The sequence below is a fragment of the Aquirufa aurantiipilula genome, assembly GCF_019923745.1.
Lineage (GTDB): Bacteria > Bacteroidota > Bacteroidia > Cytophagales > Spirosomataceae > Aquirufa > Aquirufa aurantiipilula.
Genome location: NZ_JAANOG010000011.1, coordinates 57,672 through 100,197, shown reverse-complemented (window position 1 = coordinate 100,197; position 42,526 = coordinate 57,672). Strand labels below are relative to the sequence as shown.

At 38.4% G+C, this 42,526-nt stretch carries 35 protein-coding genes (1 of these 35 running past the window's edge); 19 read left to right on the top strand and 16 right to left on the bottom strand.

Features of this window, described 5'->3' with window-relative positions; all coding sequences use genetic code 11:
- Positions 1-151 precede the first annotated feature (151 nt).
- The 4 genes from G9H60_RS11805 to G9H60_RS11790 all read left to right on the top strand — a co-directional run bounded on the left by G9H60_RS11805 (position 152) and on the right by G9H60_RS11790 (position 7,648).
- A complete protein-coding gene (locus tag G9H60_RS11805) occupies positions 152-1,516 on the top strand; it encodes a glucosidase family protein (protein ID WP_223144261.1) in 1,365 nt (454 codons plus the stop codon).
- An 87-nt stretch (positions 1,517-1,603) separates the two neighbouring features.
- Complete coding sequence (locus tag G9H60_RS11800; RefSeq protein WP_223144260.1) at positions 1,604-3,055, top strand: Gfo/Idh/MocA family protein; 1,452 nt, start codon at positions 1,604-1,606, stop codon at positions 3,053-3,055.
- Between the two features lie 101 nt (positions 3,056-3,156).
- Entirely contained in the window at positions 3,157-6,315 is a 3,159-nt protein-coding gene (locus G9H60_RS11795; protein ID WP_223144259.1) for a PVC-type heme-binding CxxCH protein, read from the top strand.
- A gap of 148 nt (positions 6,316-6,463) precedes the next feature.
- Positions 6,464-7,648: a helix-turn-helix transcriptional regulator gene (locus G9H60_RS11790; RefSeq protein WP_223144258.1), complete on the top strand. Its 1,185-nt coding sequence runs from the start codon at positions 6,464-6,466 to the stop codon at positions 7,646-7,648.
- 302 nt (positions 7,649-7,950) lie between these two features.
- Here G9H60_RS11790 and G9H60_RS11785 read toward each other — a convergent pair whose 3' ends face one another.
- Positions 7,951-9,657 carry a hypothetical protein gene (locus tag G9H60_RS11785; RefSeq protein ID WP_223144257.1) on the bottom strand — a complete coding sequence of 569 codons (1,707 nt, stop codon included), beginning with the start codon at positions 9,655-9,657 and terminating at the stop codon, positions 7,951-7,953.
- A gap of 172 nt (positions 9,658-9,829) precedes the next feature.
- Between G9H60_RS11785 and G9H60_RS11780 the strand changes: the two genes are divergently transcribed.
- From G9H60_RS11780 to G9H60_RS11770, 3 genes are all read left to right on the top strand, one after another.
- Complete coding sequence (locus tag G9H60_RS11780; RefSeq protein WP_223144256.1) at positions 9,830-10,807, top strand: glycosyltransferase family 9 protein; 978 nt, start codon at positions 9,830-9,832, stop codon at positions 10,805-10,807.
- A gap of 3 nt (positions 10,808-10,810) precedes the next feature.
- Positions 10,811-12,115, top strand: a complete 1,305-nt coding sequence (locus tag G9H60_RS11775) for a GntP family permease (protein WP_223144255.1) — start codon at positions 10,811-10,813, stop codon at positions 12,113-12,115.
- 88 nt (positions 12,116-12,203) lie between these two features.
- On the top strand, positions 12,204-12,893 hold the full coding sequence (locus tag G9H60_RS11770) for a hypothetical protein (protein WP_223144254.1): 690 nt from the start codon (positions 12,204-12,206) through the stop codon (positions 12,891-12,893).
- Here G9H60_RS11770 and G9H60_RS11765 read toward each other — a convergent pair.
- The 5 genes from G9H60_RS11765 to rsmA are packed head-to-tail and all read right to left on the bottom strand — an operon-like array spanning position 12,890 to position 16,833.
- The gene (locus G9H60_RS11765; RefSeq protein ID WP_223144253.1) at positions 12,890-13,834 is read right to left on the bottom strand and encodes an NAD(P)-dependent oxidoreductase; all 945 of its coding nucleotides are present in this window, start codon (positions 13,832-13,834) and stop codon (positions 12,890-12,892) included. The two genes, G9H60_RS11770 and G9H60_RS11765, sit on opposite strands and share 4 nt — an antisense overlap.
- Positions 13,831-14,160, bottom strand: coding sequence for a nucleotide pyrophosphohydrolase (locus G9H60_RS11760; protein WP_223144252.1), 330 nt, complete (start codon positions 14,158-14,160; stop codon positions 13,831-13,833). Before G9H60_RS11760 ends, G9H60_RS11765 begins: the two co-directional genes overlap by 4 nt.
- A complete protein-coding gene (gene dtd / locus G9H60_RS11755) occupies positions 14,160-14,612 on the bottom strand; it encodes a D-aminoacyl-tRNA deacylase (RefSeq protein WP_223144251.1) in 453 nt (150 codons plus the stop codon). The genes G9H60_RS11760 and dtd overlap by 1 nt, the downstream gene beginning before the upstream one ends.
- Before the next feature lies 1 nt (position 14,613).
- Entirely contained in the window at positions 14,614-15,990 is a 1,377-nt protein-coding gene (gene mgtE, locus G9H60_RS11750; RefSeq protein ID WP_223144250.1) for a magnesium transporter, read from the bottom strand.
- A gap of 60 nt (positions 15,991-16,050) precedes the next feature.
- On the bottom strand, positions 16,051-16,833 hold the full coding sequence (gene rsmA, locus G9H60_RS11745; protein WP_223144249.1) for a 16S rRNA (adenine(1518)-N(6)/adenine(1519)-N(6))-dimethyltransferase RsmA: 783 nt from the start codon (positions 16,831-16,833) through the stop codon (positions 16,051-16,053).
- 73 nt (positions 16,834-16,906) lie between these two features.
- On the opposite strand from rsmA, the gene G9H60_RS11740 reads away from it, so the two are divergent.
- The 4 genes from G9H60_RS11740 (at position 16,907) to G9H60_RS11725 (ending at position 23,650) form a co-directional block, all read left to right on the top strand.
- Positions 16,907-20,206 (top strand): PAS domain S-box protein, encoded by a 3,300-nt coding sequence (locus G9H60_RS11740; protein ID WP_262900028.1) that lies wholly within the window; start codon positions 16,907-16,909, stop codon positions 20,204-20,206.
- A 116-nt stretch (positions 20,207-20,322) separates the two neighbouring features.
- Complete coding sequence (gene clpB, locus G9H60_RS11735) at positions 20,323-22,926, top strand: ATP-dependent chaperone ClpB (RefSeq protein WP_223144248.1); 2,604 nt, start codon at positions 20,323-20,325, stop codon at positions 22,924-22,926.
- 212 nt (positions 22,927-23,138) lie between these two features.
- Positions 23,139-23,393, top strand: coding sequence for a type II toxin-antitoxin system Phd/YefM family antitoxin (locus G9H60_RS11730; protein WP_223144247.1), 255 nt, complete (start codon positions 23,139-23,141; stop codon positions 23,391-23,393).
- A complete protein-coding gene (locus G9H60_RS11725; protein ID WP_223144246.1) occupies positions 23,390-23,650 on the top strand; it encodes a Txe/YoeB family addiction module toxin in 261 nt (86 codons plus the stop codon). The genes G9H60_RS11730 and G9H60_RS11725 overlap by 4 nt, the downstream gene beginning before the upstream one ends.
- Positions 23,651-23,742: 92 nt before the next feature.
- Here G9H60_RS11725 and G9H60_RS11720 read toward each other — a convergent pair whose 3' ends face one another.
- The 3 genes from G9H60_RS11720 to G9H60_RS11710 are packed head-to-tail and all read right to left on the bottom strand — an operon-like array spanning position 23,743 to position 26,681.
- Complete coding sequence (locus G9H60_RS11720) at positions 23,743-25,233, bottom strand: aldehyde dehydrogenase (NADP(+)) (RefSeq protein WP_223144245.1); 1,491 nt, start codon at positions 25,231-25,233, stop codon at positions 23,743-23,745.
- Positions 25,233-26,072 (bottom strand): fumarylacetoacetate hydrolase family protein, encoded by an 840-nt coding sequence (locus G9H60_RS11715; RefSeq protein ID WP_223144244.1) that lies wholly within the window; start codon positions 26,070-26,072, stop codon positions 25,233-25,235. Before G9H60_RS11715 ends, G9H60_RS11720 begins: the two co-directional genes overlap by 1 nt.
- An 18-nt stretch (positions 26,073-26,090) precedes the next feature.
- Positions 26,091-26,681, bottom strand: coding sequence for an IMPACT family protein (locus G9H60_RS11710; RefSeq protein WP_223144243.1), 591 nt, complete (start codon positions 26,679-26,681; stop codon positions 26,091-26,093).
- Positions 26,682-26,707: 26 nt separating this feature from the next.
- Here G9H60_RS11710 and G9H60_RS11705 point away from each other — a divergent pair, with 26 nt between their 5' ends.
- The 4 genes from G9H60_RS11705 to miaA all read left to right on the top strand — a co-directional run bounded on the left by G9H60_RS11705 (position 26,708) and on the right by miaA (position 31,609).
- Complete coding sequence (locus tag G9H60_RS11705; RefSeq protein ID WP_223144242.1) at positions 26,708-28,264, top strand: NFACT RNA binding domain-containing protein; 1,557 nt, start codon at positions 26,708-26,710, stop codon at positions 28,262-28,264.
- A 97-nt stretch (positions 28,265-28,361) separates the two neighbouring features.
- Positions 28,362-30,035 (top strand): sodium/sugar symporter, encoded by a 1,674-nt coding sequence (locus G9H60_RS11700; RefSeq protein WP_223144241.1) that lies wholly within the window; start codon positions 28,362-28,364, stop codon positions 30,033-30,035.
- A 9-nt stretch (positions 30,036-30,044) separates the two neighbouring features.
- Positions 30,045-30,704 carry a hypothetical protein gene (locus G9H60_RS11695; protein WP_223144240.1) on the top strand — a complete coding sequence of 220 codons (660 nt, stop codon included), beginning with the start codon at positions 30,045-30,047 and terminating at the stop codon, positions 30,702-30,704.
- Positions 30,701-31,609 (top strand): tRNA (adenosine(37)-N6)-dimethylallyltransferase MiaA, encoded by a 909-nt coding sequence (miaA, locus tag G9H60_RS11690; protein ID WP_223144239.1) that lies wholly within the window; start codon positions 30,701-30,703, stop codon positions 31,607-31,609. Before G9H60_RS11695 ends, miaA begins: the two co-directional genes overlap by 4 nt.
- Positions 31,610-31,695: 86 nt before the next feature.
- On the opposite strand, the gene G9H60_RS11685 is transcribed toward miaA, so the two are convergent.
- From G9H60_RS11685 to G9H60_RS11655, 7 genes are all read right to left on the bottom strand, one after another.
- Positions 31,696-32,007: a helix-turn-helix domain-containing protein gene (locus G9H60_RS11685; RefSeq protein WP_223144238.1), complete on the bottom strand. Its 312-nt coding sequence runs from the start codon at positions 32,005-32,007 to the stop codon at positions 31,696-31,698.
- Positions 32,004-32,357 (bottom strand): type II toxin-antitoxin system RelE/ParE family toxin, encoded by a 354-nt coding sequence (locus tag G9H60_RS11680; RefSeq protein ID WP_223144237.1) that lies wholly within the window; start codon positions 32,355-32,357, stop codon positions 32,004-32,006. The genes G9H60_RS11685 and G9H60_RS11680 overlap by 4 nt, the downstream gene beginning before the upstream one ends.
- Before the next feature lie 801 nt (positions 32,358-33,158).
- Positions 33,159-33,440 carry a rhodanese-like domain-containing protein gene (locus G9H60_RS13635; RefSeq protein WP_223144236.1) on the bottom strand — a complete coding sequence of 94 codons (282 nt, stop codon included), beginning with the start codon at positions 33,438-33,440 and terminating at the stop codon, positions 33,159-33,161.
- A 1-nt stretch (position 33,441) separates the two neighbouring features.
- Positions 33,442-33,744 (bottom strand): rhodanese-like domain-containing protein, encoded by a 303-nt coding sequence (locus tag G9H60_RS11670; RefSeq protein WP_223144235.1) that lies wholly within the window; start codon positions 33,742-33,744, stop codon positions 33,442-33,444.
- Between the two features lie 4 nt (positions 33,745-33,748).
- Positions 33,749-34,522 carry a PASTA domain-containing protein gene (locus G9H60_RS11665; protein ID WP_223144234.1) on the bottom strand — a complete coding sequence of 258 codons (774 nt, stop codon included), beginning with the start codon at positions 34,520-34,522 and terminating at the stop codon, positions 33,749-33,751.
- Positions 34,523-34,662: 140 nt separating this feature from the next.
- The gene (locus G9H60_RS11660; protein ID WP_109323283.1) at positions 34,663-35,997 is read right to left on the bottom strand and encodes a Gfo/Idh/MocA family protein; all 1,335 of its coding nucleotides are present in this window, start codon (positions 35,995-35,997) and stop codon (positions 34,663-34,665) included.
- Positions 35,998-36,026: 29 nt separating this feature from the next.
- On the bottom strand, positions 36,027-37,388 hold the full coding sequence (locus G9H60_RS11655; protein WP_223144233.1) for a 3-keto-disaccharide hydrolase: 1,362 nt from the start codon (positions 37,386-37,388) through the stop codon (positions 36,027-36,029).
- Positions 37,389-37,593: 205 nt separating this feature from the next.
- Between G9H60_RS11655 and G9H60_RS11650 the strand changes: the two genes are divergently transcribed.
- From G9H60_RS11650 to G9H60_RS11635, 4 genes are all read left to right on the top strand, one after another.
- Positions 37,594-38,757 (top strand): trans-sulfuration enzyme family protein, encoded by a 1,164-nt coding sequence (locus tag G9H60_RS11650; protein ID WP_223144232.1) that lies wholly within the window; start codon positions 37,594-37,596, stop codon positions 38,755-38,757.
- Between the two features lie 3 nt (positions 38,758-38,760).
- The gene (locus tag G9H60_RS11645; protein ID WP_223144231.1) at positions 38,761-39,849 is read left to right on the top strand and encodes a complex I subunit 1/NuoH family protein; all 1,089 of its coding nucleotides are present in this window, start codon (positions 38,761-38,763) and stop codon (positions 39,847-39,849) included.
- Between the two features lie 61 nt (positions 39,850-39,910).
- Entirely contained in the window at positions 39,911-42,325 is a 2,415-nt protein-coding gene (locus tag G9H60_RS11640) for a TonB-dependent receptor (protein WP_223144230.1), read from the top strand.
- 2 nt (positions 42,326-42,327) lie between these two features.
- On the top strand, positions 42,328-42,526 hold the 5' portion of the coding sequence (locus G9H60_RS11635; protein WP_223144229.1) for a DUF4249 domain-containing protein. It continues 956 nt past the right edge of the window; 199 of the gene's 1,155 nt are visible here — the first part of the coding sequence; its start codon is at positions 42,328-42,330; the stop codon falls past the right edge of the window.

Here is a 42,526-nt window from a genome sequence, read left to right as displayed (position 1 = left end):
ATTTGAAAAAAAACTACTAAATTTAAATCAAGCTATAAGCTAAATACCTAAAATACTTGAATATGAATCAAGTATAAGTGACACAAAACGGTCAACGTCATTCAGGCATTCACAATTTATAATCCATAATTTATAATCCATAATTTAATTTGTGCGTTTACTTTTCCTACTCATCTTCTTTCCTTTCCTTCAAATCCATGCACAAGCATTGATCAGTCAAGCTGATTTGCACTATTTGAAAGAATTGACCCAAGCGGTAATTGATAGTTCAAGGATATTACCAAATCAACGAATTTCAACTGATTTTGGGCCTAATCAAACTGGAGGGACATTAATTAGACCAGGAGGAAGATCATCTTATCCAGCTTTTTGGACTCGGGATTATGCGATGTCAGTGGGTACAGGAATGATTACTTTGGAAGAGCAAAAACACATGCTTTTATTGACTGCTTCTACCCAAAATGATGAAATTAAGAAAACAGTACATGGTTCAATCATTCCCCAAGGGGCCATTGCAGATCATATTCGGATTGATGACGCAAAGCCCATTTATTTTCCTGGAACCTATTCATTTGAAAATCAAGGTGAAATTCGATGGGGGCATCAGCCTCCTTTGGATGATATGTTATATTTCATTCACATGACTTATGAATATGTCAAGCAAAGCAAAGATCTTAGTATACTTGACCAGCAAATTCGGGGAATCAGTTTATTCAATCGCTTGATTTTAGCGTTGAAGGCTGTTCCAGAGAACCCGAGCAATCAATTAGTTCATGTAGAGGCGTCTAATCGAGGTGTCGATTTTGGTTTTCGGGATGCTATCCATATCACGGGTGATTTGTGCTTCACATCCATATTGAAATATCAGGCCATTTCCCAATTGTCTGAAATGTATCAATGGAAAGGAAATCAAATGGAGCATCAAAAATTAAAGACTTTGGCAAATACCATAAAAAGAAATATTGTTCAAGTTTTTCTTGAGCCCAATGGAATGTTGAAAGCATCCACAAGTATGAGTGCACAGGCAGATGTATGGAGTACAGCATGGGCCGTATATACAGGAGTGTTATCTAAGGATAAAGCTATTCAAGCTTCTCAAAGAATATGTCAATCTTATCAAAATAAGACTTTGGCTTACCGCGGGGCTGTTCGGCATGTCATTAGAACCGATGACTTTAATGATAAAACAGCCTGGGAGGGAAGTTTAGTGAAAAAAGATACCTATCAAAATGGAGCTTATTGGTCCACTGCAACTGGATGGGTTGCCTTTACAATGGCGCTGACACAGCCTACTTTGGCACAACAGCTCATTCAGGAGTTTATAGCAGATCTTAGAACAGGTGATTTTAGACAAGGAAGGGGCTTTGGAGCGCCCTGGGAATGTTTTACAGAAAGAGATCAGCAGAATCCTGTGTACATGACTTCTGTATCTATTCCTTATCAAGTACTTCTAAATTCTACTATTAGTGGTAAGAAGCCTACAATTCATCGTAGGATTAAAAATAGTTTAAATTGAATTGTTCAAATGCAAAATTGTTATAGCTTTGAAGATTGAATTGCTATACAGGATTTATCAATTCGAATGACCTTTAAAATTAGACCTATGAAACTAAAAAAATCCGATGCTTCCAGAAGGGAGTTTATTAAGTCTGCCAGTTTAGCCTCTGCTGGTTTTATGATTGTTCCCCGCCACGTTTTAGGTGGAAAAGGCTTCACAGCACCCAGTGATAAAATTGTAGTTGCCGGTATTGGAGTAGGAGGAAAAGGAAAATCAGATTTACGTTATTTTGCGCAAAGTGGTAAAGCAGATATCGGATTTCTATGTGATGTGGATGATCGTCAGGCAAAAGACTCAGTAGAAGCATATCCAAAAGCTAAATATTACAAAGATTGGCGTGTGATGTTGGAGAAGGAATCAAAAAGCTTTGATGCTGTTTCCGTTTCTACCCCAGATCATAACCACGCAATTCAGGCTATGGCCGCCATGCAATTAGGTAAACACGTGTATGTGCAAAAACCAATGACGCATGATATTTACGAAGCTAGAGCCTTAACTCAGGCTGCTAAAAAATACAAAGTAGTTACCCAAATGGGAAATCAAGGTTCTTCAGGTGACGGTGTTCGTCAGTTAGTAGAATGGTTTGATGCCGGTATCATTGGTGATGTGCATACAGTACAAATCTGGACAAACCGTCCTATTTGGCCACAAGGTATCCCATGGCCAAGCAATAAGCCTGCTGTTCCACAAGGATTGGATTGGGACTTATGGTTAGGAACGGCTCCATACAAAGATTATGTAGATAACTTAATCCCAGGAAGCTGGAGAGGCTGGTGGGATTACGGTACAGGTGCATTAGGGGATTTGGGTTGCCATTTAATGGAAGCTCCATTCCGTGTTTTGAATTTGAAATATGCTTCAGATGTACAAGCTTCTGTGAGTAGTGTATTTACCGCTTTTGGTAAGCGTGGATTCTTCCCAGATAGTTGCCCTCCATCAAGTCATGCTACCTTAACTTTCCCTAAAACAGATCGTACTCAAGGTCCTATCACCATGCACTGGATGGATGGTGGTATCAAGCCAGAAAGACCAGAAGAATTAGGACCAGATGAAATGTTTGGAGATGGTAACTCAGGTATCTTGTTTATTGGAACTAAAGGTAAAATGATGGCCAGCGAATATGCGGCAAATCCTCGATTATTGCCTTTATCTAGAAATGAAGAAGTTAAAGTGCCACGTAAATTAGAGCGTGTACCAGGTAGTGCAGATGGTCACTATGCCCAGTGGGTAGAAGGCTGTATCGCAGGATATGGTAAGAAGCAATTGAGTTCACCATTCGAAATGGCTGGTCCTTTGACTGAAGCTATTTTAATGGCGAATTTAGCTATTCGTGTGGCAGATATTCCTGTACCAAGAAAAACAGGAAATGGCATGCATTATCCAGGTTCAAACACGAAGTTGCTTTGGGATAACCAAAACATGCGCGTAACAAATTACGACGCAGCCAATGCCTTTGTCAAGAGAACTTACCGCGAAGGCTGGACATTAGGAAACTAAAACCTAACAAGATGGATCCTGCCTCAGGGTCCATCTTTTTTTTACCCATTCATATTACTTTAGCATCCCCCAACTCTACATAGAACAAAAATATTTAGATCATGTCCTTTAAAATAAAATTCGGGATAGTCGGTATTGTTTTAGCTATCATTGCATTTAGCTCTTTTCAGCCTTCCTCTTCTCCCTATTTACAAATCAAAAAAAACACCAGTATTTCGTTGATTGGTAATAACCTAGGTTCAAGAATGATCAATTTCGATCATTTTGAAACAGAATTACATTTGAGATATCCCGATAGTTTACTGAGTGTCAGAAATCTTTGTGATGGAGGAGATACTCCCGGATTTAGACCACATTCTTCCCGTAATGACCCTTGGGCTTTTCCTGGAGCAGAAAAATTTCAATTGGAATTTGCAAAGAATTCAGGTAGTGAAGGTCATCTGGAAAAGCATGATGTGTGGTTAAGTCGTTTAAAAACAGATATTGTCGTAGCTTTTTTTGGCTATCCTGAATCCACAGAAGGTCAAGCCCGAGTGGAAAATTACAAAGCAGAATTGACGGCCTTTATCAAACATACGCAGCAGCAAAAATACAATGGGTTGAAGGCCCCTCAATTAGCCTTGGTTTCACCCATTGCTTTTGAAGACATAAGTTCATTACGCGATTTACCTAATGGCAAAAAGGAAAACGAGCGTTTAGCTTTGTATACTCAGGCTATGAAAGAAGTAGCCGATCAAAACAATGTATTGTTCATTGATGTTTTTGCCATTTCACAAAAATGGTATGCGGAAAGTCAAGCACCATTAACTATCGACGGGCTTCAATTGAATGATGCTGGCTACCAGCGTTTGTCTTTATATTTAGCAGATCAATTATTTGGAAAAAAATCAAGCGAAATCGAATCTCGTAGAGCCTTGGTTCAGGCAGCAGTTGATGAGAAAAACTGGATGTGGCATAATGATTTTAAAATTCCTAATGGAGTTCACGTTTATGGCCGACGTTATAATCCTTTTGGCCCAGATAATTACCCAGCAGAAATTGAAAAGATTCGCCAAATGACGCAAGTTCGGCAGAATGCTATTTGGCTGGCCGCTCGTGAAGGTAAAGTATTGGATGTTGAAGCGGAAGACAAAAAGACCCGATCTTTGCCCGCAGTAACAACCAATTACAACCCTGAAAAAAATGGAAGTCTTCGCTATTTATATGGCGACGAGGCGCTAAAATCAATTCAGGTTCCAGCTGGCTATAAATTGGAATTGTTCGCTTCTGAAGAACAGTTTCCAAATTTAGCCAAGCCTTCTCAAATGACTTTTGATAATAAAGGCCGACTTTGGGTGGCAGCAATGCCAACATACCCTCATTATAAGCCAGGGGATCCCAAGCCAAATGATAAGCTTTTGATTTATGAAGATACCAATGGAGATGGCAAGGCTGATCGCGAAATCGTTTTTGCAGATCATTTACAATTGCCTGTGGGTTTTGAAATTACACAAGAAGGTGTTTTTGTAAGCCAAGGAACTAATTTGGTACTATTGAAAGATACCAATGGAGATGATAAGGCAGACAGCAAAGAGATCATTTATAGTGGATTTGACGACCATGACTCACACCATGAAATTCATGCTTTTGTTTCAGATGAATCAGGCGCTATTTACATGGGTGAGGGGGTATTCTTACATTCCAATGTAGAAACTCCTTATGGAACTGTTCGTGGAACCAATGGCGGTTTTTATCGTTTTAATCCTACTCGCCGACATCTTGAACGAGTGGCTCAATTATCTATTCCTAATCCTTGGGGAATAGCTTTTGATCGTTGGGGACAGAATTTCTTTGCAGAAACTTCGGGTCCCGATGTTCGTTGGATGATGCCAGGCAGTGTCTTGAGCAGATATGGTGAAGCCAATCATAAATCCTATAATTTAATAGAGGAGGCGCATCGTGTTAGACCGACTTCTGGTTTGGAGTTCATTTCCAGTAGGCATTTTCCAGATGAAGTTCAAGGAGATATGTTGATTAACAATACAATTGGATTTTTAGGTATGAAACAACATCAAATCTGGGATGATGGGACAGGCTATAAGTCGAAACATCGTGTTGATTTGGTTAAAAGTGAGGATCGTAATTTCCGTCCTGTGGATATGGAATTTGCCCCAGATGGATCCTTGTATTTCATCGATTGGCATAATATTTTAATTGGTCACATGCAGCACAATGCTCGTGATCCATTGAGAGATCATACCCATGGTCGTATTTATCGGATTACCTATCCGTCGCGTCCATTGGTAAAACCAGCCAAGGTTTATGGAGCTTCTATCGATGAATTATTGGAGAATTTAAAATTACCAGAGTATCGTACAAGATACAGAACACGTCGAGAATTGAGAGGTAGAAATGTAGCTGAAGTGATTTCAAAAACCAAAGCATGGGTTGCCAAATTAGATAAAAATGATGCTAATTATGAGCATAATGCCTTGGAGGCCCTATGGGTTACTTGGGGAATGAATAAAGTAGATCAAGTATTATTGAACCAATTATTAAAAGCAAAGGATTACCATGTTCGTGCAGCGGCGGTAAGAGCGGTTCGTTATAATGGTCACCAATTACCCAATCAAGCGGCATTATTGAGCCAAGCTGCTCAAGATAAGCATGGACGAGTACGATTAGAAGCTATCGTAGCGGCTTCTTGGATTGGACCAGCAAAAGGTTTACCTATTTTAGCTATTGCCAAATCCAAGCCATTGGATGATTGGATGGTACATACCTATGAGACGGCATTGGCTCATCTAAGTGGCAAAGGTGTAGAGCGTAAAAAAGAGGTATATGGTGCCACGAATTTAAAAGGAGAAGATTTAGCCTCATATACTGCGGGTGGAGCCTTGTTTGGAAAAGAGGGCTATTGTGGTACATGCCATCAATTAGATGGTAAAGGACTTACTGCCTCAGGATTTCCTCCTTTATCGGGTTCAAAATGGGTAACTGGTAACCAAGATAGACTGATCAAATTGGTTTTGAAAGGTTTAATGGGTCCTATGACTGTGAATGGAGTTAAGTATTCAGGACAAGTGCCAATGACCCCTTTTGGTGGACTAATGAATGATAAAGAAGTGGCGGATGTCTTAACCTATATTCGTAATGCCTTTGGAAATAAAGGTTCCGTAGTTACGCCACAAAAGGTAAAAGAAGTTAGAGCCAATATACTAGGTAAAAAAGATTTTTATCAAGTAGATCAGCTTCTTTCTGAACACCCTATGGAAGACTAATATTTTTATAATCACAAGGCAGGCTCTCCATAAGCCTGCTTTGTGATTTTTAACTTAGTAAAATTTTATCGAATTTTACTTTAATACTTATAACTCTACTCTCAATAATAGACCTTAGAAATCCCTATTCCAAGGTCTTACCTCATTTATGGAAAAAATTACCATAAACTATTATCTCTATTTTTTAGGATTCTTATTTTTTGCTTTCGGTGCTAGCTTAATGCTGAAGCGAGGTTTATTGGCGACAAGGTTGCTTGGACTTCAATTTTTGCAACTAGGCATTCAGCTCTATTGTAGCTATTATATACAGTTACCGATCATATTGGAACATCCCCATTATTTTCGGGTTATTTCTCCATTGTTTTATTTAATAGGGCCTTTATCATATCTTTTTCAGCATTTTTTATTGTATCCTGAACGGAAATTTAAGAAAATCTATTTCTTACACTTTCTCCCTTTTGCCATTCATTTTCTCGAGTTTATACCCTTATATTTTAGTTCAGAATCGGCCAAAATTGCAGAAATCAATGAAGTAATTCAGGAAGGTACATTTAACACTAGTTTCTCCCAGTATGGATTAATACCGATGAAAATACATCTTTATCTTAAGGGGATATCCTATATCTCTTATATGGTATGGACTGCATTTGAATTGTTTAGATATTATCAATCCGTTTCCAAATCATTTTTATTGAAGAATCGCTTGATTGTTTTTTGGTTGACTGGCGACTTACTGCTAAAAATCTTCGTTTTGGCTTGTCACATTGCCTTTAATATCATTTACAAAGATCAAGTACAGACCATGGCTCGTGATTTTCTCTATGCAGGGGAATTTGCTATCATGGCTTTATTCTTATTCTTAAACCCACGGTTATTGGATGGACCGTATTTGAAAGGCTTAGTTTTTCAGCATTCACACCGAGAAATTCAAGTGAAAAATGACGATTTAGTTGTTTTTGATTCTGATAAATCTAGAATCAATGTAAAGAATAAGTCAATTTTGGAAAAATTAGATCGCTATTTTGAATCTGAATTTATTTTTTTAAAATCAAATATTTCTTTAAATCTTGTTGCTCAAAGTTTAAAAATTAAACCAAGATTGATACGTATAGCCTTACAAGAAGAGCTTGACTTTTCCTTTACAGACTATGTAAATTCATGGAGAATTCAATATGCCGAGGAGCAATGTCGAGATAATCCTCGTTGGAAATCTTACAAAATCGAGGTTATAGCCACAGAATCGGGCTTTGGTACTAGGCAGAGTTTTAATGCCGCAGTAAAGAAACTCAAGGGGGAGTCGCCGGGTCAGTACTTCGCTAGGTACATGAACTAATGTTCTCTTGTTTAAATTTCAATAAAAATTTTAACGAATAAATTGTTCTCTTTTTTAAATTCGTAAAGATTATTTTGGGGTTAATTTTTCTTTACAAGTACTCCAATTGAACTGTTTGTGATTGCAAATAAATCGCGTACCTTTGAAGTGTTATAAAAATGAAAATATTCTTAAGACGGTAAGTGTGGTCTCTGAAAGAGTTTTCTTATAACCCCAAAAATTGATATAATTTAGAACACGGAGTAATGTAAATCCAAGATTCAATGAATCTTGGATTTTTTTTGTGCCTTATAACTTCCGTATTATTTTAATATCAATCTATGCAAACTGGTGTCTACTTGAAGGACTTGATTGAGTGCATATAATTTGTTTCTGGACGGATCACCTTCTGTAACTAGATTCAACAGAAACATCTTGTAATTGCCAGCTTTTAGGGACTCATGGTTGATTTTAATAGAGCCATAGTTAGCTCGATAGTTTTCCATGCTTAGGAAATTCTTTTTACCATTTAATGCAAATTGAATAGGAAGGATATACTTATTAGTCGTGGCTAAATTGGTTGATTTAAGTAGGATAAACCACTGTTTATCGAATGCTGTATTAAATGGGAAATGTTGGAATTCTAGCCAATAATAATGATTAATCCATGTGGCATGTTTTTGTTGCATGACTTGTTTGAATTCTTTGGCTTGAAATTTGAAGGATTCTTTTGTCAATGGTATACTCACCTGATCTTGGAATGGATTATTCCATGGGTAACTCATGGAGTAAACGTGTTTTTTTTCAGCCTCACGTATTATAGGTTTGGCATTCCATAAAAAACCTGAACTCACAGATAATATACTTTGATTGTTTTTCCAATTGATTCGATCAGCCAAAAAACTCATTTTTTGGTATTGCTGCGAATTACTATGGTTAAAAAATGAAAGACAATAGAATGGAATTGCATAGAGCAATGTTCCAATGAGTAAATAAGGATGATATCGTTTATTGATATGTAACAACAGATGCAGGTATACTATGATAATGGATAAGGCTGCATACAATTGAAAGCGACTATAAATGGTATAATTCTCGGCTGATCTAACCAGGGCAATCAATCCAGATGAAAATAGGATAAAACTTAAAATACCTAAATATGTCCCTTGATCTTTATTTTTCAAATTATACCTCCCATGATCAATGCTATAAAAGGTAAATATGCATAGAACTATAAATCCGAAAATCCAGGAGAGTAGTAATCCAATCTTTGGGAATTCCATAGCACTTGCCCCAATAAAGCCAAGGAAGGAAAGTATGATGTGGTTGATATTCCAATGGAATTTGGCGGCTTGTCCCATTTGGTATATCTGTAAATAACAAGCAAAGAAAAAGATTAGGCAGCTACCCACAATCAATGCGTTTTTCCAATTTTTTTGTAATAGATAAACGTAGGCAAGCGCAATAAATACAATGAAACCATTACCAAAAGTGAAGCCTGCCAAAAATGCCAATAAGATAGCCCAAGTCAGGGCATAGGCTTTGTTTTCAGTTATCAAAAGTAGACTCGCCAATAAAAATAGGGTCACATGGCCATGTTGTAGGCCGGTTATTGCCCAGTTGGATACTTCATGGTATTGTGGTTGTAACCAAATGAAAGCAACCGGGATAAAGTATACTAGATGAATTCCTTGTCTTTTAAACAAACGAAAGAGTAAGTAGAGTATGAGAATCAATTCTACTAATGTTACTAAGATTAAATGTTGGAAATTAACTTGTCCAAAAATTAAGTAGTCTATCCAGGTGATTAGTCGTGGTATTACAATGGAATGGTCGTTATCCACACGAAACAAGGATTCAAAAAAAATCGACCAGTTCCAAGGAGTATTTTGTGTGATGTTAATAAACTCTAAAAGAGTAACATCGTCTTGATAGGGGAAATCAAAGCTGAAATAATGTATATAGCACACAAATATTCCAATCAAAGCTAAAATGACGATGGCTGAAATATAAGAAATAGCTTTGGGCATAAAATTAATTAATTTTCAAATTTAGGGAAATTTTAAGGAATTGGCTTGAAGGAATTTGTCTCTTATTTTAATATGTATGCAAGGTTCTAATTTTTTAGTTTTAATTTTGAATACCTATCAAGTTCTAGAAGAAATTTCTAGTTCTCTTAAACCTATTTAAATTTTATAAATCATGTTTCATCGAATGACCTATGCGATAGGTTCATTGGCGTATTTTTTAAGCCTCACTTTCCGTATTTTTTTTAAACGCTTATCCCAACCTGCTAAAGTTCATATTGGTATCCTTATGGATGGAGATTTGGGTGACATGGTCGCTTCAGAGCCTATTTTAGGCGCTCTGCATCAAAAGTTTGGGAATACAGCTATTTATTGGATTACCGAAAGACGTTATTTTCCTGTGTTTTCTCAGCATCCATTAATCGCAGAATTGGTGGATGAATATTCGCTATTAGTGGCTCGATTTCTGTTGTTTTGGAATCCATTTAAGCACTTTTATTTTTTACAATTAAGTGATTTTAGAAAAGATCCCGTTTTTCAAATATCCTTAAAAAATAAGAAAGCAGATGATTTGGGTATACGATTGAATAATTATTACCATCATTTTAATTTGCTGGAAATTTCATCTCAATTGGCCGACCTGGGAATTATTCAAGGTCAGCCTCGTTTGTATGTGGATAAGCAAACTTTGAAATTTGATTTACCTAAATCATATTGGCTGATACATTGTAAATCAAATGCTGGATTGAGAGATTGGAAGGATGAGCATTGGCATCGTTTAATTGTAGAATCCATTTCAAGATGGGGTATTCATGTAGTTGAAATTGGCATGAAGAATCCTTTAAAATTAGAGCATCCACATTTTACCTCCTTGGTTGGTCAATGTGATTTGATGGAAACCATGAAAGTTATTCAAGGAGCTTCTTTTTTTATTGGCTTGGATTCAGGTCCAACCCACATGGCGAATGCATTTCAGGTTCCAGGATTGGTGATTTGTGGAGAATTTACTTACTTTAAAAAATATATGTCCTATTCTGGTTTTTATCAAGAAAGTAAACAAACGAAAGTGTTGTTTAATCCTAAGGGAAAGGCAGAAGGACTAGGATATGATGAGGTGTGGCAACAATTAGTTGCTCTTCAAGAAAACAAATAGCCTATGCTATTTCTGATTACGTTTGGAGCTATTGTTTCTTTGGTTTTAGCTATGACCTGGCTAAAATTACCGCCATTTGTAGCTTTTGTTGGAGTCAGTATCTTGGCTGGAGTTGCCTTTCAAATTAGTCCCGACCTTATTTTTAAAGCCATTCAAGAGGGGATGGGTAGTACCTTAGGTTCTATAGCCGGAATTTTGGCTTTTGGGTCGATTTTAGGTAAATGGGTAGGAATCAGTGGTGCAGCACAAAACATGACCGAAGTTTTATTAAAGCTAGCTGGCACTCGATATGCCCGAATTGCTTTTATGATGGCGGGTTTTTTAGTGGGTCTGCCTCTTTTTTATTCGGTCGCTTTTATGTTGTTGGCCCCATTAGTCATTACTGCTGCGGCTAAATTAAAGCAACCTGCTACTTTTTTGGCATTACCCATGTTAGCCTCTTTAACTGTTACACAAGGATATTTGCCTCCGCATCCAGCACCTCTTGCTATCATGATGGAGTTTGAAGCAGATTTATCTAAAACCATGTTATATGGAATAGCCATAGCCATACCCGCTATTTTAGTATCTGGTTTATGGTATGGTATGACAACAAAAAATATCACAACACCAGCCAATCAAGCATTTATTTTTGTTCGTGATGACAATAGCCCTCAGGAGCGTAGTTTATCTACCTTTTCTAGTTTTTTGATTGTATTATTTCCAATATTTTTATTAGCTCTTGGGTCATTTGGTGCCCCATATTTCCCCTCATTAGCGGCTTATTTATCCAATCCCATATTTTCACTATTTATGTCAGTATTGTTGGCTGGGATACTTTTAAAAAGAATAGGATTTTCTTCGGATGAATTAGTAAGCTCCTCTTTGATATCCATCAAAGATATCGCTGGAATATTATTGATTTTTGGAGGTGCAGGAGCCTTAAAACAGGTTTTAGTTGTGGCAGGAGTTAGTCAGGCCGTGGCGGATAATCTGGGTTCATCTTCCATGAATGTTTATGTATTAGGATGGGCTATGGCTGCTATCATTCGAGTTTGCGTAGGTTCATCTACCGTGGCAGGTATTACTGCAGCAGGCTTTATGAAAGTAATCTTAGTGAATTCTACAGCGGATCCTAATTTGATGGTTTTAGCTTTGGGTGCCGGAAGTATGATGTTTTCTCATGTGAACGATACAGGATTTTGGCTATTTAGAGAATATTTTTCTTTGAATTTTAAAGATACAATTCGCTCTTGGACCATGATGGATACCTTAGTTTCCATTACTGGACTTATTGGTGTCTTAGTTTTGGATCTTATCCTATTTTAGCGGATTATTGGGATTGGGTTCAGACTGATCTAAGTCATTGTTTCATCAAATAGATTTGTCTAATTTAGTTCGATCATTTCTAATTTGTATGAAAAATTACTTGTATTCCATTGTGCTGCTAGCGGTACTTTCTTGTCAATCATCGAAATCTGAAAATCAAGAAACGCTAGTTCCTAATTTAATCTTAAATGATGTGTTGGCATGTAAAGATCTAGCTGGTTTGCAAGCACAGTACGGCAAAGAATCCTTAGTGGCTGATACAAGTTGGATATTAAATGAAGATACCTTAAGGGGTTCCATTTTATACCCTAATACCAATAAGCAAGTGTACATCATGTACCATCAGGGGCAAATTTTGGATGTTTCTGTACTTGGAAAACAATCTTTATGGAAAACGAATTCAGGTTTATACTTGGGTTTGAAAGTTCTTGATGTGGAGAAGTTAAATCAGAAAAACTTTACAATTTCTGGATTTAATTGGGTAAATGGAGGTATGGTAGTAAGTTGGGAAGGCGGCAAATTAGGTGGCGATAATTTGACCCATGTGGTTCAATTTAGTAATTCAGAAAACCAACATGAGGGATTATCGGATATGGAATACAGTCAAATTTCTGGAGAAGCAGAATTTGATATTCGCCATCCTTTAATTCAAAAATTAAATCCAAGTTTGGATCAATTGGCCATTGTGAAACCATATGTTCCTTCAAAATCGGAAGGTCAATCCATGGGAAAGCATATCACCAAAACACAAGTTCCTTCTGTTAAGAAAAAGCCTTAATTCACCTGATTAATCGCTTTTCCTGCTAAAAATCCCCTTAAAGTAGAGGTGAGACTTTGTATGATTCTCGTTCTCGACTCTAGACTCAGCCAAGCATTGTGTGGGGTAATATAGATATTGGGAATACCAATTAATGGATGATGGCTAGCCGGTGGTTCTTGGTCTAATACATCCAATAAGGCAGCTGCAATTCGTTTTTCTTGTACTGCTTCTGCCAATGCCAAAGTATCCACCAGTCCTCCGCGAGAGCTATTGATTAAAACAGCATGTTTAGGCATCCAAGAAAGAAATTCGGCATTGATGATTTGATCTGTTTGTGGATTTAAAGGGCAATGCAAACTGATAACATCGCAGGTTTGTGCTAATTCTTTTTTCGATAAATAGGTTCTGTTTTTTAATTGTAAATCACGGGTGTGGTGATAATATATCTGCATTCCTAAGCTTTCAGCCATGTTAGCAAAACATTGCCCAATGTTCCCCATACCAATAATCCCCATTTTCTTATCGGCCCATTCAGTTAAGGGACTCAAAGAATATGACCAATCATTTTTGCTCCATTCTCCTGCTTGTACTGATTGATTATGATGTTCTACGCGATTGCTAAATGCCAATAAAAGAGCCAAGGTATGTTGCGCCACCGAGTAGGTTCCATAAGCAGGAACATTGGATACTTGAATTCCTCTCGCTTTACATGCTTGAATATTCACGGAATTATAACCTGTGGCTGCTACGAGCACTAATTTCAGCTGAGTGAAATGGGATAATGCTTTCTCATTGACCAAGCATTTATTGGTTACTAAAACAGTGGCATTGGGATCTCGTAAAGTAATATCAGCTTCACTTGTTTTTTCATAGAAATCCACTTCTCCCAAATTAATCAATGAAGTTCTTGGAATATCATGTTGAAATAAGGCTAAGCCATCTAATATTACGATTTTCATGCTTTTAGTTTCGGATTGTTGTGGTGGCGATCTTGATCTCTAATTGTTTTTTTGGCTAAATTTTGTTTCAAAGCTTTCTCCAAATCAATGCCTGTTTGATTGGCCAAACAAATTAATACAAATAAGACATCCGCCATTTCATCCCCTAAATCTTTTTGTTTGTCAGATTCTTTCTCTGACTGTTCTCCATACCTTCTGGCGATGATACGAGCCACTTCTCCTACTTCTTCCGTTAGCATGGCCATGTTGGTCAGTTCATTGAAATAACGAACCCCGACTGTTTTAATCCATTGGTCAACTTGTTCCTGTGCTTCTTGTATCGTCATTAGTTTGGGTGTTGTGAATCGATTATGATGGTGACTGGGCCGTCATTGACAAGGCTTACTTGCATATCAGCACCAAATTGCCCAGTTTGTATGGGAAAGCCCAATTTGCTTTCCAGTAATTCAATGAGTTGGTGGTATAAGGGAATGGCTTGCTCAGGTCTTGCAGCTTCTATAAAACTTGGTCGATTCCCTTTTTTTGTCTGAGCATGCAGAGTAAATTGACTAACCAAGATAATGCGACCATCCACCGCTGTAATGTCTAGATTCATTTTGCCTTCTGAATCTGAAAAAATGCGAAGAGCGCTGATTTTATTAGCCAAATATTGACAATCAGCCTCATTATCAGCCTGATGAATTCCTAATAAAATCAAAAAACCTTGTTGAATTTGGGCATTGATTTTACCCTCAATTTCAACTTTAGCTTCCGAAACACGTTGAATGACAGCCAGCATGTTAGAGCAATAAATAGACGATGAGGAAATAAACCCCATAACCTAGAATGTCATTGGTTGTGGTAATGAATGGCCCACTAGCTACTGCAGGATTGATATTTAATTGATTCAATACCAAAGGCGTAAGTGTTCCCATAAGCGATGCCAGCATAACCACAGCAAATAAAGAAATGGAAACGGTCACAGAAAGCATAATGGCACCATGATCTACTAACATAGAACATCCAAATGCAAATGCCGCAGCAATTAAAGCATTAATTAAGGCTACAATCAACACTTTTTGAAGTCGTTTCCAAAGTGTGGTGTCTAATCCACTTTTGTCTGCCAAACTTTGTACAATCAATGAAGAAGATTGAATTCCCACATTACCACCAGTAGAACCAATCAAGGGTATAAAGGCTGAAATGGCTGGCATTAATGAGATGGAGCTGTCGAAACGGTCAATGATTTTTGCTGCTAAAAAGCTACCCACCATGCCTCCAATTAACCAAGGTAAACGTGAACGTACCAAAAGCCAAATGGAGTCATCTTCTTCTACGTCCTCGGAGATACCGGCCATGACCTGAATATCTTCTTGTGCGGATTCCGTAATAAAATCGACTACGTCATCGATGGTGATTCTACCCAATAATCGTCCTTGTATATTGACTACCGGTATGGCCTCTAGGTCATATTTTTGCATTAAATCGGCAACTTCTTCCCCTGAGATATAGGTTTGAACAGAAACAATTCCATCGGCATCAAATACATCTTGAATTTTGGAACCTCTTTTGGCTAGAATGATTTTTTTCAAAGAAACAGTTCCCATCAATAAACCATCATCATCTACCACATACACAGCATATACTTTTTCAACGTCTTCGGCTTGTCGACGAATCTCCTCGACACATTCGGTAACCGTTTGTTTGACGTTGATTTTGATCAACTCTTTTTGCATTAAACCACCAGCACAATCTTCATCATAATGCATTAAGTCAATGATGAAACGTGCTTGTTCGCGATCCTTTAGCAAAGCAATAACTTCTTCACGAACACGAACAGGTTGCTCATTTAAAATATCTACTGCATCATCTGAATCAATGACATTGATATAACCTGCAATTTCTTTGGAATTGAAATTTTTCAGAAACTTTTTACGGTCATCTGAGTCCAGGGTTGAAATGATTTCAGCAGCTAATTTGGTATCAAGTAATTGAACGATGTATTTGGCTTCTTCGCCACTCAATTCGTCCAAAATACTGGTAATGTCTGCTGCAAATAAATCTTCAATTTTAGCTAGAATAGCCTCATTGGATTGCTCAACGATGAGTAATTTGATCTCCTCTAAAAACTCTTTGGTGAGTTCAAACGGAAGGTGTTGTGGGTTGACTACTTCCATGGATTTCGCTGAGGTTTGAAAATTTCGTATCTAAATTAAGAAATATTTGCTGGATTTCGGCTATGCTCCTACATAACCATTAGCTTTCCACAATTCGGTCAGTTCGGTAAATTCAGCTACACCTAATTGCTCGGCTCTTTTGGTCAATAGAGGGTGGTCAGGTAACTGCATGGCTCTTAAGGCATTTCGTAATGTTTTACGTCGCTGGTTAAAGGCCATTTTTACCACTTGCTTGAATTTCTGGGGATCACAGTCTAATTTTTTGTCCCAATTTCTTACAACACGTATAACCCCCGAATTAACTTTTGGAGGAGGAGTAAATACCTCAGGTCCTAAGGTAAACAAGTATTCTACATCATAAAATGCTTGCAGTAATACGCTTAAAATGCCATAATCCTTATTACCTGACTTGGCGGCTAGTCGCTCCGCCACTTCTTTCTGTAACATACCTACCACCTCGACGCATTGGTCTTTGTATTCCAAAATCCTAAAAAATATTTGGGTCGAAATGAAGTAGGGGAAATTACCTACAATGGCAAATTTTTCCTCTCCAAAGATGTTTTCTAGTGGGTATCTCAAAAAGTCCCCATCAATTAAGCGGGGTCCGGTAAATTCTAAATAATTCTTTCTTAAGTAAGCAACTGACTCTTGATCGATTTCAATGAGGTAAGTCTCGTAGTCTTTCTTTTTAACTAAGTATTGAGTTAAAACACCCATTCCAGGACCTATCTCTAATACTTTCTTGTAGGCACCTTGCGGATTCAGTCCATTAACGATACGCTGGGCTGCGTCTAAATCATTTAAAAAATGTTGTCCTAAACTCTTTTTTGCTCTTACTTGCACGTGCTGATGGGGCTTTAAGAAGTAAAATTACGCCCTTTTTTGTACATTGTAAGCAAAATAGTCGAATAAAGCCATGGCAGGTTGGGCACAGAAATCCAAGGAAGAATTAATTCAGGAAATTAGACAGCTTAAAAATCAGTTGGATGTTCTCGAAATGACGGAGTCCACCTTTACGGGGACCTCGGCTAAAGAGAATCTAATCCGTACTTTAGAAAGTTTAAAGCTTTTTGGAATCATCATGGCCCTGGATGGGACCATCACCCATGCTAATGTTTATACCCATAAACTTTTAGGCTATGAACCTAACGAGTTAAATGGGAAAGATTTTTTTACCACATTATTGCCCATCGAAGAAAGACAGATTCGAAGGTCAGCATTTAATCAAGCTGTTGCCAATGGCGGATTATTTGAAGAGCGAGAAAGAACTTATGTAACTAAATCCGGAGAAATAAAGTGGGTGGAAGTTAATTCCACCATTGTTAGTGAGTTAGACGAACAGACCTATTTAAGTATCATTGGTGAAGATATCAGTGAAAGGAAAAAAGTAAGTGAGGCTTTAACCCGGTCCAATGCACAGTTGCAGGATTTGATTAATAATACCACCGACTTAATTCAAATTACAGGTATTACGGGTCGTTTTCTCTTTGTAAACCGAGCGTGGTTAGAAACCATGGGCTATACAGAGGATGAGGCACGAGATTTGAAATTGCTCGATGTCCTTCACCCTGAATTTGCATCCAACACCCTGGAGCAATTGGATTTGCTCAGTAAGGGAAAGGAGATTCCTGAATTTACTGCTGTATTTAGAAGAAAGGACGGTCGACGATTATATGTGAGTGGTTCAGCTACTTGTCGATTTGAAAAAGGAGTACCCACCGCTTTTCGTTGTATTTTACATAATTCTACTGCCAAAGTACGTGCAGAACGAGCCAGTAAATTATACTCTTCCATCGCCCAGGTAACGATCAATTCATCCAATTTGGATGATTTATATACCAATATTCACAAGCAATTGGGGGAAGTGATTGATGTCAAGAATTTCTTCATTGCACAATATGACCCAGGGAAAAGTTTTTTGTATTTCCCCTATTATGTGGATGAGTATTTTAATTCCAGGGTCCATTTTACCAAAAGAAAATTGGGTAATGGATTGACGGAATATGCCATCATGGCCAATAAACCTTTGATTTTGCATGATGATGATATACATCAATTGGCCAATGAGAAGAAAATTTACCTCTATGGTGTTGTCCCTAAAGTCATGCTTTGTGTACCGCTGAGAATTGGCGATCGGGTAACGGGGATAATTGGAGTCAAGTCTTACGAGCGTTCTAATAAGTACGAAAACCGAGATTTGGAGTTATTGGACTTTATCTCTGGACAGGTTGCTTTAGCTATTGCTAGAAAACAAGCAGAAGAGGCTTTGGCCCGTGAAACCGCTCGTTTGAATGCCATTTTTGAGGGTAGTTCCCACTTGATGTGGTCAGTGAATAAACGCTTGTTTTTGACCAGTTTTAACCACGAGTATTCGGATTTATTGGTTGAACAAATCAGTATAAGTCCTCAGATAAATATCAGCGCTGAAAAAATGGGTTTTCAGCTGTTGGCTCCGCCAGAGCGTAGACGTATGGAGGAAGGTTACAAGATGGCTTTTAGAGGTCAAAAACAGCACTTTGAATTGGAGCTATTAACCAAGACAGGGGAGGAGAAGTGGCTTGAAATTTATTTGAATCCCATTTTTTTAGAACATGGGACGATTGAAGAAGTTTCGGGTATCGCCAGAGATATTACGGATTTGAAGAAATACCAACATGCCTTAGTGGAAGCACGTGAACAAGCAGAACGGTCTTTAAAAGTAAAAGAACAATTTCTGGCCAATATGAGTCATGAGATTCGTACACCAATGAATGGAGTGATAGGCATGGTAGATTTATTAAGTGACACGCCTTTAAATGAAGACCAAGTAGATTACGTTCAAACCATCAAAAAATCCTCAGAAACGCTACTTCATATCTTAAATGATATTTTGGATTTAGCCAAAATTGAAGCCGGTAAGATGGTGTTACATCCTAATGACATTGTTTTAGATGATGTTTTGGATCGATTGATGGCCTTATTTTCCCAAGTGGCTTGTCAGAAAGGTAATACCTTGGAATATCATTTATCCAAAGATTTACCTGAGGTTGTGGTAGCGGATGAAACAAGATTGTTACAAATTCTTTCCAATTTGACATCCAATGCCTTGAAATTTACGGAACAAGGGAAAGTGAGTATAGATGTTTCAGGAGAAAATATCACCCAAGAGTCCTTGGATTTAGTGGTGAAAGTTCAAGATACAGGTATAGGCATTAGTCCTGAAAACTTAAAGATTTTGTTTAGTGCATTTCAGCAATTAGATAATTCCACTTCTAAAGTATACGGTGGTACTGGTTTAGGTTTAGCGATTTCCCGTGAATTCTGTAAAATGATGCAAGGGGAAATAGGAGTAGAATCTACTTTGGGCAAGGGTAGTACTTTTTGGTTTAAAGTACATTTGAAAGTAGGAAAGCAAGAATTGGTGCAGCGAAATAAGGAAGCTGACAAATTTGTGATCCAAGGAAAATTAGAAGATATACAACCCCATATTTTGTTGGTCGATGATAATTCCACCAATCGAAAGGTGGCTTCACAGATATTGGCTAAAGCGGGATGTATTGTTCAAACAGCCTCCAGTGGAAAGGATGCGATTCATTTATTGAGCAAAACGCATGAGTTTGATTTGATTTTGATGGATATCCAAATGCCAGAAATGGATGGAATGCAGACAACCCAACATTTGAAGCAATTGGGATTAGCTAGCTTGCCACCGATAGTTGCCATGACTGCCTATGCCATGAAAGAAGACCGTGAACGCTTTTTAGCGGTGGGTATGGACGATTATTTGGCTAAACCTATTCGAGCTCAACAACTGATTCAAATGGTGAATCATTGGGTTAAAAAGGGAGTAAAACCCCATGTGAAACAGGAAGTATTCAGTGAAGAACATTCCGTTAATCCCATTGACCAAGAGGCCTTGGATTCTTTATTGGAAGCCACTGGAGGGGATGAGGGTTTTGTAAAAAGTATGTTGTGTGATTTTATTCATGAGGCCAAGCAGCAAATCCAAGATGCTGAAAGTGCTTACCAGAAGAATGATTGTAAGGGAGTTCAATCGGAACTACACACTTTGAAGGGTAATTCAGGTACACTTGGTGCAGCCGAGGTGTATACGATATGTAAAAAGATTGAGGCTAAGGCCAAGGTCTGTGATTTCAAAGAATTTGAATTGGAAATAGAATTATTGAAACAGGCTTTGCATCGCTTTGAAGAGGCGGTTCAAGTACAATATGCCTGATTTTCGGACAAAATGGCTTATTTGGTTGTTTTTAGAAAGGATAAATAGGTCATTATTTCCGATTTTTCTCTGTGGATTAAGATTTGAATGGAAGAGGTCAAATTGAAAAAAAACAGATGAATCCTAAAAATTACACTTCCCAAGCGAGTATTGTGATTCAAAATTCAGTGGAGTTGGCGGCAAATGCTGGCCAGCAAGCCATTGAGACGGGTCACTTGTTGGCCGCGATTCTGCAAGATGATACCCAAACGGTTTCATTTTTGTTGAAAAAGTTGGGTATTTCATCCCAACAAATCCAAGAAAAGTTAAGTAAAATTATTAGCTCTTATCCCAAGGTTTCAGGAGAGCCCTTTTTGAGTAATGGATTGCAACAATCCCTTCAAAAGGCTGAAAAATGGAAGGAAACCATGGGAGATTCGTATGTCAGCGTGGAAGTATTATTTATTTCATTGCTGGATGGGAATGACGCCGTAGCGGATGCTTTGAAATCCTTAGGCCTCAGTACCGCTTCGTTAAAAAATGCCATTGTTGAACTTAGAGGAAATAGAAAAGTGAACGATCCACATGCAGAGGGTACTTACCAATCCTTAGAAAAATACGGTAAGAATTTGAATGATTTGGCCAAGGCTGGGAAAATTGACCCAGTGATTGGGCGTGATGAAGAAATTCGACGTGTCTTGCAGATTTTATCACGTAGGACAAAGAATAATCCCATTTTATTAGGAGAGCCTGGTGTTGGTAAAACTGCCATAGTTGAGGGTTTAGCCCAAAGAATTGTGTCTGGTGATGTGCCAGAAAACTTAAAATCTAAGATTATTATGTCCTTAGATATGGGTTTGCTGGTAGCTGGAGCCAAATACAAAGGTGAGTTTGAAGAAAGACTAAAGGCGGTTATTAAAGAAGTAACAGATTCCAATGGAGAGATTGTGTTATTCATTGATGAGATTCACACCTTGATTGGTGCGGGTGGTGGTGGAGAGGGAGCCATGGATGCAGCTAATTTGTTAAAACCTGCTTTGGCCCGTGGTGAATTACATGCCATTGGTGCCACTACGTTAAAAGAGTATCAAAAGTATATCGAAAAAGACAAGGCTTTAGAGCGTCGTTTTCAAGCGGTTATGGTGGAAGAGCCTGATGTTGCAGATGCGATATCCATTTTACGTGGTATAAAAGATAAATACGAGTTGCACCACGGGGTTAGAATTCAAGACGATGCCGTGATTGCGGCAGTTGAATTATCCAATCGGTATATCTCAGATCGTTTCTTGCCCGATAAGGCCATTGACTTGATTGATGAAGCTGCTGCTAAAATGCGTTTGGAGATTGATTCAGTACCCGAGGAAATTGATGATATCCAACGCAAAATCATGCAGTTGGAGATAGAACGAGAAGCGATTCGTAGAGAAAACAATAAGGAAAAAGAAACAATCTTAACTCGCGATTTAGCTGATTTATCCGAAAAAAGAGATGCTTTAAAGGCGCGTTGGCAGGCTGAGAAGTCGGTACTGGATACCATTCGCTCTGAGAAAGAGAAAATTGACAAGTTGAAGTTAGAAGCTGAACAAGCCGAACGTCAAGGTGATTATGGTAAAGTAGCGGAGATTCGTTATGGCCGTTTAGTGGAGTCAGAGCAAAAATTGAAAGATTTGCAATCGGCTTCTACGGGAGAGAATACCATGTTGCAAGAAGAAGTTACGGCCGAGAATGTAGCCGAGGTGGTAGCTAAGTGGACGGGTATTCCGGTGAGTAAAATGTTGCAAACTGAAATTGATAAATTATTACACCTAGAAGATGAATTACACAAACGTGTAGCTGGTCAGGATCAAGCTATTGAATTGGTTTCTGATGCGGTTCGTCGTTCTAGAGCTGGTTTGCAAGACCCTCGTCGCCCGATTGGATCCTTTATTTTCTTAGGTACCACAGGTGTAGGTAAAACGGAATTAGCGAAGTCGCTAGCTTCTTATTTATTCAATGACGAGAATGCGATTGTTCGCATTGATATGTCGGAATACCAAGAACGCCATGCGGTAAGCCGCTTGATTGGTGCGCCTCCAGGATATGTTGGTTATGATGAGGGAGGACAGTTGACAGAGGCCGTGCGTAGAAAACCTTATTCGGTAGTGTTGTTGGATGAGATAGAGAAGGCCCATCCGGATGTTTGGAATATCTTATTGCAAGTGCTAGATGAAGGTCGATTGACGGATAATAAAGGGAGAACAGCCAATTTTAAAAATACCATTATCATCATGACATCTAACATTGGTAGTCATTTGATTCAAGAAAAAATGGGACAAATGGAAGGTTGGAATAATCAAATCATCATGGATGAGACCAAAGAGGAAGTTATGACCTTATTGAAACAAGTGGTTCGTCCAGAGTTTTTGAATCGTGTAGATGAAGTGGTCTTGTTTGAACCATTATCTGAAGAACATGCTCGAAAGATCTTGGGTATTCAATTCAAAGAAATTCAGCGAAGATTGGCTGAGCAGCAAATTACTTTGGAAGCTACCGATGAAGCTTTAGCTAAATTAGCCAAAGACGGATATGATCCCAATTACGGAGGAAGACCAATGAAGCGAGTACTTCAAAGAGCCGTCTTGAATGAATTGTCGAAAGAGATTCTATCTGGTAAAGTAAAAAAGGATTCAGCCGTATTGATGGATTTAGATAGGGAAGGTAATGTGATATTTGATAATGTACCGAATCCAGAAGTCGTTTAAATGGAGATAAATTATAGAAAAGCCTGAGGATAATTTCTCAGGCTTTTTTTTAACGTTGTCAAGGTTTAGAACCTTGCCAACGTTGGGAAAATCGGGTTTATTGTATCAGTTTATTGATAATGATGACTCAAATTAAATATAAAAATAGAAATTAGTTTACTTATTAAATATGTACATAATATTGTACTTATATTTGTACAAATTTTTTAAACATGCTAACGACTTCTATCTCCGATTTTAGAAAAGATATCAAAAGGTACTTAGATCAAGTAACTGGAAATTTTGAAACCTTGATTATCAATCGAGGAAAAGATAATGGGGTGGTAATCATGTCATTAACGGAATATAATTCGCTTTGTGCTACTCAGCATGAATTGTCTTCAAAGGAGAATGTAAAAAGGCTGGATGCTGCTATAGAAAAACTGAGGTCAGGGGACGTTCAAAGTAAAAGACTGATGGAAGAATGAAATACATCTTTGTAGATGAATCCTGGGAGGATTATGTCTATTGGCAACAGACTGATAAGAAGAAATTAAAACGAATCAATGATTTATTGAAGGATATTTCCCGAAATCCATTTGATGGTATTGGTAAACCAGAGCCATTGAAGTTTAAATACGCCGGATTTTGGTCCAGAAGAATCGACGAGGAACATCGCTTGATTTATCAATATCGGGATGGAGAAATATTAATCGCCAAATGTCGATTCCATTATGACGAATAGAAAAGCCTGAGGTTAATTTCTCAGGCTTTTTTTTAACGTTGTCAAGGTTCCAAACCTTGCCAACGTTGGGAAAATCGGGTTTATTGTATCAACTAATTGATTAACTCAGCAGGAAAATTTTGGTAGCAAATCGGTCGAGTGAAGCGGTATATGGCTTGCGTACCTACTGATGTTCCTCTGGAATCACTGGTGGCAGGGAATGGGCCTCCATGAACCATGGCTGGCGAAACTTCCACACCAGTGGGGAATCCATTCAGTAAAATCCTGCCTACTCGTAAACTTAATGCTTCGATTAATTCAGGAAATGCTTTAATCTCTTCAATGGTTCCGTGAATGGTACCCGTTAGTTGACCTGGTAAAGATTCAATGAAGGCAATCATTTCTGCTTGGTTTTCTACTACCACAGCCAAGGTACTTGGTCCGAAAACCTCTTCTAATATCTCTTGATCTTTCATGGCTGCTTGTGCCGAAGTAACGAATAAGCTTGGAGAAGGAATGGCTTGAGTAGTAAACCGCTTTACATCAGGATGTTGGTCTAATTTTTCGCATCCCCTAGTAAATGCTTGCGCAATTCCTTGTGTCAAAAACGCATTCAATGACATGGTGTCTAATTGCGCGGCTAAATCCTGTAAAAATGCTTCATCGGATTTTTTAATAACAATTAAGCCAGGGTTGGTACAGAACTGACCTTGTCCTAAACATACTGATTGACTAAAATTAGCAGCAAGGCTAGCCCCATTGGCGGCCAGTCCCTCCGAGAGAAGAACTACCGGATTAATACTTCCCATTTCAGCATAAACTGGAATCGGATTAGGTCTTCTAACAGCTAAATCATACAAAGCTTTTCCCCCTCGGTAAGATCCCGTAAATGCAACTGCTTGAATGTCTGGGTGCTGCACTAAATAACCTCCTAATTCATGAGAAGTAGTATGTACCAAAGAGAAAATACCTTCCGGCATCTCCGTTCTTTGTGCCGCTTTTTGAATAGCTCTTCCGACCATTTCACAGGTATTGGGATGGGCAGGATGTGCTTTGAACACGACAGGGCAACCAGCAGCTAAAGCCGACATGGTATCTCCACCAGCTACAGAGAATGCCAATGGGAAGTTACTTGCCCCAAAAACCGCTACAGGTCCAAGAGGAATCTGTTTTTGGAACAAGCTAGGTTTAGGTAAGGGTTGACGGTCAGGTAAAGCGGGATCATCAATTGAATTAACCCATGCTTTGTTCTTAATAAAGTTAGCAAAAGCTAAAATTTGTCCTGTGGTGCGTCCACGTTCGCCCTGAATACGAGCAGTTGGCAATCCTGCTTCTAAACAGGCCATTTCAATCAATGGGTCGCCTATGGCCATAATTTCTTCCGCAATCGCCTCTAAAAACAAGACTCTTTTCTCGTCGGATATTTTTCTTAAGCTGGCAAAAGCTGTTTTAGCTTTAGCAATGGCTAAGTCTATTTCTAGCTTTGTTGCTTCATAAAAGGGCGTTGCAATCGCAATACCTGAATCTGCTTGCATGCCTTGAAAAGTACTCGTACCTAATTTGGAAAATGAATTTCCTATAATTTGTTCACCTGTAAGGTTCATTATGCTACAATTTGAATTAAAGTTCCGATGGGTTCAATTTGAATTTCGATGCGATCGCCTGATTGCAAAGTAAAAGGATGATCAGGTACTACACAGGTACCTGTCATCAAGTATGTCCCTTTAGAAAAGGACATTTCACGAGTAAGGTATTCTACCAATTCCGCATGAGTTCTTTTCATTTGAGATATTTGGGTATCCCCTTGGAAAACCTCATTTCCATCACGGAAAATACGCATATCAATTACCGTTTCAGGTGACAAAGCTTGGTCTGTAACCAGCAAACACGGTCCAATACCCGCTGCTCCATCATATACTTTGGCCTGAGGTAAATACAATGGATTTTCTCCTTCAATATCCCTTGAACTCATGTCATTACCAATAGTATAACCTGCTAATTGACCATGTGCATTAACGAAAAGCGTCAATTCCGGTTCAGGAACATTCCATGCTGAATCTTTACGAATTCTTACTTGGCCACCTTGTCCAACAGCTCTATGGCTATTGCCTTTATAAAAAATTTCAGGTCTAGGTGCAGAATATACTTTGTCATAAAATGTATCTCCTCCTGACTCCTTCGATTCTTCCATTCGTGCGACTTTGCTGCGCAAATACGTCACACCAGCTGCCCAAATTTCTTGTTGGTCTACCGGATGCAATAGATGAATGTCGCCAAAATTCACTTCCGTACCATGAGCAAAGGCTTTAGCACAAGCTTCAAATAGGTTTTCTTGATTGATGAAATCATCCCAAGAAGTGGCTTGATGAAAAATGGATTTATCCGATTGACTGGATTGAATGACATGTCCGTGAGGAGTACGGTACAGTTTAAAATAGTTCATTTGAAATAGGTTTATGTATTAATGTCGGCTAATCTTTTCCAATGCTTTTAATACTTCAGAAGCATTTCTTTGTGTAAAGGAAAGATTGAAAGTACAAAGATTGTCAATTTTTTGATTTAGTATTCGAATTGGTAATTTTTTGCAGATTTTCATGACCTCATTCAACTCAGAATAGGGGAATTCGATTTCTTCTTCTACCAAAGGTTCATATTCATAAATTTCAGCATGAGCTAATGCATCTAAACTGGCTTCTTTATAGGCATGAATTAAACCCGGAACCCCTAATAAAGTGCCCCCAAAATAACGAATGACTGCAATGAAAACATAATGCAGTTGATGAGATAAAATGGTATTCAAAATAGGTTTACCTGCACTTCCTGAAGGTTCTCCATTGTCATTGGAGCGGGCTTCCTCTTGACTGAACCCTAATCGATACGCATAGCAAATATGTCGGGCTTTGGGATGCAATAAGGCTAGCTCTTGAAGACGACTTTTAATTTCTTCTAGATCTTTCACCGGGTAGGCCATGCCGATGAACTTACTTCCTTTATCTTTGTACAGGCCTTCTGAAGGAGAAGCAATGGTTAAATATGAATCTTGCTTGGACATGAAAAGGATTAAATTCCCCGCAATTTATGCACAATAATTATTATTTCTTGCGAGTTCTTGCTTCAACCTTACGTCAAAAACTGATGTATGCTCGTCTAAAGCAATGTTTTTCCCAAGAAAAGGATGAATTGGTTTTAGGTTTTGAAAGGCAAAATGGAGAAGAGTTTTGGATGAAATGCTGTCTAGGACCACAGTTTTCTTGTTTGCAATTTCCTGACAACTTTCACCGGGCGGGAAGAAATTCCGTGGATTTGTTTTCAGATGTTCTTTTGGCAGAGGTACAAGAAGTGGAAATGTATGAGAATGAGCGTGCTTTTAGCCTACATTTTTTAGGTGATTTTGTTTTGCTTTTCAAAATGTATGGCAATCGAGCCAACATTATTTTGTTTCGTGATGGGGAATTTCAGAGTCTTTTTCAATCCAGATTAAAGAAGGATGCAAACATTTCTTTGTCAAATTTACATCGCTCCTTAGATCAAAGTTGGGAGGCATTCCAAGAGCATGATGGGAATTATTCAGCCTTGTTTCCCACTTTTGGAAAAGAGATAAAAGCCCATCTTTTGAGTTTGGGATATGAAAATGCCTTGTTGTATGATCGTTGGGAAATGCTTCAATCCTTAAAAATAGATTTAGAAGACCCAACCCTATATGTGTATCACCGAGAGGATGGGGTTTACCTTAGTTTATTGAAATTGGAAACAGAAGCCTTGTACGTAGGACATGATCCTTTGGAGGCTCTAAATGCATTATATAAGTATCATTTTTCCATTGGAGAGTTTTTAAAAGAGAAAAATCAGCTATTGAATTTTTTTCAAAGGGCTCAAGAGAAGACTCAATTATACTTACAGGACTTGTTGAATCAAGGAAGTAAAAGGGGAGCTAGCGTTCCTTATGAAGAGATTGCTAATATCATTATGGCCCATTTGCATTTGATTCCTGCCAATGTTAATGTTGTAGAACTGCCTGATTTTTATCGAGATAGCACCATAAAAGTTAAACTGAATGCTAGTTTAAGTGCAACTCAAAATGCAGAGAATTACTACCGCAAGTCGAAAAATTATGCCAAAGAGTTAGCCCATTGGCAAGAGCAAGTGGATCGTAAAATGGATGAAATCAAGCTTTGGGAGGAACGTTGGGAGCAGGTCTATCAAGCCACAAACCGAAAGCAATTGAAAGCTTTTATCCCTTTATTGACGAAAGATAGTTCTCAAAAGGTCGTAGAGGAAATTCCATTCAAGGTATTTGATGTACAAGGTTGGACGGTTTGGGTAGGAAGAAATGCCAAAAACAATGATTTACTGACCATGAAGTATACCAAACGTCACGATGTTTGGTTGCATGCTCGAGATGTGGCTGGTTCCCATGTGGTGATTCGAAACCCCCAGCAAAAAGTAGTCCCCAAACAGGTTATCGAGGAGGCAGCTGGCTTAGCGGCGCATTTTTCTAAAAGGCAACACGAGAGTTTATGTCCAGTGATCATCAGTTCAAAAAAGTACATTAGAAAGACGAAAGATTTATTAGCCGGTCAGGTGATTGTAGACCGTGAAGAGGTGATCTTAGTACCACCAGCCAGAATGGATTAAATCACATTTTGTCTAACTATTCTGCAATATTTTTTTATTTTCCTTCGGATTCCTCTAAATTAGTAAACTTTTGACCCATTCACTTTTATAAAAAACTATGCAATCTCAAGGTTTACAGTTACTCGATTACCTCGTGTTCCTCTTTTATTTTATTGTTGTTTCCGGATATGGTTACTGGATTTACAAACAAAGACAATCAAAAATTTCTAATTCCAACGACTTCTTTTTAGCGGAAGGATCTTTAACTTGGTGGGCTATTGGAGCGTCATTAATCGCCTCTAATATCTCAGCAGAGCAGTTTATTGGTACTTCAGGTGATGGTTTTAGATTAGGTTTAGCCATTGCTACTTATGAGTGGATGGCCGCTGCAACCTTATTAATTGTGGCAATATTCTTCATGCCAATTTATTTGAAGAACAAGATTTTTACCATGCCTCAATTCTTGACTCAGCGCTACAGTCCAACAGTCAGTTTGATCATGGCGGTGTTCTGGTTGATGTTGTACATTACCGTTAACTTAACATCTATTTTGTATTTAGGGGCTTTGGCAGTTACGACCATCTCAGGTGTCGACTTTACCGTATGTATGATAGGCATGTCGGTATTTGCTATTTTCATTACTCTTGGAGGGATGAAAGTAATTGGTTACACCGACGTTATTCAAGTAGTATTTTTAGTTTTAGGAGGTTTAGCGACTTCTTATTTAGCCTTGAATATGGTAACTGACCGTTTCGGTGGTTCAGGAGTAGTGGATGGTGTGAACCATTTATTAACGAAAGCACCAGAGCATTTCCATATGATTTTACAGAAAGGAAATCCTAATTACCCAAGTTTACCTGGTTTAGCGGTATTAATTGGAGGTATGTGGATCATCAATTTGAACTATTGGGGATGTAATCAATACATTACACAAAGAGCTTTAGGAGCAGATTTGAAAACGGCTAGAAATGGTATTTTATTTGCTGCCTTCTTAAAGTTGATGATGCCAATCATTGTGGTTTTACCGGGTATTGCGGCATATTTGTTGTACAAGGACGGTATGTTCCAAACAGAAATGTTAAAAGATGGCGTTTTGAACAAGGATAATGCCTACCCAGTCTTATTGAATTTGTTGCCTACTGGCTTGAAGGGACTTTCATTTGCAGCATTAACAGCGGCAGTAGTTGCTTCCATGGCAGGTAAGGCCAATTCCATCTCAACGATTTTTACTCTTGATATTTACAAGAAATACATCAACCCGAACGCTTCTGAAAAGAAATTAGTGAATGTAGGTCGTTTTGCGGTGGTGGGTGCTATGGTTACTTCCGTGATTGTTGCCCCAATGATGGGTATCGATAAAAAGGGAGGATTTGAGTTTATCCAAGAATACACAGGTTATGTTTCACCGGGTATTTTTGCTTTGTTTACTTTAGGTTTCTTCTGGAAAAGAGCCACTTCCAAAGCTGCCTTAGTAGCTTTATTGGGAGGTGTGACATTCTCTATTTTGACCAAATACATTCCTTCTTGGACAGGTGTAACAGAGTGTATGTTCTATTCTTCTTTCCCAGATGAAACAGGACGCATGATGATTCCATTCATGGATCGTATGGCCTGGGTATTTATTTTCTGTGTGACTTGTATGGTGATTATTTCATTAGCAGATCCTGAAAGCAAAAACAACCCTAAAGGATTAGAAATTGATGCTAGTATGTTCAAATTATCACCTTCGTTTATTGCAGGTGCTGTGGTGATTTGTACTATTTTGACTTTCTTGTACACCTATTTCTGGTAATCTCGAAACATGAAAGAAGTCTTTTTTATTCTTTTGTGTTTACATATTGCAGGGGGAGGCCTAGGTTTATTGGTAGGAACGTTGATTCTCTTTTTACGAAAAGGGGATAGGAACCACCGAAAACTGGGCCTCCTTTTTTATTGGGGCATGTGCCTTGCTGGAGCCACTTCCTTGGTCATGGCTGTTCTTCATCCCAATTACTTTTTGTTCATTGTCGGGATTTTTACTTTGTACATGAACCTAAGTGCCAAACGTTACCTTCGTTTTAAGAAGAAGGAACAGGAAGCGCAAGTAATTGACTACGTGATTTCGGTATTCATGTTAGTCTTTGGGATCATTTTTATTGTATTTGGAATCTACCTGTTAGTTCAAGCTAAGAATTTCGGTATCGTGTTTTTGGTCTTTGGAAGTATCGGACTTCGATTTGTCAGGCAAGATTATCTTTTCAGAAAGTCGGGTTACAGCATGAAACTAGCCTGGCTTTCCAACCACATTCAACGCATGATTGGGACTTATATAGCCTCATTAACGGCATTTTTAGTGGTCAATAGTTCTATTTTCCCTCAATTTATTCCTTCCTTTGTTTTTTGGTTATTGCCTGGCATCATCGTGGGTCCATTGATAGGACGCTTTGTCAAGAAATATACCCAAAAAGTGAAGCATTCATGAAGAAAAAATTACCCATTTTATTGGTGATAGCAGGTCCTACGGCAGTGGGCAAAACTGCCCTTTGTGTCGAGCTAGCTCAAAAGTTGCATACCGAGATCATCTCAGGTGATTCCCGACAGTTTTATCGTGAGTTGGCTATTGGTACCGCCAAACCCACTAAGGAGGAGCAAGGGGGTATCAAACATCATTTCATTGATTCTCATTCCATACAAGAATATTTCTCACCGGGTGATTTTGAAAGAGAGGCCTTAATCCTGTTGGAGAAATTATTTCAAAAGCATGAGGTGGTCATATTAACTGGAGGTTCTGGATTATACATCAAAGCATTATTGGAAGGATTGGATGAAATGCCTGAGGTAGATTTGGTGCTTCGTGAGCAATTGATGCAACAATTGGAGAAAGATGGTATTGCGCCATTGTGGGAGCAATTGCAGCGCTTAGATCCAATATATGCAGCACAAGTAGATCAACAGAATCCCCAACGCATTGTCAGAGCCTTGGAAGTTTGTTTATCCACAGACAAACCTTATTCAGATTTCCGAAAAAAGCAGTCGGCAGATCGACCTTTCCAAGCCATTAAAATCTGCTTGGATAGACCCAGAGAAGAATTATATGCACGTATTGATCAACGCATGGACCAGATGTTAGCACAAGGGCTTGTGAACGAAGCGATTCAATATCAAGAATTCCAACATCTTTATGCGCTGAAAACCTTAGGTTATAAAGAGGTTTATGGGCATTTGAGAGGCGAATACGATGAAGCAGAAATGGTCCGTTTATTGAAACGAAATAGCCGGCATTATGCCAAAAAGCAATTGACTTGGTTTAGACATCAAGGGGAATTTCAATTTTTACATCCCGATGAGGTGAAAGGGGAGGTTTTGAGGGTGGTCAATGTAGAATGAAGAATGAAGAATGTAGAATGTAGAATGCCGTGAATTTGGGAAGATATTCTATTTAATCCATTCATTAATAAGAAATTTAGGATTATTTACTCAATCGTCAAGGTGATTTTCCGGCCTAGACCTACTTCCAAAAGTTTGTACAAAGTGGAAAGTTGAATATCGCTATGTCCATTTTCAATTCTGGATATAAAACTTTTTTTCGTCCCAGTTTTTTCTGCAAGTTGTTCTTGGGTCATGGAACACAAGCGTCGTTCTTCTTTGATTACTTCACCAATGGCAAAAGCTTTGGCTTTGATATCGAAATCTATTCTTTTGATTGACCCAGTTTTACCATATCGATTTTCAAGATGTTCTTCAAAAGTCGTGATGCTCTTATTAGGTTCATGTGTAGCTTTCATCTTTTTCTTGATTTAATTTCTTCAACATATTCGGCTTTGATTTTTAAAGCTCTTTCAATTTCTGCTGGTGGTGTTTTTTGAGATTTTTTTTGGAAACCATTGAATAGTATAACCACTTTTCCTTCGTCAAAACAACAAAATATTCTAAAAATATTACTTTGGAATTCAACTCGAATTTCATAAAGTCCGTCTGTTCCTTCTATATGGTCAAAAAACTTCTTTGGTACTCTTTCCGCGACTGTTATGACATATAAAACGTAATCGATTTTTTCTTTTACTTTTTCTGTTTGGTCATTAAAAAAGTCATGAAAATAATCTTTGTAAAAGATGATTTGTCTTACAGTTTCCATCAAAAATTTAGAACACTTACAAAGTTAACTAATAATGTAACAAGTGTGCAAGTGTTAAATGTACCTTGTCGTATAAATAATTTGAATTTATTCTTGAATATAAGCCCCTGTTATAGGTATTCGTTATGGCAATCTGCACTTTGGAATAGTTAGGAAAACTATAATACGGCAGTAAATTTAAAATATTGCCGATAATTAGAAATAGAAAAAAGGCTGATAAGGTCAAAACTAATACTAAAACGAGCTATTCGAAATAATTCAAAGCTAAAGAACATGTTTCGCATAGTCATTTCGAATTCTCCATAATAAGAAATGATTAAGCATAGAATTCTATGGTATTCGAATTTCCCATAATAATAACTTGACTTAGCGTAGAATACTAAGGCATTTCTTTTTTTTATAAAAAAGAAACAAAAAAAATCTGAAAAAAAATACGGTTAATCCCAAGACGAATTCTGCTGCGCAGAACCGATGTTCACTCCGTATATGGCTTTATTCTTTCATAGGGATTAGTCGTTCAATGTAGATTGAATAATGTAGAATGTAGAATGAGCCATCATCATTTATAATTTATAATTCATCATTTACAATTACCTTCCCAGTCGTTCCAATCCTTCGCTTGGATGAAGCTTTCCATTGAGAATGTCTTGTAATGTAAATTGAATGACGTGCGCATTATCTTTCTGAATGGCAATCTTATAAGTCTTCAAGAGTTAAAATTGCTAGGTGCACTAGATTTTCAACTTGTAAATTCCAATCCTAATAACTAATAACTCACAACTAATACCTAACCCCTGATCCCTATATTTTCAAATACTCTTCCAATCCCCCTTCTAGATTTTGGCATGAAATGCCTTTTGCTGATAGAAGTCGACACGCGATGTAGCTCTGCGTACCATTGTAACAAATGACAGTGATGGGTTGCGGGATCTCTTGGATTTCTTTAATACGGTCCAATAATTGATCGAGTGGAATATGAACTCCTCCCAGATTAAAGTCGTCCCACTCGCGGGGCGTACGTATATCCAGGAGGTGTAAGTGGCTGATTTGTTCTTTGAAAGTAACAGCCGAAATGGATTGCATCTTAATATCCTGCGGCCTGCCAAGCGAGCATTCCACCAATTAAATTACGGACTTTGCTGTATCCTTCGCTACTTAAATATTCTTTGGCACGACCAGAACGTGCTCCTGAGCGACAATGAACAATGATTTCTGCATCTTTATCTGCTTCAATTTCATCCAATCTTTCGGGCAATTCTCCCAAAGGGATTAATTGAGCACCAATGTTAAATTCATCAAATTCATGTTCTTCACGGACGTCAATGATATACAATGATTCATTGTTATCCATTCTCTCTTTTAATTCTTCTATCGTAATATCTTCCATGTGATTATTGATTTTCTCCTCCACCTACAACCCATAAGTCAATGGTGTCTCCTGGGTGAATGCTTGTTCCTGTACAAGTGGCACAAACTTGTTTAAATACGACTCCAGGTTGATAGGCATCATTGGCTTCATAATAAATTTTACCAACTGTCAGATTCATACCTGCCAAAATAATGTTGACTTCATCCAATGGTTTACCCACTAAATCAGGTAATTCCATTTCTACATTCGCCGTTCCATTTCCTATGAATAAATCGACCATAGTTCCTTTAGGAATCGTAGCTCCTGCCTCAATCTTACGTCCATTTACTTGCATTTCAATCACCTCTTTTACCCTAGGGTCATTGATTTCATGGACAATACCTTTTCTCAATCCAGAAATCAACAATTGTTGCTCCGCACTTCGCACTGATAAGCCTATTAAGCCAGGCATTTTGATGGTAGGAGGGGTTTCTGAATTGATGGTAATGTAAATTTTTCTACCCGACTTCACCAAAGCATTGGGTAAAGGATATTGAGAAAGTATCGTCAAAGGAGGTTTATCTGCCGTAAAAGTGCAATCGGAAATTTCATAGGTTAGGTCATTGGCATCCACCAATTCCTCCATTTTTTCCATGGTCATTCCCTTTAAATTAGGCACTTTAATGGTTTCCCCATGGTGGGTACTCCAAGGCAAATACACAAAAAAGAACCCGAAAAATAAAACCAGAAATAAGGAGATCAGAATCGCGATATGCGTGTACAGATCTTTTTTGGTTTGGGTAGGGATTTTCATCATGAGGGATGCGTTCAAATATTGGATGCAAGTTAGGGAATTGTCGGCAAAACAAAAACCCATTTTGTCAACCGAATCCCTAGTTTGGACATAAAAAAACCGGGAAGTATTCTAACCACCCGGTTCCCATTTTCTGCTGATTCTTAGTATTTGAATACTTTTGAACCGGCCATAACTTCTTGTGTCTTCTCGTTGAAGGTAACACGCTCTCCTGTGCGATATGCCGCGTTGGCCATGATCGTAGCAATGGAGTGTTGGTAACCTGCTTCAATTGGAGCATTAGGAGTTTTGCGTGAACGAACGCATTGCATCCAGTTTTTGATGTGCTCAAATGTTAAGCTATCGCCACCTGTGTTAGATCCAGTCTCAACTTTAGGACCTTCAATTTTCAAGGTTGGCAATAAGTTAGCCTGCATACCCATACCTCTAGCTTCTCCTTCCGTTAATCCACCATTCGGTGAGATCATGTTGGTATCTAAGTTCAATTCACCACCATTTGAGTAGTAAATTTCTTTAGTTCCACCGGCTGAGTTAGAGAAACGAGATGTAAAGCTTACCTGGAAGCCTTTGTTTGGTTGATCTGCTGGGCCGTAATCAAATACCGTAGTCATAGTATCTGCATTTTTACGACCATCATTCCATTGGTAAATACCCCCATTGGAAACAGCAGAACGTGGATGGGCCAAGCCTGAGAACCAGTGAACTGTATCAATTTGGTGTGACATCCACTGACCTGGAATTCCTGAAGAATATGGCCAAAATAAACGGTATTCTAAATATTTACGAGGATCAAATGAATCTTTTGGACGGTTCATCAAGAAACGGTTCCAATCGATATCAGATTCTTTTAAGTCTTTGCAAAGGTTCACTCTTCTCCAGCGACCTGGTTGGTTGACGTTCCACATCAACTCCACCATTTTGATATCACCGAATTTGCCCGACTTGATAAATTCATCCGCTGCCCAGTAGTTAGCACCACTTCTACGCTGTGAACCTATCTGAACAATTTTATTGGATTCTTTTACAGCTTTCAATACAGCACGTGCATCTTCCATAGTTTCAGCCAAAGGCTTTTCTGCATATACATCACAACCTGCTTTAACGGCTTCAATGGTGTGCAAGGCATGTTGGAAATCCGCAGTGGAGATAAATACCGCATCTACTCCTTTAGCTGCATATAACTCGTCGTTATTACGGTAAGTAGTGATTTTGCTTCCTAATTGGGATTCCAAATAAGCCTTTCCTTCTTCGCGTCTGCGGTTCCAAAGGTCAGATACTGCCACCATTTCAAAATTCATTTCTTTTTGTAAAATTTTGAATGGAGGAACGTGTGAGGAACGGTGACGGTCTGAAAAACCTACACAGGCTACACGAACACGGTCATTTGCTCCAAGAATCTTGCTGTAAGATTTAGGGCTGAAGGCAAATGTTCCTAAGGAGGCAACTGCGCTCTTTTGGATGAAATCTCTTCTTTTCATGTTAAAAATTATTTTTGAGGTATCGGTTGTTATTTAATTTCTCTGATTTTGATGTTCTTGTAAAATACAGAATCACCATGTTCTTGCAACAAGATTGGGCCTTTGGCTTTCATACCAAAACCCGGCCATTTGTTGTATTTACTATGAGCTACTAACACTTTATAAATATTGCTTCCACGAACGTATTCGATCACTTTGAAGCCATTTAACCAATGTTGAACCACATTATTTGGATAAACAATCACTCGTCCACGGTTCCAATCTCCAATCTTTTTAATGGCACGCTTGTCTTTGTCGGAAGGGATTAGGTCATATAAACTTGATAAAGTTCTATTGCCCTCTGTTCCTAACTTAGCATCTGGGTGCTTGTCGTCATCCAATACTTGAAACTCCAAACCAATAGCTGACATGCCTGAATTATAAGATTCATCGACAAAATATTTTACTCCAGAATTAGCTCCTTCGGTTAATTTGAAATCAAAAACCAATTCAAAAGCTCCGAATTGATCATTGGTTAGAATATCACCACCATTACCTGATTCTTTTCCACCTTTACTATTTACGTGTAAGGTACCATCTGATTCTACAGTCCAAACTGAAGGAGGAGCTGTAGTTTTGAAAGCCGAACGCCAGCCGTTTAAATCTTTACCGTTGAACAATAATTTATAACCTTGAGCTTCTTCTTGTGGAGAAAGGGTATTTAAGGTGTAATTTTCTACAGGAGTAGTTTTGTCCAAAGGACGAGGACGCATTTGGCTTCCTGTTTGAATTTTGATGTTTTTCCACATCACCTGCGTTCCTTCTTTTTGATCTTTACCAATGGCATGCACTTGGAAAGCAATGAATCCTTTGGCAGTCATATCATCTACTAAATAGGTAACAGGGATATTGTTTACCCATGTACGAATGGTAGTTCCGATAGCCTCTATACGGTAGTGATTCCATTCGCCTTTTTTGAAGGCTTTTTTAGCAGCTACATTTTCTTCGACTGGGTATAACCAACCACGACGAGCCTCATCATATAAGCCACCTGACCAGGCACGATCCGAAGGGTCTATTTCCACTTGGTATCCATGAACACGTCCATTCATGTAATCAGGTGTGGAAAGACTACGAATTTGAATACCGGAATTCATCGAATTGTCTACTTTAAGGTCGACTTCTAAGATAAAATCACCGTATTCTTTTTCAGTAGCCATGAAAGAATTGGGTGTATTGGCTACGGTAGTGCCTATCATGACACCGTTTTTGGCTTCGTATTTGGCTTGACCATTAAGTTGTTTGAATCCTTTGAACGTTTTACCATCGAAAAGACTGGTCCATTGTTCATTTTGCGCCAGAGCTGGCATCAATACTCCTAATGCAAGGAGTAGAGTTAATAATTTTTTCATAGTTTCTTTTAAATGTATTAATTACTCGTAAAAGTCCTAAAAAGAATTGATTTACTCAAATTCTCCAGATTAATCCTCGTATTTTTCTATAGGGTCTTGACCTTATCGATGAGGGGAGGAATTTGCTAGGGAATGAGTGTAGGCGAAATATTAAATTTGATTTTCGGGCTATTCCATTAAATTTGTAGATTAAATTTTCGCCTATATGAAGAAACAAACTCAAGCCATCCGTATTCAAGCCAAGCGATCACATAACCGTGAGCACTCGGTGCCTTTGTACCTTACCTCAAGTTTTACCTTTGAGGACTCAGAGCAAGGAAGGGCTATTTTTGCTGAGGAGATTCCCGGAAACATCTATTCACGTTACCAAAATCCTAACGTAGATGAGTTTGTAGAGAAGATGTGTATGTTGGAAAATGCGGAAGCTGGTTTAGCTTTTTCAACCGGTATGGCGGCTATTTTTTCTTCTATTGCTGGTATATTGAAGCAAGGTGATCATGTGGTAGCATCCAATGCACTTTTTGGTTCAGCGATTCAGATTTTAACTAAAATAACGGCAAAATGGGGCATCGAGTGCACTTTTGTGGATGGTCATGATATCAAAGCTTGGGAGGCAGCCATTAAAGACAATACCAAATTCTTTTTCTGTGAAAGTCCATCCAATCCGGGTTTGGATTTAATTGACATTGCGGAATTAGCGACTTTGAAACAAGGCAAGGATATCATACTTGCGGTGGACAACTGTTTTGCAACTCCCATTTTACAAACGCCTTTGGATTTAGGAGCTGACTTGGTGATTCACTCGGCAACGAAATACATCGACGGACAAGGTCGTGTATTAGGCGGAGTCGTTTGTGGAAAAGCTGATTATATAGCAGAAATTCGTTTTTTTGCTCGACATACTGGCCCATCTTTATCACCATTCAATGCTTGGGTATTGTCGAAGAGTTTAGAATTACTGGATTTACGCATGCAAAAACATGCGGAAAATGCACTGGCATTGGCAGAAGCTTTGCAAGGTCATCCTGCGGTGCAAGCTGTGAAATATCCATTCTTGAAAAGTCATCCTCAATATGAATTGGCTAAAAAACAAATGAAATATGGAGGAGGAATTCTGACTTTGGATATCAAAGGAGGTTTTGCTCAAGTGCAAAAATTGAGCCAATTGCTTCAAATTGTGTCCATTTCACCTAATTTGGGAGATACACGTACCATTTTAACACACCCAGCTTCTACGACACACTCCAAATTGTCAGCCGAGGACAGGGCTGCTGTAGGTATTACCGATGGACTAGTTCGTGTGGCTGTTGGTTTAGAAGCCATTGAAGATTTGAAAGAAGATTTCTTAAACGCTCTAAATCAACTATAATCCATGTGGATAGCCTTGGTGGTTTGTTTGCTATTACTGACTATCAATGTGGTGGTGGGTGTTTACGTAGAGCGTAAACTATCTGCGTTTATGCAGGACCGTTTGGGACCAATGGAAGTGGGAAAATGGGGTTTGCTTCAGGTTTTTGCTGATTTATTGAAGTTATTCCAAAAAGAAGATATTGTCCCTGCATCAGCTCAAAGACAATTATTTCTATTTGCTCCTTGGATTATATTTTTAGCTGTATTTGGTTCATTTTCAGTGATTCCACTAAGTTCTGGTAATTTTCTTCAAGGTAGTCAAACCGAAATGGGAGTTATGTTATTAATGGGAATTGTATCCTTGGATTCATTGGGGATTTTATTGGCTGGCTGGACTTCCAATAACAAGTATTCATTGTTGGGGGCAATTCGCTCAGCAGCTCAACTAATCTCCTATGAGATTCCCATGGGTCTGAGTATTCTTTGCGTGGTATTAATCTCATCCAGCTTGAATTTACAGGAAATAGCTTTGCAACAAGGCATATTTAGCCAACAGACCAATTACTTGTTTGGATTGTCATTTTTAGATTTGGATGTAACGCAGGTAGGGGGTATTCTTTCTTGGAATGTGGTTCGTGTACCTTTCTTCTTCTTTCTCTTTATACTCTTTTTTATCACCAGTTTAGCAGAGGCTAATCGTGCTCCGTTTGATATTCCAGAAGCCGAATCTGAATTAGTAGGAGGTTTTCATACAGAATACGCTGGGATGCGTTGGGCTTTATTATTCTTATCTGAATACGGCATGATGCTCTTAGTCAGTGTATTAGGAGTAATTCTTTTCTGGGGAGCATGGTATTCGCCATTTCCTAATATGGGTAGTTTACGACTTGCCGATTGGACCAATGGTACACCTGGCACTATCACAGGAACCATTTTGGGCTTTATTTGGTTGATGTTTAAAACCTATATCTTGATTGCTATCCAAATGTGGGTTCGATGGACATTACCTCGTCTTCGAGTTGATCAATTGATGTACTTATGCTGGAAAGTTTTAACGCCAGCCGCTTTAGTTTTCGTCGCAATATCTTCCATTTGGTCGATGTTCATGTAATTTCATTTCAGCATCTCGGGTATTATCCGTATTATTGGTTTTATTACCTCAAACCAACTGTATGATAAAACTCTTTACTAGAGTCTTTTGTGTCTTATGTTGCCTAGTCATTTTTCATAAAAGCTATTCACAATCCTCCACCACTACTACTTTACCCTATTTAGAAGGAAAAGTTATTGATGCTCAAACGGGAGAACCTCTTCGTGGTGCAGATATATCGGTAGATTTTAAGAAATCTGGAACCTCTACGGACTCCTCCGGTTATTATCGCATCTATTTACCTTATGGTGAATTTGTCGTTAAAATTGGCCATGTGGGCTATAATCCATTTCGTGCTAAGGTGTATATCAAAGGTAATACCACACTAAATGCACAATTGAACGATGTAACCAAGCAATTGGAAGAGGTGATTGTCTCCAGTGCAGCCACCAAACGTGATATTCAAACGCCATCTTTGGGGGTGACGGTTCTAAGTTTAAAAGGAATTAAAAAGCTTCCTACTATGATGGGGGAGGTCGATGTGATCCGCAGTTTACAAACACTTCCAGGTGTTTCTTCGGTGGGCGAAGGGGCCAATGGTCTAAATATTCGTGGTTCCAATGTAGATCAAAACTTGATTTTTATTGATAATACGCCCATTTTCAATCCAACACACATGTTCGGCTTGTTTTCTGTTTTTGCATCCGATGCAATACGGGATTTAGAGTTGTACAAAGGTGGTGTTCCATCCCGCTTTGGAGGAAGAACAGCTGCAGTTTTGGACATTAAAATGATTGAACCTAATACCGATAAGTTCAAAATGCAAGGAGGTATTGGTTTAGTTTCCAATCGGGTGATGGCCGAGATTCCCATCATCAAAGAGAAATTGTCTGTTTTGATTGCTGGGCGATTATCTGTTAATGATTTTATGTTCAAGTGGTTTGCCCCAACGGAATTAAAGAATATCCGAGCTAATTTTATGGATGTGGCGACTAAAGTATTCTATCGTCCCAATAATAAAAACACGATTTCTATCTCCAATTATTTAAGTCAAGATTTCTATCGAGTAGATTCTTTATTTAGTATTGAAAACGTTGTGGCCAAACGTACTTCTTTTGATTATGGACATAATAACCTAGCCATACATTGGAATCATTATTTTTCAGATAAGCTGAATATGATGTTGAGTGCTACCAGCACCTTGTACAAAACAAAAACCTATTCTCCTGACACAGTCAACACCATCGATTTACAAAGTTCCATTGATTATAAAAATGTTCACATGAGTTTTGATTATCAGCCTAGAGATAGTCACAAAATGAATTTTGGTGCTATGGCCACTCGTTATTATGTGAAACCAGGATCTTTGAATGATGGAGTGGTTTCTCGTGTCGCTAGAGTAGTTTTACCAGATGAACAATCCATAGAGACAGCCATTTATGCCGATGATGAATGGACTGTAAGTCCTAAGTTTACCATTCAAGCAGGCTTACGATATTCCCAATATTGGCGTTTGGGTGCGGGAATTGTTAACGAATACGCGCCAGGTAGGATGCCTTCGGCTAATAGTGTTATTGGTAAAAAAGTATATGGCGATGGCGAAGTAATGGCTTCTTATGGTGGTTTAGAGCCTCGATTGACCATGAAGTATTCTTTAGCAGAAAATACAACCATGAAATTTGGCTACAATAGAATGCAGCAATTCTTCCAATTGCTATCTAATAATACAACCCCATTACCTACATCTCGTTGGAAAACGGCTGATTCATTCATTAAGCCACAGCAATCCGATTTTTATTCCTTAGGATTCTTTAAAACCTACAACGAGAATGTGTATGAGGCATCTTTGGAAACCTATTATCGCGATGTGAGAAACACATTGGATTTTGTTTCAGGGGCTAATTTGCAATTGAATCCAAACATTGAAACACAGTTGATTACAGGAAAAAGCAAGGCCTATGGGGTGGAGTTGATGGTTCAAAAGAAAAAAGGTGAAGTTTCAGGTTGGGTTAGTTATACCTATGCACGTGCATTCAATCGAATGATTGGAGATTTTCCTGAAATTCAAGCAATCAATGGAGGTGAATGGTTTGCGACCAATTATGATAAGCCTCATACCTTCAATATGATGTTGAATATTCAACCAACTACACACCATAGTTTCTCATTTACCTTTGCTTATAATACGGGCCGTCCATTTTCATCTCCTTCTGGAAGTTATGAAATTGCAGGAAAGCGATATCCCGTATTTGCATCACGCAATAATGACCGTATCCGAGATTATCATCGTTTAGATTTCTCTTGGACTATCAGTAACCCATCCATGGTGAAAAAAAGATGGGAGGGAAGCTGGGTCTTTACTGTGTATAATTTATATGGTAGACAAAACCCTTATTCGGTATTCTTTAAATCGAATAAGCAAGCACTTCAAGCCTATGAGCTAAGTGTATTTGCTGCTCCATTTGTTTCATTGACCTATAATTTTAAATTTTTATAGAAATGCCTAATAAGTTAATTAGCTATATATTCTTGAGTTTTGTCCTGGTTTTCATGACCTGGGCCTGCATTAATCCCATCAAAGATTTTGCCCAAATAGACTCTACTTCCTACATGACCATTGAAGCGGACATTGTGAATGATCCTACCATGTGTAAGATACGTTTGACTAGTTCCGCCAATAAAATCATGTCGGTATTAT

Bases quoted from the DNA above. Each gene is read 5' to 3' on its own strand.
- G9H60_RS11800 (WP_223144260.1), top strand. From the start codon at position 1,604: ATGAAACTAAAAAAATCCGATGCTTCCAGAAGGGAGTTTATTAAGTCT.
- G9H60_RS11795 (WP_223144259.1), top strand. From the start codon at position 3,157: ATGTCCTTTAAAATAAAATTCGGGATAGTCGGTATTGTTTTAGCTATC.
- G9H60_RS11790 (WP_223144258.1), top strand. From the start codon at position 6,464: ATGGAAAAAATTACCATAAACTATTATCTCTATTTTTTAGGATTCTTA.
- G9H60_RS11785 (WP_223144257.1), bottom strand. From the start codon at position 9,657: ATGCCCAAAGCTATTTCTTATATTTCAGCCATCGTCATTTTAGCTTTG.
- G9H60_RS11780 (WP_223144256.1), top strand. From the start codon at position 9,830: ATGTTTCATCGAATGACCTATGCGATAGGTTCATTGGCGTATTTTTTA.
- G9H60_RS11775 (WP_223144255.1), top strand. From the start codon at position 10,811: ATGCTATTTCTGATTACGTTTGGAGCTATTGTTTCTTTGGTTTTAGCT.
- G9H60_RS11770 (WP_223144254.1), top strand. From the start codon at position 12,204: ATGAAAAATTACTTGTATTCCATTGTGCTGCTAGCGGTACTTTCTTGT.
- G9H60_RS11765 (WP_223144253.1), bottom strand. From the start codon at position 13,834: ATGAAAATCGTAATATTAGATGGCTTAGCCTTATTTCAACATGATATT.
- G9H60_RS11760 (WP_223144252.1), bottom strand. From the start codon at position 14,160: ATGACGATACAAGAAGCACAGGAACAAGTTGACCAATGGATTAAAACA.
- dtd (WP_223144251.1), bottom strand. From the start codon at position 14,612: ATGCTGGCTGTCATTCAACGTGTTTCGGAAGCTAAAGTTGAAATTGAG.
- mgtE (WP_223144250.1), bottom strand. From the start codon at position 15,990: ATGGAAGTAGTCAACCCACAACACCTTCCGTTTGAACTCACCAAAGAG.
- G9H60_RS11740 (WP_262900028.1), top strand. From the start codon at position 16,907: ATGGCAGGTTGGGCACAGAAATCCAAGGAAGAATTAATTCAGGAAATT.
- clpB (WP_223144248.1), top strand. From the start codon at position 20,323: ATGAATCCTAAAAATTACACTTCCCAAGCGAGTATTGTGATTCAAAAT.
- G9H60_RS11730 (WP_223144247.1), top strand. From the start codon at position 23,139: ATGCTAACGACTTCTATCTCCGATTTTAGAAAAGATATCAAAAGGTAC.
- G9H60_RS11725 (WP_223144246.1), top strand. From the start codon at position 23,390: ATGAAATACATCTTTGTAGATGAATCCTGGGAGGATTATGTCTATTGG.
- G9H60_RS11720 (WP_223144245.1), bottom strand. From the start codon at position 25,233: ATGAACCTTACAGGTGAACAAATTATAGGAAATTCATTTTCCAAATTA.
- G9H60_RS11715 (WP_223144244.1), bottom strand. From the start codon at position 26,072: ATGAACTATTTTAAACTGTACCGTACTCCTCACGGACATGTCATTCAA.
- G9H60_RS11710 (WP_223144243.1), bottom strand. From the start codon at position 26,681: ATGTCCAAGCAAGATTCATATTTAACCATTGCTTCTCCTTCAGAAGGC.
- G9H60_RS11705 (WP_223144242.1), top strand. From the start codon at position 26,708: ATGCACAATAATTATTATTTCTTGCGAGTTCTTGCTTCAACCTTACGT.
- G9H60_RS11700 (WP_223144241.1), top strand. From the start codon at position 28,362: ATGCAATCTCAAGGTTTACAGTTACTCGATTACCTCGTGTTCCTCTTT.
- G9H60_RS11695 (WP_223144240.1), top strand. From the start codon at position 30,045: ATGAAAGAAGTCTTTTTTATTCTTTTGTGTTTACATATTGCAGGGGGA.
- miaA (WP_223144239.1), top strand. From the start codon at position 30,701: ATGAAGAAAAAATTACCCATTTTATTGGTGATAGCAGGTCCTACGGCA.
- G9H60_RS11685 (WP_223144238.1), bottom strand. From the start codon at position 32,007: ATGAAAGCTACACATGAACCTAATAAGAGCATCACGACTTTTGAAGAA.
- G9H60_RS11680 (WP_223144237.1), bottom strand. From the start codon at position 32,357: ATGGAAACTGTAAGACAAATCATCTTTTACAAAGATTATTTTCATGAC.
- G9H60_RS13635 (WP_223144236.1), bottom strand. From the start codon at position 33,440: ATGCAATCCATTTCGGCTGTTACTTTCAAAGAACAAATCAGCCACTTA.
- G9H60_RS11670 (WP_223144235.1), bottom strand. From the start codon at position 33,744: ATGGAAGATATTACGATAGAAGAATTAAAAGAGAGAATGGATAACAAT.
- G9H60_RS11665 (WP_223144234.1), bottom strand. From the start codon at position 34,522: ATGATGAAAATCCCTACCCAAACCAAAAAAGATCTGTACACGCATATC.
- G9H60_RS11660 (WP_109323283.1), bottom strand. From the start codon at position 35,997: ATGAAAAGAAGAGATTTCATCCAAAAGAGCGCAGTTGCCTCCTTAGGA.
- G9H60_RS11655 (WP_223144233.1), bottom strand. From the start codon at position 37,388: ATGAAAAAATTATTAACTCTACTCCTTGCATTAGGAGTATTGATGCCA.
- G9H60_RS11650 (WP_223144232.1), top strand. From the start codon at position 37,594: ATGAAGAAACAAACTCAAGCCATCCGTATTCAAGCCAAGCGATCACAT.
- G9H60_RS11645 (WP_223144231.1), top strand. From the start codon at position 38,761: ATGTGGATAGCCTTGGTGGTTTGTTTGCTATTACTGACTATCAATGTG.
- G9H60_RS11640 (WP_223144230.1), top strand. From the start codon at position 39,911: ATGATAAAACTCTTTACTAGAGTCTTTTGTGTCTTATGTTGCCTAGTC.